The 57,671-nt window shown below is 55.2% G+C and carries 51 protein-coding genes and 2 pseudogenes (2 of these 53 cut by a window edge); 38 read left to right on the plus strand and 15 right to left on the minus strand.

All coding sequences use genetic code 11. The features are described 5' to 3' along the window. A protein-coding gene (gene dpiB / locus FND52_RS19740) for a sensor histidine kinase DpiB (protein WP_144132817.1) crosses the window boundary here: on the minus strand, positions 1–529 show its beginning. Its footprint begins 1,133 nt before the window's first position; 529 of the gene's 1,662 nt are visible here — the first part of the coding sequence; the start codon lies at positions 527–529; its stop codon lies off the left edge, out of view. Positions 530–886: 357 nt separating this feature from the next. Here dpiB and citC point away from each other — a divergent pair, with 357 nt between their 5' ends. The 12 genes and pseudogenes from citC to FND52_RS19795 all read left to right on the plus strand — a co-directional run bounded on the left by citC (position 887) and on the right by FND52_RS19795 (position 11,825). Beyond that, positions 887–1,963 carry a [citrate (pro-3S)-lyase] ligase gene (gene citC / locus FND52_RS19745; protein ID WP_144132819.1) on the plus strand — a complete coding sequence of 359 codons (1,077 nt, stop codon included), beginning with the start codon at positions 887–889 and terminating at the stop codon, positions 1,961–1,963. Further along, on the plus strand, positions 1,960–2,256 hold the full coding sequence (gene citD, locus FND52_RS19750; protein ID WP_125293883.1) for a citrate lyase acyl carrier protein: 297 nt from the start codon (positions 1,960–1,962) through the stop codon (positions 2,254–2,256). Before citC ends, citD begins: the two co-directional genes overlap by 4 nt. Further along, positions 2,253–3,158, plus strand: a complete 906-nt coding sequence (citE, locus tag FND52_RS19755) for a citrate (pro-3S)-lyase subunit beta (RefSeq protein ID WP_144132821.1) — start codon at positions 2,253–2,255, stop codon at positions 3,156–3,158. Before citD ends, citE begins: the two co-directional genes overlap by 4 nt. 4 nt (positions 3,159–3,162) lie before the next feature. Beyond that, the gene (citF, locus tag FND52_RS19760) at positions 3,163–4,674 is read left to right on the plus strand and encodes a citrate lyase subunit alpha (protein WP_144132823.1); all 1,512 of its coding nucleotides are present in this window, start codon (positions 3,163–3,165) and stop codon (positions 4,672–4,674) included. Between the two features lie 3 nt (positions 4,675–4,677). Further along, the gene (gene citX / locus FND52_RS19765; RefSeq protein ID WP_144132825.1) at positions 4,678–5,208 is read left to right on the plus strand and encodes a citrate lyase holo-[acyl-carrier protein] synthase; all 531 of its coding nucleotides are present in this window, start codon (positions 4,678–4,680) and stop codon (positions 5,206–5,208) included. Beyond that, on the plus strand, positions 5,189–6,133 hold the full coding sequence (gene citG, locus FND52_RS19770) for a triphosphoribosyl-dephospho-CoA synthase CitG (RefSeq protein ID WP_144132827.1): 945 nt from the start codon (positions 5,189–5,191) through the stop codon (positions 6,131–6,133). The genes citX and citG overlap by 20 nt, the downstream gene beginning before the upstream one ends. Continuing rightward, positions 6,114–7,577, plus strand: coding sequence for an anion permease (locus tag FND52_RS19775; protein WP_144132829.1), 1,464 nt, complete (start codon positions 6,114–6,116; stop codon positions 7,575–7,577). Before citG ends, FND52_RS19775 begins: the two co-directional genes overlap by 20 nt. A gap of 153 nt (positions 7,578–7,730) precedes the next feature. After that, positions 7,731–8,588, plus strand: a complete 858-nt coding sequence (locus FND52_RS19780) for a DMT family transporter (protein ID WP_144132831.1) — start codon at positions 7,731–7,733, stop codon at positions 8,586–8,588. A 195-nt stretch (positions 8,589–8,783) separates the two neighbouring features. Beyond that, positions 8,784–10,229: an anaerobic nitric oxide reductase flavorubredoxin gene (gene norV, locus FND52_RS19785; RefSeq protein ID WP_144132833.1), complete on the plus strand. Its 1,446-nt coding sequence runs from the start codon at positions 8,784–8,786 to the stop codon at positions 10,227–10,229. After that, a complete protein-coding gene (gene norW, locus FND52_RS19790; RefSeq protein ID WP_144132835.1) occupies positions 10,226–11,359 on the plus strand; it encodes an NADH:flavorubredoxin reductase NorW in 1,134 nt (377 codons plus the stop codon). Before norV ends, norW begins: the two co-directional genes overlap by 4 nt. A gap of 249 nt (positions 11,360–11,608) precedes the next feature. After that, positions 11,609–11,752, plus strand: a pseudogene (locus tag FND52_RS21985) (DUF5431 family protein); the annotation flags it as partial. Next, positions 11,706–11,825, plus strand: coding sequence for a type I toxin-antitoxin system Hok family toxin (locus tag FND52_RS19795; RefSeq protein ID WP_244290593.1), 120 nt, complete (start codon positions 11,706–11,708; stop codon positions 11,823–11,825). The pseudogene FND52_RS21985 and the gene FND52_RS19795, both read left to right, overlap by 47 nt. 158 nt (positions 11,826–11,983) lie before the next feature. Here FND52_RS19795 and FND52_RS19800 read toward each other — a convergent pair whose 3' ends face one another. The 5 genes from FND52_RS19800 to FND52_RS19820 are packed head-to-tail and all read right to left on the minus strand — an operon-like array spanning position 11,984 to position 19,780. Beyond that, a complete protein-coding gene (locus FND52_RS19800; protein WP_144132839.1) occupies positions 11,984–14,566 on the minus strand; it encodes a hypothetical protein in 2,583 nt (860 codons plus the stop codon). Positions 14,567–14,600: 34 nt separating this feature from the next. After that, positions 14,601–15,200, minus strand: a complete 600-nt coding sequence (locus tag FND52_RS19805; protein WP_144132841.1) for a hypothetical protein — start codon at positions 15,198–15,200, stop codon at positions 14,601–14,603. Between the two features lie 15 nt (positions 15,201–15,215). Continuing rightward, positions 15,216–16,073 carry a hypothetical protein gene (locus tag FND52_RS19810; RefSeq protein WP_144132843.1) on the minus strand — a complete coding sequence of 286 codons (858 nt, stop codon included), beginning with the start codon at positions 16,071–16,073 and terminating at the stop codon, positions 15,216–15,218. A 16-nt stretch (positions 16,074–16,089) separates the two neighbouring features. Then, on the minus strand, positions 16,090–16,719 hold the full coding sequence (locus tag FND52_RS19815; RefSeq protein WP_144132845.1) for an anti-sigma factor: 630 nt from the start codon (positions 16,717–16,719) through the stop codon (positions 16,090–16,092). 25 nt (positions 16,720–16,744) lie between these two features. Continuing rightward, positions 16,745–19,780 carry an ATP-binding protein gene (locus FND52_RS19820; RefSeq protein WP_144132847.1) on the minus strand — a complete coding sequence of 1,012 codons (3,036 nt, stop codon included), beginning with the start codon at positions 19,778–19,780 and terminating at the stop codon, positions 16,745–16,747. A gap of 273 nt (positions 19,781–20,053) precedes the next feature. Between FND52_RS19820 and nikR the strand changes: the two genes are divergently transcribed. The 12 genes from nikR to hycI all read left to right on the plus strand — a co-directional run bounded on the left by nikR (position 20,054) and on the right by hycI (position 32,054). Then, complete coding sequence (nikR, locus tag FND52_RS19825; RefSeq protein ID WP_125293873.1) at positions 20,054–20,497, plus strand: nickel-responsive transcriptional regulator NikR; 444 nt, start codon at positions 20,054–20,056, stop codon at positions 20,495–20,497. 279 nt (positions 20,498–20,776) lie between these two features. Next, positions 20,777–21,400, plus strand: coding sequence for a 4Fe-4S dicluster domain-containing protein (locus FND52_RS19830; protein WP_125293872.1), 624 nt, complete (start codon positions 20,777–20,779; stop codon positions 21,398–21,400). Then, positions 21,400–23,412 carry a hydrogenase 4 subunit B gene (gene hyfB / locus FND52_RS19835; protein ID WP_144132947.1) on the plus strand — a complete coding sequence of 671 codons (2,013 nt, stop codon included), beginning with the start codon at positions 21,400–21,402 and terminating at the stop codon, positions 23,410–23,412. The genes FND52_RS19830 and hyfB overlap by 1 nt, the downstream gene beginning before the upstream one ends. A gap of 11 nt (positions 23,413–23,423) precedes the next feature. Next, complete coding sequence (locus tag FND52_RS19840) at positions 23,424–24,374, plus strand: respiratory chain complex I subunit 1 family protein (RefSeq protein WP_125293871.1); 951 nt, start codon at positions 23,424–23,426, stop codon at positions 24,372–24,374. Between the two features lie 17 nt (positions 24,375–24,391). Next, complete coding sequence (locus tag FND52_RS19845) at positions 24,392–25,831, plus strand: hydrogenase 4 subunit D (protein ID WP_125293870.1); 1,440 nt, start codon at positions 24,392–24,394, stop codon at positions 25,829–25,831. Between the two features lie 11 nt (positions 25,832–25,842). Beyond that, complete coding sequence (gene hyfE / locus FND52_RS19850; protein ID WP_125293869.1) at positions 25,843–26,493, plus strand: hydrogenase 4 membrane subunit; 651 nt, start codon at positions 25,843–25,845, stop codon at positions 26,491–26,493. A 4-nt stretch (positions 26,494–26,497) separates the two neighbouring features. After that, a complete protein-coding gene (locus FND52_RS19855; RefSeq protein WP_125293868.1) occupies positions 26,498–28,072 on the plus strand; it encodes a hydrogenase 4 subunit F in 1,575 nt (524 codons plus the stop codon). 28 nt (positions 28,073–28,100) lie between these two features. Then, a complete protein-coding gene (locus FND52_RS19860; RefSeq protein ID WP_192798717.1) occupies positions 28,101–29,810 on the plus strand; it encodes a hydrogenase large subunit in 1,710 nt (569 codons plus the stop codon). A 10-nt stretch (positions 29,811–29,820) separates the two neighbouring features. Continuing rightward, on the plus strand, positions 29,821–30,372 hold the full coding sequence (gene hyfH, locus FND52_RS19865; protein ID WP_125293866.1) for a hydrogenase 4 subunit H: 552 nt from the start codon (positions 29,821–29,823) through the stop codon (positions 30,370–30,372). After that, positions 30,369–31,151: an NADH-quinone oxidoreductase subunit B family protein gene (locus tag FND52_RS19870; RefSeq protein ID WP_144132851.1), complete on the plus strand. Its 783-nt coding sequence runs from the start codon at positions 30,369–30,371 to the stop codon at positions 31,149–31,151. Before hyfH ends, FND52_RS19870 begins: the two co-directional genes overlap by 4 nt. Continuing rightward, complete coding sequence (locus tag FND52_RS19875) at positions 31,144–31,560, plus strand: formate hydrogenlyase maturation HycH family protein (RefSeq protein WP_144132853.1); 417 nt, start codon at positions 31,144–31,146, stop codon at positions 31,558–31,560. Before FND52_RS19870 ends, FND52_RS19875 begins: the two co-directional genes overlap by 8 nt. After that, entirely contained in the window at positions 31,557–32,054 is a 498-nt protein-coding gene (gene hycI / locus FND52_RS19880) for a hydrogenase maturation peptidase HycI (RefSeq protein ID WP_144132855.1), read from the plus strand. The genes FND52_RS19875 and hycI overlap by 4 nt, the downstream gene beginning before the upstream one ends. A gap of 65 nt (positions 32,055–32,119) precedes the next feature. Here the strand turns inward: hycI and FND52_RS19885 are convergent, their stop codons facing one another. Then, positions 32,120–34,123 (minus strand): sigma 54-interacting transcriptional regulator, encoded by a 2,004-nt coding sequence (locus FND52_RS19885; protein ID WP_244290597.1) that lies wholly within the window; start codon positions 34,121–34,123, stop codon positions 32,120–32,122. 269 nt (positions 34,124–34,392) lie between these two features. Between FND52_RS19885 and focA the strand changes: the two genes are divergently transcribed. The 3 genes from focA to fdhF all read left to right on the plus strand — a co-directional run bounded on the left by focA (position 34,393) and on the right by fdhF (position 38,421). After that, positions 34,393–35,247 carry a formate transporter FocA gene (focA, locus tag FND52_RS19890; RefSeq protein WP_125293862.1) on the plus strand — a complete coding sequence of 285 codons (855 nt, stop codon included), beginning with the start codon at positions 34,393–34,395 and terminating at the stop codon, positions 35,245–35,247. Positions 35,248–35,672: 425 nt separating this feature from the next. Continuing rightward, complete coding sequence (hydN, locus tag FND52_RS19895; RefSeq protein ID WP_144132857.1) at positions 35,673–36,224, plus strand: electron transport protein HydN; 552 nt, start codon at positions 35,673–35,675, stop codon at positions 36,222–36,224. A 28-nt stretch (positions 36,225–36,252) separates the two neighbouring features. Further along, positions 36,253–38,421: a formate dehydrogenase subunit alpha gene (gene fdhF, locus FND52_RS19900; protein WP_144132859.1), complete on the plus strand. Its 2,169-nt coding sequence runs from the start codon at positions 36,253–36,255 to the stop codon at positions 38,419–38,421. A 41-nt stretch (positions 38,422–38,462) separates the two neighbouring features. Here the strand turns inward: fdhF and fucO are convergent, their stop codons facing one another. The 6 genes from fucO to FND52_RS19930 form a co-directional block, all read right to left on the minus strand. Then, on the minus strand, positions 38,463–39,611 hold the full coding sequence (gene fucO / locus FND52_RS19905) for a lactaldehyde reductase (protein ID WP_144132861.1): 1,149 nt from the start codon (positions 39,609–39,611) through the stop codon (positions 38,463–38,465). A 40-nt stretch (positions 39,612–39,651) separates the two neighbouring features. Beyond that, entirely contained in the window at positions 39,652–40,299 is a 648-nt protein-coding gene (gene fucA, locus FND52_RS19910; protein WP_125293858.1) for an L-fuculose-phosphate aldolase, read from the minus strand. A 104-nt stretch (positions 40,300–40,403) separates the two neighbouring features. Next, positions 40,404–41,390, minus strand: a complete 987-nt coding sequence (locus FND52_RS19915; protein ID WP_125293857.1) for a LacI family DNA-binding transcriptional regulator — start codon at positions 41,388–41,390, stop codon at positions 40,404–40,406. Between the two features lie 130 nt (positions 41,391–41,520). After that, positions 41,521–42,474 carry an ABC transporter substrate-binding protein gene (locus FND52_RS19920; protein ID WP_125293856.1) on the minus strand — a complete coding sequence of 318 codons (954 nt, stop codon included), beginning with the start codon at positions 42,472–42,474 and terminating at the stop codon, positions 41,521–41,523. Between the two features lie 65 nt (positions 42,475–42,539). Further along, the gene (locus FND52_RS19925; RefSeq protein WP_125293855.1) at positions 42,540–43,523 is read right to left on the minus strand and encodes an ABC transporter permease; all 984 of its coding nucleotides are present in this window, start codon (positions 43,521–43,523) and stop codon (positions 42,540–42,542) included. A gap of 3 nt (positions 43,524–43,526) precedes the next feature. After that, positions 43,527–45,026 carry a sugar ABC transporter ATP-binding protein gene (locus FND52_RS19930; protein WP_144132863.1) on the minus strand — a complete coding sequence of 500 codons (1,500 nt, stop codon included), beginning with the start codon at positions 45,024–45,026 and terminating at the stop codon, positions 43,527–43,529. A gap of 495 nt (positions 45,027–45,521) precedes the next feature. Between FND52_RS19930 and FND52_RS19935 the strand changes: the two genes are divergently transcribed. The 11 genes and pseudogenes from FND52_RS19935 to FND52_RS19985 all read left to right on the plus strand — a co-directional run bounded on the left by FND52_RS19935 (position 45,522) and on the right by FND52_RS19985 (position 56,253). Next, complete coding sequence (locus FND52_RS19935; protein WP_425277916.1) at positions 45,522–47,291, plus strand: L-fucose isomerase; 1,770 nt, start codon at positions 45,522–45,524, stop codon at positions 47,289–47,291. A gap of 48 nt (positions 47,292–47,339) precedes the next feature. Beyond that, complete coding sequence (fucK, locus tag FND52_RS19940) at positions 47,340–48,773, plus strand: L-fuculokinase (protein ID WP_144132867.1); 1,434 nt, start codon at positions 47,340–47,342, stop codon at positions 48,771–48,773. Between the two features lie 2 nt (positions 48,774–48,775). Continuing rightward, on the plus strand, positions 48,776–49,204 hold the full coding sequence (gene fucU / locus FND52_RS19945; RefSeq protein WP_144132869.1) for an L-fucose mutarotase: 429 nt from the start codon (positions 48,776–48,778) through the stop codon (positions 49,202–49,204). A gap of 219 nt (positions 49,205–49,423) precedes the next feature. Then, positions 49,424–49,783, plus strand: coding sequence for a TehB family protein (locus FND52_RS19950; protein WP_144132871.1), 360 nt, complete (start codon positions 49,424–49,426; stop codon positions 49,781–49,783). Positions 49,784–49,795: 12 nt separating this feature from the next. After that, on the plus strand, positions 49,796–50,134 hold the full coding sequence (locus FND52_RS19955) for a nitrous oxide-stimulated promoter family protein (protein ID WP_376753051.1): 339 nt from the start codon (positions 49,796–49,798) through the stop codon (positions 50,132–50,134). 529 nt (positions 50,135–50,663) lie between these two features. Next, complete coding sequence (locus FND52_RS19960) at positions 50,664–51,242, plus strand: fimbrial protein (protein WP_125293848.1); 579 nt, start codon at positions 50,664–50,666, stop codon at positions 51,240–51,242. 66 nt (positions 51,243–51,308) lie between these two features. Next, a complete protein-coding gene (locus FND52_RS19965) occupies positions 51,309–52,025 on the plus strand; it encodes a fimbrial biogenesis chaperone (RefSeq protein ID WP_167509385.1) in 717 nt (238 codons plus the stop codon). A gap of 38 nt (positions 52,026–52,063) precedes the next feature. Then, positions 52,064–54,261, plus strand: a pseudogene (locus FND52_RS19970) (fimbria/pilus outer membrane usher protein); the annotation flags it as partial. Positions 54,262–54,348: 87 nt separating this feature from the next. Beyond that, positions 54,349–54,615: a FimD/PapC C-terminal domain-containing protein gene (locus FND52_RS21990; protein ID WP_244290598.1), complete on the plus strand. Its 267-nt coding sequence runs from the start codon at positions 54,349–54,351 to the stop codon at positions 54,613–54,615. Between the two features lie 2 nt (positions 54,616–54,617). Beyond that, on the plus strand, positions 54,618–55,670 hold the full coding sequence (locus FND52_RS19980; RefSeq protein WP_144132882.1) for a fimbrial protein: 1,053 nt from the start codon (positions 54,618–54,620) through the stop codon (positions 55,668–55,670). A gap of 46 nt (positions 55,671–55,716) precedes the next feature. After that, complete coding sequence (locus FND52_RS19985; RefSeq protein WP_167509386.1) at positions 55,717–56,253, plus strand: fimbrial protein; 537 nt, start codon at positions 55,717–55,719, stop codon at positions 56,251–56,253. A gap of 124 nt (positions 56,254–56,377) precedes the next feature. On the opposite strand, the gene FND52_RS19990 is transcribed toward FND52_RS19985, so the two are convergent. Both FND52_RS19990 and FND52_RS19995 read right to left on the minus strand, forming a co-directional pair. Next, positions 56,378–57,163 carry a helix-turn-helix domain-containing protein gene (locus tag FND52_RS19990; protein WP_144132886.1) on the minus strand — a complete coding sequence of 262 codons (786 nt, stop codon included), beginning with the start codon at positions 57,161–57,163 and terminating at the stop codon, positions 56,378–56,380. Between the two features lie 22 nt (positions 57,164–57,185). Next, positions 57,186–57,671 carry the final stretch of an MFS transporter gene (locus FND52_RS19995; RefSeq protein ID WP_125293842.1) on the minus strand. Its footprint extends 849 nt past the window's final position, so only the last 486 of its 1,335 coding nucleotides appear in the window; its start codon lies beyond the right edge, outside the window; the stop codon is at positions 57,186–57,188.

Consider the following 57,671-nt stretch of genomic DNA (forward strand, 5'->3'; position numbering starts at 1 on the left):
GCCGCCAGCTGTTGATCTTACTGACTAAATACCCCAGCGAAACGACGCCGATCACCTGCTGATGCTCATCGAAAATCGGCGTTTTGGCGCGCATCGCCATGCCGATAGAGCCTTCGCCGGTAATAAAATAGCTTTCGCCTTTTTCCAGCGCGCCTGGCTTGGTCCACTGCATCGGATAGCCTATTTTGGCCGGGTTAGGATGATAAAGCCGAACAGAGTGACGGTCGCCGATAACCACGTAATCAAAATCGGAACCGGTGGATAATTTACCGACAATTTGCCTCAGACGATGGGTATCGCGATGTTTTACCGCATCAATAACGCTGTCGTTGGAAGCGATGATTCTGGCCTGGTTCATCGCCATGCCGCGTACGTGCTCGGTCAAATAATCTTCAAAGCTGGCAGAGAGATATTGGCCCAACGCGCTAATTAACAGTGTTGACACCACCAGTAATAAAAGAAATATCCGTAATGGAAACGCCAGTCGGCGAAAAAAGTGCAATAAGCTGATTTTCTTTCTCCCGGTCATAACGCTTCCTTTTAATACCGAACTCAATCGGGGCAGTTAATTGTTATTTAATTGTTTCCCTGAGGCGCGTCAGACGCCAGATTATCGTTGCAAATTGATAGCATTAAATCAATTAAATAAATTAAAACCATGAAGTGCGTCGAAGGGAATTTAATTAACCAAATAAAAACCATAAAGACTATTTTAATCCCTGAATGGTTTGTGAAATATATCAAAATTCAGAATTTAAATAGTGCGTACCATTTCTCTGCATACCACACTGTTGATGGAAATGCCTGCGTGGCGGGCTTTTTTATTATTGCAGCAGTTAATTAACATTTATTCCCCACCTTACTCATGGCGCAGGGACGGATACCTATGTTTGGCAATACCGTGTTCACACGGGTAAAGCGCAGCGAAAATAAGAAAATGGCCGGGATAACGCAATTCCTGCGTGAAAACGATTTGAGCATCGACACCACCGTAGAGATATTTATTACCGTTACGCGTAATGAACACTTAATCGCCTGCGGCGGCCTTGCCGGGAATATTATTAAGTGCGTTGCGATTGATGAGTCAGTCCGCGGAGAAGGATTAGCGCTCACCCTGGCCACAGAATTAATTAACCTGGCCTATGAGCGTTTTTGCACCCAGTTATTTATCTATACCAAAACTCAGAATGAAGCCCTGTTTCGGCAGTGCGGGTTTTTTACCCTGGCGCGGGTGCCGGGCGTTATGGTGCTGATGGAAAACAACGCGACGCGCCTGCAACAGTACGCCAGTTATCTTACGACACTGCGCCGGGACGGTAACAAAATCGGCTGCATCGTGATGAACGCCAACCCGTTTACGCGCGGTCATCGCTACCTGGTGCAGAGGGCGGCGGCACAGTGCGACTGGCTGCATCTGTTTTTAGTTAAAGAGGATACCTCCCGTTTCCCGTATGAAGACCGGCTGGCGCTGGTGCGTGCCGGGACGGCGGATATAGAAAAGCTCACGGTGCATCGCGGCTCAGAATACCTGATCTCCCGCGCCACTTTTCCATGCTACTTCATTAAAGAACAGAGCGTCATTAACCACTGCTATACCGAAATCGATCTGCAAATCTTCCGTAATCATCTTGCTCCCGCGCTGGGCATTACCCATCGCTTCGTCGGCACAGAGCCGTTTTGCAAAGTGACCGCCAGCTATAACGCCGATATGCGGCGCATTCTGCAGGACCCGACCAATCCCGCGCCGCCAGTGCAGCTGGTGGAAATTGAGCGTCTGCAATATCACGGCATCGCTATTTCCGCTTCCTGGGTGCGCAAACTGCTGGTCAAGCACGACTTCGCGACCATTGAGCTGCTGGTACCCGACGCCACCGCCCGCTATCTGCAACGCATGTTGCCTGACACCGTCATGCGTTCCACAGCGCTTCAAACTGAATCCGTATTAACAACAGGTGAATCATGAAAATTACCCGTCCTGCCGTCGCCGGCACGCTGGAGTCCGGGGATGTAATGGCGCGCATCGCGCCCCTCGACTCGCACGATATCGAGCTGCAAATCAACAGCAGCGTGGAAAAACAGTTTGGCGTTGCCATCCGCGCCACCGTTCTGGAGATCCTGACGCGCTATCAGGTGCGCGGCGTTCAGGTGTTTATTGATGATAAAGGCGCGCTGGACTGCGTATTGCGCGCACGTCTGGAAACGCTGCTGGCGCGCGCCTGCGAGATGACGGCAATGCCCTGGGAGACGCGCGCATGAAACTTACCCCCGAACAACGTAAATCCCGTACCCGCCGCAGCATGCTGTTCGTCCCCGGAGCCAATGCCGCGATGGTCAGCAACGCGTTTATCTATCACGCCGATGCGCTGATGTTTGACCTGGAGGACTCGGTGATCCTGCGTGAAAAAGACGCTGCTCGCCGCCTGGTGTTCCACGCTCTGCAGCACCCGCTGTATCAGAACGTCGAAACCATCGTGCGGGTAAACGCGCTGGATTCCGATTACGGCGTAGCGGATCTCGAAGCCGTGGTACGTGGCGGCGTGGACATTGTGCGCCTGCCGAAAACCGACACCGCCCAGGACGTGATTGATATCGAAAATCACATCGCGCGGATTGAGGCGGAATGCGGCCGGGAACCCGGCAGCACCGGTCTGCTGGCCGCTATTGAATCGCCGCAGGGCATTACCCAGGCGGTGGCAATTGCCCACGCCTCGCCGCGCCTGATCGGCATCGCGCTCGGCGCGGAGGATTACGTGCGCAACTTGCGTACCGAACGTTCGCCGGAGGGGACGGAACTGCTGTTCGCCCGCTGCGCCATTCTCCAGGCGGCGCGCGCGGCAGGCATTCAGGCCTTCGATACCGTCTATTCCGACGCCAACAACGAAGCCGGTTTTCTGCGGGAAGCCGCGCATATCAAACAGCTGGGTTTTGACGGCAAATCGCTGATCAACCCGCGCCAAATCGAGCTGCTGCACAACCTGTATGCCCCGACCCGCCAGGAAGCGGATCACGCCCAGCGCGTGGTCGACGCCGCCGAGGCTGCGGCGCGTGAAGGGCTGGGCGTGGTATCGCTCAACGGCAAGATGGTGGATAGCCCGGTCATCGAGCGGGCGCGTCTGGTGCTGTCCCGGGCAGCGCTTTCCGGTATTCGTGAGGAGTAACGACATGCAGCAAACCACACAACGGCAGGCGCGGGTCAGCGCAGGGAAGGGCGATCGTCCGGCATTTCAGCCTGCCTCAAAACTCAATCTGCAAACCCAGAAGCCGCGCGATAAAAAACTGTGCGCCACCCTGCAAGAGGCTATTCGCCGTTCAGGATTACAGGATGGGATGACTATCTCTTTCCATCACGCTTTTCGCGGCGGCGATTTAACGCTGAATCTGGTGATGGACGCCATTGCCGGAATGGGATTTAAAAACCTGACACTGGCGTCCAGCTCGCTCAGCGATTGCCACGCGCCGCTGGTGGAACATATCCGCAATCACGTGGTGAACAGAATTTACACCTCCGGGCTGCGCGGGCCGCTGGCGGAAGAGATTTCGCGCGGCTTATTGGCCGAGCCGGTGCAGATCCACTCCCACGGTGGCCGTGTGCAGCTGGTCAACAGCGGTGAGCTGGCGATTGACGTGGCGTTTCTCGGCGTGCCCTCCTGCGACCCGTACGGCAATGCCAATGGCTACACCGGCACAGCCTGCTGCGGCTCGCTGGGCTACGCCAAAGTGGATGCGGAGCACGCCCGTCAGGTGGTGCTGCTGACCGAAGCGCTGCTGCCGTATCCCCATCATCCTGCCAGCATCGCTCAGGATTGCGTCGATTTGATCGTGCAGATCGACCGCGTCGGGGATGCTGACAAAATTGGTGCCGACGCCACCCGCATGACGTCGAACCCGCGCGAGCTGCTGATTGCCCGCCACGCGGCGGATGTGGTGGTCAATTCCGGCTACTTCACACCCGGCTTCTCGCTGCAAACCGGTACCGGCGGCGCATCGCTGGCGGTGACGCGCTTTCTGGAAGACAAAATGCGCAGCCGCAATGTCCACGCCGACTTCGCGCTGGGCGGCATTACCTCCACCATGGTCGATCTGCATGAAAAGGGCTTGATCAAAAAGCTGCTCGACGTTCAGAGCTTTGACCGCGCCGCCGCAGAGTCGCTGGCCCGTAACCCCAACCACATTGAAATTAGCGCCAACCAGTACGCCAACTGGGGCTCCAAAGGTGCCAGCGTCGACCGTCTCGACGTGGTGGTGCTGAGCGCGCTGGAGATCGATACCCAGTTTAACGTCAATGTGCTGACCGGCTCGGACGGCGTGTTGCGCGGCGCATCCGGCGGCCACTGCGACACGGCGGTGGCGGCGGCGCTGTCGATTATCGTCGCGCCGCTGGTGCGCGGGCGGATCCCCACCCTGGTGGATAGCGTGACGACCTGCGTCACGCCGGGCTCCAGCGTCGACATCCTGGTGACCGACCACGGCATTGCCGTCAATCCGGCGCGCCCGGAGCTGGCAGAGCGCCTGAAACAGGCCGGGCTGCGCGTCGTCACCATCGAATGGCTACGGGAAAGGGCGCGCATCCTGACGGGCGATCCCTGTCCGATTGCCTTTACCGACCGGGTTATCGCCGTGGTGCGCTACCGCGATGGCTCGGTGATCGATGTGGTTCATCAGGTGAAGGAATAGGCCATGACGCGTTCTGCGGATCGTGCCGTAACGCTGCCGGAACTGCTGGCCAGCCGGGATGCGCGCCAGGCGCGGCAAATGGCCTGGATTAAGCAACATGGGGTGACGCTGATTTCCTTCACCGTCGTAACCCCCGGCCCGGTGAAAGACAGCGATCTCACCCGGCGGATTTTTGGCCATGGCCTTCAGGCGCTAAAAGGCATGGCGCGCGACGCCGGTTGGCCGACAATCGCCCAGTCATCTTTCGCCTTGATTACCGGCCCCGAAGCGCTGCTGGAGATAAACGCCCCGGCGCAGGCGGTGAAGCGCGCTGCCATCGCGCTGGAGCAGACGCACCCGTTGGGGCGGCTATGGGATATCGACGTCTTAACGCCGCAAGGCGAAATCCTGAGCCGCCAGCGGTTTTCCCTGCCGCCCCGCGCCTGCCTGATTTGTTCCCGTGCCGCGGCGCTCTGCGCCCGCGAGCAATCCCATTCCCTTGCCGAACTGCTGGCTCATATGGAGACGCGCCTGAATGATGCCGAACACGCTTGAGCAGGGGGGCATTGCGCCGCACATCATCGCGCATTACAGCGACTGCGCCTGGCGGGCCATGCTGGCGGAAGTGAATCTCTCGCCCAAGCCTGGCCTGGTGGACCGCTATAACAACGGCGCGCACCGGGACATGGCGCTGGAAGATTTTTACCGCAGCGCGGATGCCATCCGCCTGTGGCTGCCGCGCTTTGTGGAGATGGGCGCATGCAGCGCTGGCTTGCCGGAAAGCGCCGTGCTGGCCGCGATCCGCCCCATCGGAATGGCCTGCGAAGCGGCAATGTTCCGCGCCACCGCCGGAGTGAATACCCATAAAGGCAGCATTTTTTCTCTGGGGCTGCTGTGTACGGCGGTGGGGCGATTAACCCAACAGCAAAAGCGGGTCACGCCAGAGGCGCTGTGCCGCCTGGTAGCGGGGTTTTGTGAAGGGCTCACCGCACGAGAGCTGGCGCAGCACAACGCCGGGCAAACGGCGGGCCAGCGCCTCTATGTGCAGCTCGGCCTGACCGGCGCGCGCGGCGAAGCCGAAGCCGGATTCCCGCTGGTGAGCGACCATGCGTTACCCCATTACCAGGCGCTGAAAGCGCAGGGCATTGACCCGGAGCTGGCGCTGCTCGACACGCTGCTGGTGCTGATGGCGCGCAATGGCGACACCAATGTGGCATCGCGCGGCGGCGCTGACGGCCTGCGCTGGCTGCAACAAAGGGCGATCGCGCTGCTGCGCCAGGGCGGCATCCGTCGCGCGTCAGACCTTCACTTGCTCGAAGAATTTGATAACGCCTGTATCGCCCGCCATCTCAGCCCCGGCGGCAGCGCCGATCTGCTGATCGTGACCTGGTTTTTAGCTGAAATTTCAACCGTTAAATCTCAAACACTCTCAAGCACAAGCTTTTCATGGAGAAACAGTGATGACTGCTTCAAAAGATAAGATATGGAAGTTACTGGCCCCGCTGGTGGTAATGGGCGTTATGCTGCTCATTCCGGTTCCTGACGGTATGCCGCCGCAGGCATGGCACTATTTTGCCGTGTTTGTCGCGATGATCGTTGGGATGATCCTCGAACCCATCCCGGCAACGGCAATCAGCTTTATCGCCGTCACGATTTGCGTCATTGGCAGCGATTATCTGTTGTTCGGTGCCAGCGAACTGGCCGACCCGAAATTCGACGCCGGTAAGCAGGCGTTGAAGTGGGGGCTGGCGGGCTTCTCCAGCACCACGGTGTGGCTGGTGTTCGGGGCGTTTATTTTCGCGCTGGGTTATGAGGTAACCGGGCTGGGGCGGCGTATCGCGCTGTTTATGGTTAAGTTTATGGGTAAACGTACCCTGACGCTCGGCTATGCCATCGTGATAATCGATATCCTGCTGGCACCGTTCACCCCGTCGAATACCGCGCGCACCGGCGGCACCGTGTTCCCGGTTATAAAAAACCTGCCGCCGCTGTTTAACTCCCATCCCAACGACCCGTCATCACGCCGCATCGGCGGCTACCTGATGTGGATGATGGTGATCAGTACCAGCCTCAGCTCCTCAATGTTCGTCACTGGTGCCGCGCCGAACGTGCTGGGTCTTGAATTCGTCAGCAAAATCGCCGGTATTCAGATCAGCTGGCTGACCTGGTTCCTGAGTTTTTTACCGGTGGGCATTATTCTGCTGATTATCGCGCCGTGGCTCTCGTATGTGCTGTACAAACCGGAAGTGACCCACAGCGCAGAGGTTTCCAGCTGGGCCAGCGGCGCGCTGAAAGAGATGGGCGCGTTGACCCAGAAAGAGATCGTTCTGATTGGCCTGGTGCTGCTGAGTCTGGCGCTGTGGGTATTCGGCGGTGAAGCCATTGACGCCACGGCGGTGGGCTTGCTGGCAGTATCGTTAATGCTGGCCCTGCACGTGGTGCCGTGGAAAGAGATCACCAAATATCACAGCGCCTGGAACACCCTGGTGAACCTGTCGACGCTGGTGGTGATGGCCAACGGTCTGACCCGTTCCGGCTTTATCGACTGGTTTGCGAAAACCATGAGCACCCATCTGGAAGGGTTCTCGCCCACCGGCACGGTGATCGCACTGGTACTGGTGTTCTACTTCGCGCACTACCTGTTCGCCAGCCTGTCGGCGCATACCGCCACCATGCTGCCGGTGATCCTCGCGGTGGGTAAAGGCATCCCGGGCGTACCAATGGAGCACTTGTGTATTCTGCTGGTGCTGTCTATCGGTATCATGGGCTGCCTGACCCCGTATGCCACCGGCCCTGGCGTGATCATCTACGGTTGCGGTTACGTGAAGTCCAAAGATTACTGGCGTCTCGGCGCGATTTTCGGGGTGATTTATATCTCGATGCTGATGCTGGTCGGCTGGCCGATCCTGGCGCTCTGGAACTGATCCTCACCTTGCTGATAAGCGCCTCGTCGGGGCGCTTTTTTTCTGTTTTACCACCCCCCAATCTTTTCCCCCGCGTGAGTGGTTCAGGTTAGCGGAATGTTATAAAGTCGAACCTTGTTTGACTTATTTTAATGATTCCAGGGAGCATCACCCATGAACCGGCAGCGGCAAGCCGATCTGTTTTTAGTATTAACCACGCTTATTGCCGCCTGCGGCTGGATCTTTTCTAAAGAGGCGATTGCCGGAATGCCGGTGTTTGCGTTTCTTGGCGTGCGGTTTTTCTTCGCCTCGCTGGTGCTGTTGCCGTTCTGTCGCGGCCAGATTATCCCGCGTCATCAGTGGCGGCAGGTGCTGACCAGCGGCGTCTGGATGGCGTTAACCATGTGCCTGTGGATCTACTCGGTATCCAGCACGCCGTCGCTGGGCGAAGGGGCATTTATTATGAGCCTCGCCATGCTGTTTGTACCGCTGACGGCGTGGGTGATGATGCAGGTGCGCCCGGCGCGGGCTTACTGGGAGTGCTTACCGTTGGCAGCGATTGGCCTGGCGCTGTTAAGCCTGCACAGCCCGGTGTCGTTCCACCCCAGCCAGGGCTGGTTTTTACTGACGGCGCTGGTGCAGTCGATCTCGTTTTGCTACACCAGCCGCTGCGCCCGGGAGGTGCCGTTAATCCCGCTGACCACCGCACAGCTGATGATAACGGGCCTCGTTGGTCTGGCGATTTCCGCCAGTTTCGAACACATTACCCAGCCGTTTAGTTGGTCTATCGCAATGTGGGTACTGGCCAGTATTTTCATCGCCACCAGCCTGCGCTTCGCGTTGCAGCTCCAGGGGCAAAAATACGCCGCCGTCGCCAGCGCCGCCCTGATCATGGTACTGGAACCGCTGTTTACCGTGATTGCTGCCGGGATTTGGTATGGCGAGCGTCTGCCCACCCAGAAAATTATCGGCGGGATTCTGATCCTGCTCGCTCAAATCTGGTTCCGCTGGCGGATGATCAACCGCGTCTAATCGCCTTACCGCACACGGTCATTTTGACAATTATATTGGTCAAAATGACTGTTTTTGAGATAGTCATTTTAACCTGCCATGTTGTTATTAAATTCAATAATTTATTGTAAATCATATATTTATAAAGTTGGCACGCAACTTGATATATGAGCCATATCGCAATCGAATTTAATTTCATGAACACAAGAGGTTGATATGGCTATTCTGGTTAAGAACAATATTTCCTGGGTTGGACAGCGTGACTGGGAAGTTCGCGATTTTCACGGCACCGAATACAAAACGCTGCGCGGCAGCAGCTACAACAGCTACCTCATCCGTGAAGAAAAAAATGTGCTGATCGACACTGTCGATCATAAATTCAGCCGCGAGTTCGTGCAGAACCTGCGCAGCGAAATCGATCTGGCGGATATCGACTACATCATCATTAATCACGCCGAAGAAGACCACGCAGGCGCGCTGACCGAGCTGATGATGCAAATCCCGGATACGCCGATCTACTGCACCGCCAACGCAATTGATTCGATTAACGGCCATCACCATCACCCGGAGTGGAATTTCCACGTGGTGAAAACCGGTGACTCGCTGGATATCGGCAACGGCAAACAGCTGATCTTCGTCGAAACGCCGATGCTGCACTGGCCGGACAGTATGATGACCTACATGACCGGCGATGCGGTGCTGTTCAGTAACGACGCTTTTGGCCAGCACTATTGCGACGAGCGCCTGTTTAACGATGAAGTGGATCAGACTGAACTGTTCGAACAGTGCCAGCGCTACTACGCCAACATCCTGACGCCGTTTAGCCGCCTGGTTACGCCAAAAATCACCGAGATCCTCGGCTTCAACCTGCCAGTGGATATGATTGCTACCTCTCATGGCGTGGTATGGCGTGAAAACCCGACCCAGATCGTCGAGCTGTATCTGAAATGGGCGGCGGACTATCAGGAAGACCGCATCACCATTTTCTACGACACCATGTCCAACAACACACGCATGATGGCCGATGCCATCGCTCAGGGCATCAACGAAGTTGACCCAGTGGTGGCGGTGAAAATTTTCAACGTGGCGCGCAGCGATAAAAACGAAATCCTGACCAACGTGTTCCGCTCCAAAGGCGTGCTGGTGGGGACGTCCACCATGAACAACGTGATGATGCCGAAAATCGCTGGCCTGGTGGAAGAGATGACCGGTCTGCGCTTTCGTAACAAACGCGCCAGCGCGTTCGGTTCGCACGGCTGGAGCGGCGGCGCGGTGGACCGCCTGTCTACCCGCTTGCAGGATGCCGGTTTTGAAATGTCACTGAGCCTGAAAGCCAAATGGCGTCCGGATGTGGATGCACTGGAACTGTGCCGCCAGCATGGCCGCGATATTGCCCGTCAGTGGGCGCTCGCACCGTTGCCGGAAGCCACCGTGAAAGCGGAGCCGAAGCCCGATGACAGCGTCGCTGCTGCTGCTGAAGCCGATCTTGGCCCTTGCATGCAGTGCAGCGTTTGCCAGTGGATTTACGATCCCGCCGTCGGCGAGCCGATGCAGGATGTCCAGCCGGGTACGCCGTGGAGCGATGTGCCGGACAACTTCCTGTGCCCGGAATGTTCACTGGGTAAAGACGTGTTTGATGAGCTGGCAACGGAGGCGGTATGAGCCACGGGATCGTCATTATCGGGTCGGGCTTCGCGGCCCGACAGTTAGTCAAAAATCTGCGTAAACAGGACAGCCAGGTGGCAATCAGCGTGATTGCCGCCGACAGTATCGACGAATACAACAAACCCGATCTCAGCCATGTTATCAGCCTGGGCCAGCGCGCCGATGAGATGACGCGGCAGTCGGCGGGCGAATTCGCCGAACAGTACAACGTGCGCCTGTTTCCGTACACCTGGATCAAAGAGATCGATGCCCAGGCCCGCGTGGTGAAAAGCACCGATAATCAGTGGTGTTACGACAAACTGGTGCTGGCCACCGGGGCCAGCGCGTTTATCCCGCCAGTGGCCGGGCGTGAACTGATGCTGACGCTCAACAGCCAGCTGGAGTACCGAGCCTGCGAGTCGCAGCTGTTTGATGCGCGTCGGGTGCTGATTGTCGGCGGCGGTTTGATCGGCAGCGAACTGGCGATGGATTTTACCCGGGCGGGTAAATCCGTCACGCTGGTGGATAACGCGGCCAGCATTCTGGCTTCGCTGATGCCGCCGGAAGTGAGTAGTCGCTTACAGCATCGTCTGACGGATATGGGCGTGCATCTGCTGCTCAAATCGCAGTTGCAATCGCTGGAGCAAACAGCCCGCGGCATTCGCGCCACCTTCGATCGCGATCGCCATGTAGAAGTGGACGCGGTGATCTCCGCGACGGGCTTACGGCCGGAAACCGCGCTGGCACGCAGCGCCGGCGTTGAAGTGAATCGCGGGATTGTGGTGGATAGCACGTTGAAAAGCAGCAATCCGGATATTTACGCGCTGGGCGACTGCGCGGAAATTGACGGTCAGTTGCTGCCGTTCCTGCAGCCGATTCAGATAAGCGCCATGACGCTGGCGAAAAACCTGCTCGGCGGTAACGCGCCGCTGAAGTTGCCCGCCATGCTGGTCAAAGTCAAAACGCCGGAGCTGCCATTGCATCTGGCGGGGGAAACCCGCCGCTGCGATCTCAACTGGCAGATTTCTACCGAAGCCCAGGGCATGGTGGCGAAAGGCGTGGACGCTGAAGGCCAGCTACGTGCTTTTGTGGTGAGTGAAGACAAGATGAAAGAAGCCTTTGCGTTGCTGAAGGCCTTGTCTGCGTAACCTGGTAACCCTCATTTTCCAACGCACAGGGAGGTGCGATGTCAGTGACTTAGCACTTTTTTGCCCCGTTGCCCCGGGGCGTTTTTATTTCAGATTTTCTTAATATTTTGCGGGATAACGTGCGGCTTATAGTGGCGGCGGCGCTTGAGGCTTTTTGCCTCATTAACGCAGGGTAGTGAAGTGGTGTTGTGAGGCAGAAAGAAGAAAGCCCCGAAGGTAATTTTTCAATTAACCAACGAGGCTACCTGCATGCATGAACAACATCAGGATAGCCTCTTACCTGTCGCAAGACAAGGAGAAGAAAGCGATGAAACTGCCGCGAAACGCCCTGCTCTGGTGTGTATTTATGGTGTGTTTGACACTGTTGATATTCACGTATCTGACGCGAAGTTCGCTGTGCGAGCTGCGGGTAAAAGACGGAAGCAGGGAGGTCGCTGCGTTACTGGCTTACGAACCTGGTAAGTAGCACCTGGAGGCGGGGGAAACCCCGCCTTTTCAGGCTGATGCGGTCAGGCATGCCGAGAGCGCCTTTTAACAGGGCTGCCAGTGTTTCGCTGGCAGTCCTTTTCTTTTCTCTGATTGCTGAACGTTGCCAAACCCCAAAAGCGAGACGGTAAATTCAGATTATTTCAATTCCAGCACCTGATAATTATCCGTGCGATTTTCCGCCAGTTCGTCCAGATTTGCAGCCGTGACCAGGCTTATCTGGTGTGGTGCCGTGGCTTTGGCAAATACCCGATGTCCTTTCTGGTTCACCGCCAGGCGTAAGCGCAGGCGTTTTACTTCGCTATCAACAGAGGACAGCGTGCCCTGTTGCGCCAGCGGCGACTGGGTATACAACAACTCAAAAATCCCTTCCCGCTGAGGGCCCAGTTCAAACCACTCTTCATAGCGGCTATTCATGGCTAAGCCTACCAGGAACGATCCGGCGCGGGCGCGACCCACGTTAAACGCGAATCCGGCTTCGCCCATGCTCTGCTGGCGCGTATGGTTGATGACTTTGGTGACGCCGCCAGGCCGCAAATCCAGCAGCCCGAGCGCCACGCCGGTTTTGGCGGTCGGCTGATACGGGGCGTCAGGGTTGCTGCTGAGCGGCGCATGAATATGCAGCGCAGGGGTATCATTGCCAAAATGAGCGTTCATTCGGGTAAATATCAGCGCATCCTGACGATCGTCAGACAGCCCCCACAGGCGTGAGATCCACAGCGATCGGCTGGAATTGCCCGCCAGCAGAATATGTATCTCCTCGGGCAAAGGCATAAACGCCTGGCCGAGCGCGGCGATAAACTTATCAATACCCAGAGCGATGCGTTGCTCAAGATACTCTGCCAGCTCGCCATACGGGATCACGAAATCGCAGCTGACTTTTTCCCCCGCCCGGTTGAACAGATCCACCGTGCAGGTTTTATCTTCAATATCCGGCTCGGCGGTGCAGGGCGTTTCCCAGAACGGACGCAGCTCGCTGATTAGCAACAGGGTATTGCTGTAGGCCGCCTGGGTTTTCTCAAGATAGATTTCCGAACCCGCGAACGGGTCGGCATCCAGCGGTCGGGTAAAGGCAATTTGGTATTTCCCGCACAAATCGAGATTATTGCGAAACACCCGATAGGCCATATTTTCCAGCAGATTTTCTCCGCCTAAAAATTTGTCGCCCGCCGGAGCGAAATGTTCAAATACCCGCTCGAAGCCTTCGTCTTCCTCATCTTCTGAAGGGTGACGATAGTAGCCGAAGTCAAAGTCAGTGGTGCCGCCGCCGAAATCAAATACCGCGTAGGCGGCACCCTGTTCGCCAGGTTGGATAGCCAGGGCATCCAGCGCGCACACCGCATAGGCGGCAGGTTCGCTGGCTAACTCTTCGACGCTAAAGGCGCTAAGATATTCCGGCTGCGCCACCAGTGTTGGCGGCAGGCTGCGTTGCAATCCGCGTTTAAAGCTGGCAAGAATTTTTTCTTTCACCTCGCGTGGATACTCCACCGGGAAGGTCATGAAATATTCCAGCGAGATCCCCCGCCCACGCCAGTTGATGGTCATGCCTAAAAACCAGGCGTACAGCTCAATGGGGTCGAAGGGATAATCACCGGTGACGTCCAGCCACTCTCCACGCGTCGGGTTATTTTGGGTAAGCGGCGCGAGCGTGTGTTCGCACTGTTGCTGGTCGGTAAATACTACCTGATGATCGCTGGACTGGCGCAGCGCCCACTGCTTCAGCCGGGTCAAAATGCTGCTGACTGTGTAGATATCGCTCTGGTTATCGCGCAGTTTCGCCTGCGCTTCGTGAGAACAGTGCACCATTTCCCAGCGCACGCCTGGGCGGTAGGCCTCTTCGGTCCATTCGCTTAACAATGCCTGCAAATCGATAATCTCTAACACCGTCGGGTTTTCAAAATGATGCGGTTCGATGCGCTCATAGAAATCACGTACGCCGATGCGCATTAACTCTTTGCGGCCGTTTTCGGTTTCATAAGCTACCACGGTACTGCTGGTACCGAAGTCGATGGCAACGCAGCCGGGGCGGATATCTCGCGCCGGATCGCGCGGGCGAATATTCAGGGCTTCGAGGGTATTCGCGTCCTGCCCCCACATCTCCCATATCCCTTTATTGATATCGGTAAAAGTGAGGGGATCGATTTTCGGCAGGCGGTTAACCTGGTAATCCAGTTCCACCAGTGTGGTATTGAGATGATCCTCCCAGCCATCCAGCCAGTTACGGCCAGGCTCGCTAAGGGTGATCAACTTGACCGGCATGTCGATCAGGATATCCGCGAACACCTGTTTCGTGACGGATGCGCAGGGGATGGAAGGATACTCACGCCCCGGGGTAGCAGACGGGTTATTGAGATCGAGATCGATAAAACCTTCTACGACGTTAAACGCGTATTTATCGCGCAGACGGTTATTTTCGCCCTGACGCAGCGGGTTTTTGCGGTTTTTGGCAAACAGCAGCATTTCATTGCGGGTCGGTACGCGCCAGCCTTTGAGCCCCAGCCAGCGCAGTTCGTTGCAGAACGCCTGGTTATGCTCGACACTGCCGGGCGGGTAGTAACGATTATCATGCGTCCAGAGCAGTAGCCGATCGTCCTTCGCCTGCACCAGCCATTTCGTTTGCTCGCTATCAACGAGTACGCCAAAGGTCTCTTTGCTTTTTAGCTCGGCCCAGAAGATGTCAACCAGCCCGAGCCAGGCGCGTTCCTGCAGTTTTTCCAGCATGTTTATTCTCTTCGTATCCATCTTTATCTGATTACTACAACTGCACCAGCGGTTTACGAACCCGCTTGCCCGCGCTATTAATCAGCCCAGGCAGCCAAAGCGCGATGATGGTATCACCCTGGCCGACGCCGTTATGGATTTCATAGTTATAAGCGCTGGCGGCAGCCACGGTTTCGAGTTCGGCCAGCCGGTCGATCCACAGCCGGTTATGCAGCGAAAGGGCATATTCCAGCAGGTGCTGCTCAGCGTCGTTAATTGGCGCGGCGCGGGATTTCGCCCGTTCGTAAAGCACGTCCCACAGGCGCTCGATGCGATCCCAGTGGCTGGCGATAACGACCACCTGCTGGAACTGCTCGGCCTCGCCGTCGGGAAGCGGGCGGCGCAGCCATTTCTCCTGCAGTTCGGGATCGTTTTTCACCATCGTGATGATGCCCCGCAGCGGTTGCAGGGCGTCAGGTTTCGGCGCTGGCTCAGGCTCGCTTAGCGGCGGCGCGGCGGGCAGGGGGGCTGGCGATGGTTCGCTTAACTGCCGCCAGGCTTGCTGCAACTGCTGTTGTACTTCGTCACCGATAAATTCGGCGAGCCAGGCGCAAAATTCAGGATCGGCGCATAAATCTTTATAGGGCGATGTCATGGGGCGTTAGCTCTCTTACTCTTCCAGTAACGGTTCCATTTCCGGGCGCACCGTCAAATAACCCACTTCAACAAATTTGCGCACCATGGCTTTGATTTGCTGCTGGTGGCGAAATGGGCTTTGTTGAAAGCTGCGCTTTTTAATCGCCAGCGCGCTTTTATTGGGTTCCGGCCATGGGCTTGAGATGGCGGGCAAGGTCAGGCTGCCCAGCAGCATCGCCATATCGCTCGGGCTGACTTTTTGCCAGAAGTGTGTGAAAAACAGCGGCATAAACTGGGCGATGGCGGCGTCATCCAGATCGTCAGTGCGCAGCAGATTGGCTTCATAGTGGGCACGCTGTTTATTCCAGCTGGCTTGCTGCTGTTGAAGGCTCTGCTGGCAGGTTTTTAACGCGTCCTGCAGCGCCAGGTTTTCCTGCTGCTCCTGCTGGAGTTGCTGCACGAGGGCTTCTTGTGTTTGTGAAGCAGTCGCAAGCTGGTGGGATTTCACCGGCGCGTCATGATTAACTAGCTGTTTCCACAGCAGCGGCAGCAGGTGACGGCAAATCAGTTCCGGCGTTTTGCTTAACGGATCGCAGGCTGCGGCGCTGGCAAGCCACGGGGCGAGCGGCAGCACCATAACCGGGCTGTTCGCGACGGCATCAAGCAACTGCGGCAGCCACGGTTGGTGTTGCGCCTGGTAGAGCACCACAATCTGTTCCGCCGGATGCCATTCCAGACGTCCGGTGAGTTCACGCAGCGCTTCTGCCAGTTGGTCCGGCTGGGTGCACTCAAGGTTCTCTTCGCCTTTCAGCGGATAAACTTCCCAGCCTTCCCGGGCTTGGTAAAAACAGCTAAAGCGCTGCTGATCGAGAAAAATAGCGTAATGGCTCATCAATTCAGTTCCGGCGTTATTCGGCATCAGCGCGTTGGGCGCGCAGGCTGGCGACGATCTCTTCCCGGGACAGGCCGTCCGACATATCGGCTTCTGCAGAGGCCAGCCAGGCTTCCACACGCTCGCTGTCATACAGATCCAGCTCGTCGTCGAGATAATCGCGGATCAGGGTAAAGTCGTTGGTTTTGCCCATCAGGTTAAGAACGCGCTCGGCGGTAAAAAACTCCGGCTTTTGCGCCACCAGCATGAGCAGGCTAATCGCCGAATCCATGCTGAAGGATTTGTATTCGGTCAGGCCCTGGGCAATCACGCCGGCGCTGGCAGCGATTTTCTGTTCTTTGCTCCATTTGCCTTCCAGACCCGGCTTCACCTCAAAATTTTTAATTGCCTGAGAATATTCATCAAACGTCGCGAACGCGTCCGGTGTAATCCCCATCTCTGCGGCGGCCAGCACTTTTTCACCGTGTTTTTCCGGTGACTGGTCCGGGCGAAGAATATCCAGCGCGATCCCGATGACCTGCACCACGGCGCTTATCGCGCGCACGATGTCAGGCGTGGTCGCAATTTTCAGCACCGTGCTGGCGACGCTCGCTACAAAACTGCCGATGCTCGACAGCGCCGAACCGATTGAACTAAAAAATCCCATAGCCACTCCTTGTTATTTAAAAACACTATTTTTTGGTCATATCGTTAACCCGGGCGGCTAACGCGGTGAAATCCAGCACTTCTGGCGTGATATCAATAAATTTCAATAGCTCAGCCAGCCGACGCGGCATTTTTTCGCGCACGGCGTCCGGGGGGATATCGGTGTTATCCAGCGTCCAGGCCACCATCGCCGGGATTAAATCCGGCTCGCAGGCGTTGAGGGTTTTGAGCTGCCCGACGATGCGTAACAATTGAGCGTTCAGCAAAGCGCCCGGCGGCAGTTGCCGCGCCAGCGCCATCAGCCGCAACAGGTTGCCGATCTGCTGGCTGTAAGCGATAAACGCCTGCGGATCGTGAAAGTGAGTTTGCACCGCGAGCTGTGGGAACAGCCGGGCGCGTTGCGGCCACCATTGCTGAAGACCCCGGTCAGCGATGAGGCGTTCATCTATCGGCTGCCCGGTGGTATTGGCGTTGGGTTTGATCTGCGTGAGCACCGCGCCGTGCCAGCCGCCGCCGTAAATCACCGCCTGGCCCGTCTGGAGCGACGGCAGGAAGTTTTTTTGCTCATCGCTTAACGACATGGTGTCGCCAATGACGTCGCGATCGTCAGCGGAAAACAATCGGTGAACGATTTTGGTATTGGTATTTTTGATGACGTCCGGGATCAGCTTGTTAGGGATTTGATCGGCGATGATCAGCCCTTCGCCATATTTACGCACTTCGGCCAACAGGTTGCTGAACATCTCCACGCCGAGTTTTTTACTGCCGCCTTCGCCTGGTTCCGGCTTCGCCAGCAGGCGGTGCGCTTCTTCAATCAACGTGAGGTGGCGATAGCCCGGCTCCCGCAGGTAGCGCTGTTTAATGGTTTCGGCGAGGCGGGTGACAATCAGCGCCATCAGCAGGGATTTGTCATTCTCGTCCTTGATTTCATCAAGTTCGAAAACCACTTTCTTATCCAGTAGCGCATCGAAGTCAATGGAGTGGCGGGCGTTGAGCATCCGGCTTTTGGTGCCCTTAGTCAGATCGGTCAGCCGCGCCACCAGCGAGCCGCGGTATTTTTCCTCAAACTCCTTACCCATGCCTTTGGATTCAATAACCGAATCCAGTTCGCGTATCATATCGCTGAAATTGGGCCAAGCGCCGCTGTTCAGGGCGAACGGCTGCTCAATCAGCAGGTTTTGGTTGCTGAAGATATCCCAGCCTTTGCGTTCATAGGCCTGGATAATCGCTTCCGCCACGATCATCGGCATCGCTGCCTCCATGGGGAATACGGCATTGAGGGCGTTTTTCAGGATATCGATGTGTCCGGTGAGCGTCTCTTTTGATGACACCAGTTCAAATGGATTCAGGCGAAACGGCGTGATGTCTTCCCGGCCCAGGCAGTAATACTCCACGTCGGGATCCTTCTGGTACAGTTCGCGGTACTCGGTCTTGGCGGGTTCAATCACCAGAAACGGCAGCCCCGACTCCAGCAGGAGTTTCATGCAACTGGTGGTCTTACCGGAGCCGGTTACGCCGGTAATGAAAATGTGTTTATTCAACTCGGACTTATCGAGCGTCAGCGGCTTAAACGCCAGAGTCTGACCATGCTGGATCACCTGGCCGAGCGTCAGCTGATGTGGCTCAACAAGGTCAGGGGGATTAAGCGCGAAATCGACGCACTTGCGGATTTTCAGCCCGGCCAGCTCTTTATCCGGCAGGCCCATCAGCAGGGAAATTTCCTGGCTGTTCAACCAGGTCGAGCACTGAGCGCGCCCATGGCTGGTGCTGACCAGTGAATAAATGGCTTCGCTGTAGGGATGCTGCACGCCGGTCGCCGCGTTGGCCAGTTGTAGCAACTGACCGAGTTGCGCCACGCCGTGCTGTAAACGGTGCACGCGCAACGGCGTCAGGGTAGGGTTATTGCCCTGAAAAATCGACCGCACGCTGGCGCTCAGCCGTTCATATACCGCGTTCGTTTTGGCGGCCAGAAACAGCGAGGTTTTAAACATTCCTTTGCTGTTGCCCTGGCGAAAGCGGGCAATTTGCGTCTCGCCTAAATGCTTCAGCAGCTCTTCGTAGCCTTTGTTGATCTCTTCGCGGGTGACCGCCTGGCCGTCGCCGGAGGTGGTGGCATCGCTGGTGCCTTCATTGCTGCCGACGCTTTCCGAGTCGCTGGTTCCCGTGGCGTGGGATTTGTTCGTCGAAGAGGTGGCGGTCGTGCCGCTGCTGGTGCCCTTACTGTGATTGGTGCCTTTATTATCGTAACTGGAGCTGGTGCCTTTACTGGTGCCGTGGCTTTCATTGACGCCGACGCTTTTGGCCCGGCTGTCTCCCTCGCCGTGTGTGAGGGTATTACTGGTTCCGTTGGTTTTGGTGAGGTTCTGGCCGGTGCTGCGGGTATGTTGCTCACTCTGGTTTTGCGAGATCTGCACCGAATATTTCATTTGTGAGGAGAGCTGGGTCGACAGATCGTAAATTTGCTCAATGATCTGCTCGACCTCTTCTGCGCTGCCCGGTTGGCAGGCAATCACCATTCGCCAGCTTTCTCCCGCCAGGCCGTTAACCAGCCGCTCGACGCCCTGAAACTCCTCATCCCCTAGCCGGGTTTCTTCTTCATTCAGCGAGGGGACGCCCGTCACCACGCCGAGCCGCTTCATCGACAACAGCGAGGTTATCGGAGCGATGTCCTGAGGTTTAACCGCCGCCAGCTTGGCACCGAGTAAATTACTGCTGAAGGCCCGCTCAAGTTTAATACCGATATCGTGGACCACACTGTTATTGTCGCTCGCCACGCCGATATAAAAATGAATATCCTGGCCGTCGCTGAGCAGCATATACAGCAGCGTTGCGCGCGAATCGCTCATATTGGCGATCACATTGCTCATCGCCAGCCGGTGAACGGCAGCCTTTTCATCGGTCATCTCTTCGATGCGGTAAAAACGGTATTCGGTGAGGCGCTCATCCTCCAGCATAGACTCGGGATCGAGCTGAAAGTGGATACGGTTCCAGTGGCCTACGTTTAATTCATTCAGGCGAAAGCGCGCCTGTAGCTCCGTAATAGTGGTGTTCTTGTCAGTCATGCGTAACGGGTCCATCCCAAATGAGACAACAATGCCTGTGTGTTTAACTCGTTGTCATCGCAGGCATTCACTACCCTGGCGTTAATCCGAAAAAAAAGCTAGTTACCGATTCCAGGGATTGAGCGTCAGTCGCATTATTAACGTCGGCCCGCGACAGAAAAACTCCAGTAAAATCGCACAAAAAGGGGAGACCGCACGCAAACCGCGCGGCATCAATGTTCAGCGTTCCAACGCATGCCATACTGCGCACAACACTCTGTTTGGGATTGAACTATGCAACGTGTAACCCTGTCACTTGACGATGATTTACTGGCTGAAGTGGATGCTCTGATCCAAACCCGTGGCTATCAAAACCGTTCCGAAGCGGTACGTGATTTAGTTCGTGCCGGCTTGCAGGACGCCGCCACCACCAGCGCTAGCGGGCCGTGCATCGCGGCGCTGTTTTATATTTACGATCACGAAGCCCGCGAATTATCCCGCCGGCTAACGCGTACTTTTCACGATCATCATGACCTGTCGCTCACCAGCCTGCATGTGCATCTCGACCACGGTAGTTGCCTTGAGGTGTCGTTGTTGAAAGGGGAGACCCAGCATGTCCGCACTTTTGCCGATAAGGTGATTACCGAACGTGGGGTGCGACATGGTCAGGTGATCGTCGTGCCGGTTGACCCTGACGAGACACACTCCCATCAACATCCCCATCACCACCACGACTAATCCCTCCATCAAAACGTGTCGCGCAATCGGCACGTCTTATCCACACAGCGCAGCCTGCTTCCTGAACCGTGTCGACACAAATGCCGATTCGGCATTTTTCAGGCTCGACATCTTCAAAATCCAAACCGAAACCATAAATAACCACATGAATTAATTGACAATTAATTATGGTTAATAAACTGGCACACTTCCTGCTTAAAGCCTGCTGACAAGACCAGCAGTGGGCAATGCCGACGGTATCGACTCGCTGTTATTCATATGATTCTGGAGGGTACAGCGATGAATCGCTTCGTGATTGCGGAGCCACAGCTATGTATCGGATGCAATACCTGTATGGCCGCCTGCTCGGAGGTCCATAAGGCTCAGGGATTACAATCGCATCCACGTCTGACCGTCACCCGCGTTGACGAGCAGACCGCCCCCATGCTTTGCCGTCACTGCGAGGATGCTCCCTGCGCCAGGGTGTGTCCGGTGAACGCCATCACGCATGAAAACGACGCCATCGTACTTAACGAAAGCCTGTGTATCGGCTGTAAGTTATGCGGCCTGGCCTGTCCATTTGGGGCCATCACGCCATCGGGCAGCCGCCCGCTGTCTATCCCCTCGCAATTCGAAAACTATGTCCCGGCAAATCTGCTGGCCGATGTGCCGGAAAGCCCTGCCAGCATGAATCCGTTTCTTGCCTGGAACGCCGGGGTGCGCAGCGTGGCGGTGAAGTGCGACTTATGCGATTTCCGCGCGGAAGGCCCGGCCTGCGTCAGGGCGTGCCCGACGGCGGCGCTGAAACTGGTGGATGAACGCGGCATCGCGCGGGAGGCAAAAGCGCGGCGTCTGGCGGCGATGAGCAGTCTGCCGCCGGAGCTGAACCTGTTCCCCACCGCTTCTCAGGAGCAGAAATTATGATGGATTCTCTTCAGCTTCTTTTATGGGCCATCGTGTTTTACGTCGCGAGCGGCTGCGCCTCTTTGCTGTTGCGCCACGCAGAGCAGGTAGCGATATATGTCGCTGGCGTGGGCGCGATGATCGGCGGCATTCTGGGTATTGCCGCCGCGTGGCCGGTGGTGATGGGCGGCGACGCGGTGGTGTTTGCCACCCAGGGGCTGTTCCCGTTTGCTGCCTTCAGCGTTCGTCTCGATGGCCTGGCCGCCTTTATGCTGCTGGTGATCTCCCTGCTGGTGGTGGTGTGCTCGCTGTACTCGCTCTCTTACGTTCAGGAATACCGCGGGCGCGGCGCATGGGGCATGGGGTTCTTTATGAACCTGTTTATCGCCTCCATGGTCGGCCTGGTGGTGATGGACAATGCGTTCTACTTCATCATCCTGTTTGAAATGATGTCGCTGGCGTCGTGGTTCCTGGTTATCGCCGAGCAGGATGAAGAATCGGTGAACGCCGGGCTGCTGTACTTTTTTATCGCTCACGCCGGATCGGTGTTAATCATGATGGCGTTCTTTCTGCTGTGGCGGGAGAGCGGCAGCCTCGATTTCGCCAGCTTCCGTGCACTGCAACTCTCGCCGGGCACCGCTTCCGTGGTGTTCCTGCTGGCGTTTCTGGGCTTCGGGGCCAAAGCCGGGATGCTGCCGCTGCACAGCTGGCTGCCGCGCGCACACCCCGCCGCACCGTCACACGCCTCGGCATTAATGTCGGGCGTGATGGTGAAAATCGGGATCTTCGGGATTATCAAAGTCGGCATTGATTTACTCGCCACCCAGCTGTGGTGGGGGATCGTGGTGCTGGCGTTCGGCGCGGTTTCAGCGGTGCTGGGCGTGCTGTACGCGCTGGCGGAGCATGACATTAAGCGCCTGCTGGCCTGGCATACCGTGGAAAACATCGGGATCATTTTGATGGGCGTCGGCGTCGGCATGGTGGGTATCGCCACCGGTCATCCGGTGCTGGCGACGCTGGGTATTCTCGGCGCGCTCTACCATCTGGTGAACCATGCGGTGTTTAAAGGGCTGCTGTTCCTCGGCGCGGGGGCGATTATTTACCGCGTCCATACCCGGGATATGGAAAAAATGGGCGGCTTAGGCAAGCTGATGCCCCTGACCGGCCTGGCGTTCCTGATCGGCTGTATGGCGATTTCCGCACTGCCGCCGCTCAACGGGTTTATCAGCGAGTGGTACACCTACCAGTCGCTGTTCACCATGAGCCGCGACGGCAGCTTTATCATGAAACTGAGCGGCCCAATCGCCATGGTAATGCTGGCGATCACCGGCGCGCTGGCGGCGATGTGCTTCGTGAAGGTGTATGGCATTAGCTTCTGCGGCGGCGCGCGCAGCGAGAAAGCAGCCGAGGCGCGTGAAGTGCCGTGGCCGATGACCGCCGCCATGCTGCTGCTGGCGCTGCTCTGTGTGGTGCTGGGCGTTGGCGCGGCATGGATCGCGCCGGTTATCGCGAACATCGCCGCCGGACTGGTACACACGCCAGCCGTCACGGTCAGCGAAGGTGCGCTGCTGGTACCGGGCGTGGCCCATCAGGCGATGCTCTCTCCTGCGGTGATGTTCATTCTGCTGCTGGCGCTGCCGTTAATTCCTCTGATGATTTATCTCTCTAACCGCCGCGGGCAACAAAGCTTCCGCCGTCGCGGCGAGCCGTGGGCCTGTGGTTACGCCTGGGAAGAGGCGATGTCGGCGTCCGCCGGCAGCTTCACCCAGCCGCTGCGCGTGATGTTCTCCTCGCTGTACAAACTGCGTCGTCAGCTCGATCCGTCTGCCGGGCTGGGCCGCGCGCTGGAGAAAACCACCGCAGGTGCCACCCGCGTCGAGCCGTTCTGGGATGAAAAAATTATCTATCCGTTGGTCCGTCTGACCCAGTCCGTGGGCAGCGGGATACAGCGACTGCAGGGTGGGGATTTCCGTCTCTACTGCCTGTATGTCGTGGCGGCGCTGGTCGTTTTACTTGTGATCACCGCGGTCTGAGGAGGGAGCGCATGTTAACGCAACACACACCGACGCTGACCATGGGGCTGTTCGCGCTGGTTCAGGCCCTGATCATGCTGGGGGTTACCCCATTACTCACCGGGATCTCCCGCCAGATCCGCGCCCGGATGCATTCGCGTCAGGGGCCGGGCATCTGGCAGGACTACCGCGATATCGCCAAATTACTCAAACGCCAGGAAGTAGCCCCGGCGCAGTCGGGGGCGATGTTCCGCATCATGCCTTACGTGCTGCTGGGGTCGATGCTGCTGGTGGCGATGACCTTACCGATCTTCACCCTGATGTCGCCGTTCGGCGGGGCAGGGGATTTGATTACGCTGCTGTACCTGTTCGCGCTGTTCCGCTTTTTCTTCTCGCTCTCCGGGCTGGATACCGGCAGCACTTTCGCCGGGATCGGGGCCAGCCGCGAGTTGGTTATCGGCATTTTAGTCGAGCCGACGCTGATCCTCGCGTTGCTGGTGGTGGCGCTGATCGCCGGTTCCACCAATATCGGCACCATCAGCGCCACCCTGGCGCAGGGCTGGAGCTCGCCGACCGCCACGCTGCTGGCGTTTATCGCCTGTGCCTTCGTCTGCTTTATCGAGATGGGCAAACTGCCGTTTGACCTCGCGGAGGCGGAGCAGGAGTTGCAGGAAGGACCGCTGACCGAATACTCCGGCTCAGGCTTTGCGCTGGTGAAATGGGGGCTGGGCCTGAAGCAGGTGGTGGTGGCGCAGCTGTTCCTGGCGGTGTTTATCCCGTTCGGCAAAGCGGCGGAATTTACCCCGCCGGCGCTGATGTGGGCGGTGCTTGCCACCTGCATCAAGCTGCTGGTGGTGTTTGTGCTGGCCGGGCTGATTGAGAACAGCCTGGCGCGTGGACGCTTCCTGCTGACCCACCGCGTCACCTGGCTGGGCTTCGGCGTTGCGACGCTGGCCTTCGTCTTTTACTTAACCGGTCTGTAAGGAGCAGGGAAACCATTATGGAAACTATCGCACTTGCGACCCTGCTGATCCCCTTTATCGGGGCGCTGCTCACGGCCTGCCTGCCGCAGCGTTACGCGCCGTGGCTGTGTACCCTCGTCGCGCTGCTGGCGACGCTGGGCACGGTTCAACTGGCGTGGCTGTTTTATCTGGGCGGCATGGAGGCCACCACGCTGTCGCTGGTTCAGTACGGCGACGTGGCGCTGTTTGGCTTCACGCTCGATCGCGTCAGCACGCTGATCGTGTTCGCGGTGGTGTTTTTAGGCTTCTTAGTCAGCCTTTACTCCACCGGCTATCTGACCAAAGGCAACCGCGAGCATCCGCACGACGGCACCAACCGCTACTACGCGCTGCTGCTGGTGTTTATCGGCGCGATGGCCGGGCTGGTGTTGTCGTCCACCATCCTCGGGCAACTGCTGTTTTTCGAAATTACCGGCGGCTGCTCCTGGGGGCTGATTGGCTATTACCAGAGCGCTAAATCTCAGCGCTCCGCCATGAAAGCGCTGCTGATCACCCACGTTGCCTCCATCGGTCTGTATCTGGCGGCAGCAACGCTGTTCCTGCAAACCGGCACCTTCGCGCTGAGCGCGCTGGCAGAACTGGACGGCCCGGCCAGCCTGATCGTATTCGGCGGGATCCTGTTCGCAGCCTGGGGTAAATCGGCGCAACTGCCGTTGCAGGCCTGGCTGCCGGACGCCATGGAAGCGCCAACCCCGGTGAGTGCTTACCTGCATGCCGCGTCGATGGTGAAAGTGGGCGTGTATATCTTTGCCCGCGCCATTCTCTCTGCCGACCAGGTGCCGCACGTCATCGGCTGGATCGGCATGGGCATGGCGAGCCTCACCATTGTCTACGGCTTCATGATGTACCTGCCGCAGAAAGACATGAAGCGCCTGCTCGCCTGGTCGACCATCACCCAACTGGGCTGGATCTTCTTTGCCCTGTCGATGTCGGTGTTCGGCTCGAAAGAGGCCTTCAACGGCGGTATCGCTTACATCTTCAACCACGCTTTTGCCAAGAGCCTGTTCTTCCTGGTGGCGGGCGCGCTCAGCTACAGCTGCGGCACCCGTATGCTGCCGAAGCTGAAAGGGCTGATGCGCACGATGCCGCTGCTGGGCGTCGGCTTCTGCGTGGCGGCGCTGGCGATTGCCGGTGTGCCGCCATTCAACGGCTTCTTCAGCAAGTTCCCGCTGTTTGCCGCCGGCTTCGCGCTCTCCAGCGAGTATTGGGTAATGACCCCGCTGATGGTGCTGCTGCTGGTTGAATCGGTGGCGAGCTTCGCCTGGCTGCTGTACTGGTTCGGGCGCGTGGTGCCCGGCGAGCCGAGCGAGGCGGTGGCGGATGCCTCGCCGGTGCCGGTCGCGATGCGGGCGGTGCTGGTTGTCCTGGTGGTGATGTCGCTGTGCTCCAGCGTCATTGCTGTCGCCTGGTTGGGATAAGGGAGTCGAACATGACCGGAACACTTATCGTCAATAACCTCGCGGGCGTGATGATGATCACCTCGCTGCTGGTGATTGGCGTCAAACGTCCTGCCGCCGCGTGTTGGTTCTATGCGCTGCAGTCGCTGATGCTGGTGGGTATTTTTATCACCCTCGCGGAAACCCTCAACGCCCATGAGCTGCTCTCCTGGTCGATTAGCGCCTTTATCACCAAAGTGGTGATGGTGCCGCTGATTATGGGCTACGCGTTTCGCAAACTCTCCGATCCCAGCGCCAATGCCGGGATTATCAGCCCTGCGCTACTGATGGTGGCCGCCGCCGTCATTGTGCTGCTGGCCTGGTTCGTCGTGGAACCGGTTAAGGTGCCGCTGGTGACGGAGCTGAAACCGGCGCTGGCGGTATCGCTGGGACACTTCCTGCTGGGGCTGATGTGCATCGTCACTCAGCGCAACATCCTTAAGCAGGTATTCGGCTACTGCCTGATGGAAAACGGCTCTCACCTGACGCTGGCGCTGCTGGCCAACCGTGCGCCGGAACTGGTGGAAATCGGGATCGCCACGGACGCTATTTTTGCCGTGATCGTGATGGCGGTGTTGGCGCGCAAAATCTATCACACGCTCAACACGCTCAATGTTGATCAACTGACGGCGCTGAAGGGGTAAGCAGATGAATGACAGTACGATGTTTTTCTGGCTGCTGGGCATACCGCTGGTGGTCGCGCTACTGGCGTTCGCCTGCCGTTTGCTCGGCGATGGCGCGCGCGGCGTGGTGACGGCGCTCCATGCCGTTGCGATCACCGCGCTGCTGGGCGTCAGCCTGTGGGGCGTGGCGCTGGTGTATGAACACCAGGATTTGCTGGCGGCGCACCAGTGGCTGCATCTCGACAGCCTGAGCGGCCTGTTCCTTGGGCTGCTGGGCGTGGTCGGTTTCTTAACCGGCCTGTACTCCATCGGGTATATGAATCACGAGGTCAACAGCGGCGAACTGAGTGTGAAGAGTCTGTGCAACTACTACGGCTTCTTCCACCTGTTTATCTTCACCATGCTGCTGGTGGTGACCAGTAATAACCTGATCCTGATGTGGGCGGCCATCGAAGCCACCACCCTCAGCTCGACGTTTCTGGTGGGGCTGTACGGCCAGCGTTCGTCGCTGGAGGCGGCCTGGAAATACATCATCATTTGTACCGTCGGGGTGGCGTTCGGCCTCTACGGTACGGTGTTGGTGTACTCCAACGCGGCGGGCGTGCTGCCGAATCCGGGCGACGCCATTTTCTGGACCGAAGTGATGAAGCACCCGGATCTGCTGGACCCGACGCTGATGCATCTGGCGTTTGTGTTCGTGCTGATTGGCTTCGGTACCAAGATGGGTATTTTCCCGATGCACGCCTGGCTGCCGGACGCGCACAGTGAGGCTCCCAGCCCCACCAGTGCGCTGCTGTCGGCGGTACTGCTCAACTGCGCGCTGCTGATCATCGTGCGCTATTACATCCTGATCAGTGCAGCGATTGGCCCGCAGTTTCCCAACACTCTGCTGATTGTCTTCGGCATGCTTTCGGTAGCGGTGGCGGCGTTCTTTATCCTGGTGCAGCGCGACGTAAAACGCCTGCTGGCCTATTCGAGCGTAGAGAATATGGGACTCATCGCGGTGGCGATCGGCATCGGCGGGCCGCTGGGCGTGCTGGCCGGGCTGCTGCATACCCTTAACCATAGCCTGGCGAAAGCGCTGCTGTTCTGCGGTTCCGGCAACCTGCTGTTGAAATACGGCACCCGCGATCTGGACGTGGTGCGCGGCATGATGCGCGTCGCGCCGTTCAGCGCGGTGCTGCTGGCAGGCGGTGCGCTGGCCCTCGGTGGGATGCCGCCGTTTAACGTGTTCCTCAGCGAGTTTATGACCGTGACCGCCGGGCTGGCGGGCGAACATCTGTGGCTCACTATCGTGCTGCTGCTGTTGCTGACGGTAGTGTTGGGTGGGCTGATCCGCATGGTCGCTAAAGTGTGCTTCGGCGAAGCGCCGCAGGCAGTAGCGAAAGGAGAGCTGGGTATTCTGACCACGCTACCGCTGCTGATCCTGCTGGTGCTGATGCTGGTGATGGGCACCCACATTCCAAAACCAGTGACTTACATGCTGGAGCGCGCCTCCACCATCGTCCTGAATCAGCCCGATTCACAACAGCGCTATTCGTGGCCGTGGGCCACCCACGACGCATCCATTACCGCCACCACTCATCGTCAGGAGAAGTAACGTGAGCTACGAAAATTTCGTCAACAATATGCAAAACAGCGCCAGGCGCGGCGTGGGTTACCTGGCGCAAATCCGCCAGCAGTTCCCGGCGGCGGTGCTGGACGAAGAATGGCAAACGGCGGATCAGCTCACCATTACGGTTAAAACTGACGCGCTGCCGGAAGTCGTGGAGTTTATTTACTACCAGCTGAACGGCTGGCTGCCGGTGCTGTTCGGCAATGACGAGCGCCCGCTCAATGGCCAGTTTGCGGTGTATTACGTGCTGTCGCTGGAAGGCCAGGAAAAGTGCTGGATCACCGTCAAGGCGCTGGTAAACCCGATTACCCAGGAGTACCCGTCCGTGACGCCGCGCGTACCGGCGGCGGTCTGGGGCGAGCGCGAAGTGCGCGATATGTACGGCCTGAAACCGGTTGGCCTGCCGGACGAGCGCCGTCTGGTGCTGCCGGACGACTGGCCGGACGATCTCTACCCGCTGCGCAAAGACACCATGGATTATCGCCAGCGCCCGGCACCGACTACGGAAACCGAAACCTATCCGTTCGTTAACGAAGCCACCGGGGAAACCCGCGTGGTGCCGATTGGCCCGCTGCATATCACCTCCGACGAACCGGGCCACTTCCGGCTGTTCGTCGACGGCGAGCAGATTGTCGATGCTGATTACCGGCTGTTCTATGTCCATCGCGGCATGGAAAAGCTGGCGGAAACCCGCATGGGCTATAACGAAGTCACGTTTCTGTCTGACCGGGTCTGCGGTATCTGCGGCTTTACCCACAGCGTGGCCTACGCCACCTCGGTGGAAAACGCACTGGGGATTTTCGTGCCGCAACGTGCCCACACTATCCGCAGTATTTTGCTGGAAGTGGAGCGGCTGCACAGCCACCTGCTGAACATTGGCCTGAGCAGCCACTTCGTCGGCTTCGATACCGGCTTTATGCAGTTTTTCCGCATCAGGGAGAAATCCATGACCATGGCGGAATTGCTCACCGGGGCGCGTAAAACCTACGGCATGAACCTGATTGGCGGCGTGCGCCGTGATATCAATAAAACCCAGCGCCTGAATACCCTGAAGCTGGTGCGCGAAATGCGCGTCGAATTTCAGAATCTGGTGGATATGCTGCTCAGTACGCCAAATATCGAACAGCGTACCGTGGGCGTTGGCGTACTGGACCGCAAAGTCGCCCGCGACCACAGTCCGGTCGGGCCGATGATCCGCGCCAGCGGTTTTGCCCGCGACGTGCGTTTTGACCACCCGTTCGCCGATTACGGCAACCTGCCGAAAACGCTGTTCACCATGGACGGCGGCGACGTGTTCTCCCGCGTGATGGTGCGCGTGAAAGAGGTGTTCGACTCGATGGCGATGATTGAGTACGCGCTGGATAACCTGCCGGAAGGGGACATCCTCACCGAAGGCTTTACCTATAAACCGCATAAGTTCGCGCTGGGCTATACCGAAGCGCCGCGCGGCGAAGATATTCACTGGAGCATGCTGGGTGATAACCAGAAGCTCTACCGCTGGCGCTGCCGCGCGGCCACCTACGCCAACTGGCCGGTGCTGCGCTACATGCTGCAGGGCAATACCGTCTCTGACGCGCCGCTGATTATCGGCAGCCTTGATCCCTGCTACTCCTGTACCGATCGCGTCACGCTGGTGGATGTGCGTAAACGCAGCGTCAAAACCGTGCCGTATCAGGAGATTGAACGCTACGGGATTGAGCGCACCCAGTCGCCGCTCAAGTGAGGACTAAACGATGCTGAAACTGTTTAAAACCATCCTCAAAACGGGCGAAGCCACGGTGAAGTACCCGTTTAAACCGCTGGAAGTCTGCCCGGGCTTTCGCGGTAAACCGGTGTACGACGCCGAACAGTGCATCGCCTGTGGAGCCTGTACGGTAGCCTGCCCGGCCAATGCGTTAACCATGGAAACCAACACCACCACCGGTGAGCGAGTGTGGCAGATTTTCTATGGCCGCTGCATTTTTTGCGCCCGCTGCGAGGAAGTGTGCCCGACCCGCGCCATTGTGCTGTCGGAAGAGTTCGAACTGGCGGTGACCAATAAAGCCGATCTCTACACCACGGCGACTTTCGCGCTGCACAGCTGCCCGCAGTGCCATCAGCCGTTTACCACCAAAAAAGCGCTGGCGTTAACCCTGGATTTGTTGGCCCAGTCCAGCAGCGATCCGGACACGGTAGAGGCGCTGCGCGGCGTGTATGAATGCTGCCCGGGCTGCCGTCAAAAATACAACCTGAGCACCAACGGTGCACTGCGCCTGCGCCAGATTGCTGTGGGAGAAAAATCATGAGCCTGCCGGACATTAAGGTGAATCATCACGTCAGCCAGCCGATCCAGCTGGATGAGCAGGCGGCAAAGCTGAAAAGTACCCTGCTAAAGGATATTCAGCGTTCCGCCTATGTTTATCGCGTGGACTGCGGCGGCTGCAACGGCTGTGAAATCGAGATTTTCTCGGCGATTACCCCGCTGTTTGATGCCGAGCGCTTCGGCATCAAAGTCGTCGCCTCACCGCGCCATGCCGATATTTTGCTGTTTACCGGGGCGGTGACCCGTGCGATGCGCGTCCCGGCGCTGCGCGCTTATGAATCCGCGCCGGACCCGAAAATCTGCATCTCCTATGGAGCCTGCGGCTGCGGCGGCGGAATTTTCCACGATCTGTACTGCGTGTGGAGCGGCAGCGAATCCATTGTGCCAATCGACGTGTGGATCCCTGGCTGCCCGCCGACGCCCGCCGCCACGCTGTACGGCTTTGCGGTGGCGCTGGGGCTGCTCGATCAAAAACTGAAGGGCGAACAGCATATCGAGGCCATTGGGGAAAAAGCGGCGCTGATCTTGCCGGAAGTACCGCTGGCGACCCGGGTGATGATCGAGCGTGAAGCCCGACGCATGGGCGGCTACTGGCAGGGGCGGTTGATCAGCGACGAGTTTTTAAAACGCCTGCACGGCGCGTCGGTGGGGGAAGTTGCGCCGCGTTTATCGCAGTGGATGAGCGAAGAAAACGATCCGCGACTGCGGGAAATCGTCCAGCGTCTGGCCGGGCTGTTACAGCAGGGAGGCCAGCATGGCTAATACCCGTCCGCCAGAAGTGGTGTTCTGGTCGCTGCGCCAGAAATTCGTCGACAGCGATGACGACGTGCCGGAAGAGGCGCAGCAGGTCATGTACTACTCGCTGGCGATAGGCCATCACGTTGGGATGATCGACTGCCTGAAAACCGAACTGGTATGCCCGCTGGCGCAGTATCAGCAGTGGCTTGAACTGCTGCCGGAAGGGGAGGCCAGGCGTAAGTTGCACGGGTTGCTGACCTTTGGCGAGATCACCATCGATTCCACCCATACGTCACTACTGGCAAACGCGCTTGCGCCGCTGCGCGACACGGCGGCCGAGCCGTTTAATCACTGGAGCGCCACGCTGGTCCGCCTGATGGGGGATATTGTGCGAGAACCTGCCATCTATCTGATTGTGAAGAGGAAACCATGAAACCTTCAGACATCAACGGCGTGGTATTAACCGTCGGCAACAGCATGATGGGCGACGACGGCGCGGGCCCGCTACTTGGAGAGAAATTACTGCGCGACCCGATCCCCGGCTGGACCGTGGTTAACGGCGGCTCTGCGCCGGAAAACGTCGTGCATCAGGTCCGCGCACTGGCCCCGTTGCGAGTAGTGGTAGTCGATGCCACCGATATGGGATTAAACCCCGGTGAAATTCGGGTGGTGGATCCGCATGATATTGCCGAGATGTTTATCGTCAGCACCCACACCATGCCGCTGACGTTTCTGATCGACAGCCTGAAGGACGATGTGCCAGACGTGACGTTTATCGGCATTCAGCCGGATATCGTGGCGTTTTATTTTCCCATCACCCCATCGGTGAATGACGCGGTGGAGCGGTTGTACCACTATCTGGAAAACTGGCAGGGGCCGGAAGGGATTGAGGCGCTGGTGGTGGAAAGGGAATCTGAAGGAATATAAGTTTGTTTTTGATGGATCGTTTGCCGGGGATATTCCCCGGCATTATTGTTTTAAAAATCTCTTACTCAAATCTCCCGCGCCGATATTCCCAGTCTTTGCATCCTTGATAATAGCGTGCTGCGCTTTAACCCCAATCTTGCCGCCGCGCCGCGTGGACCGGCGACTATACCGTTAGTTTCCCGCAGTACCTGAATAATTCGCTCGCGCTCGGCGTCGTCGTGTTCCGGCACCGGCGGGGTGATCATGGCCGGTGCCGAACGCGGCGCGCGTACCGGGGCAGGCGGTTCAGCAGGTAAATAGTGGCGCAGCTTTTCCAGCGGTAAATGCAGCGTATTGCCCTGGCTTAAAATCACCGCACGCTCAATCACGTTTTCCAGCTCGCGCACGTTGCCCGGCCACGGCAGCTGGCTGAGCAATCGCATCCCTTCGGCAGAAATGCTGTCGATATTGCGGTTCATGCGGCGGGCGATTTTTTGGGTGAAATGCTTCGCCAGTAATGGGATATCTTCCGGGCGCTCACGCAGCGGTGGGATCAGGATCGGAAACACGTTCAGGCGATAGTAGAGATCGCTGCGGAATTCCCGATCCAGCGATTTCTGGTGCAGATCCTGATTAGTCGCGGCAATCAGCCGCACGTTCACCGGGATCACCCGGCTGCTACCAAGACGTTCGATTTCCCGTTCCTGCAACACGCGCAGCAACTTTGGCTGAAGTTCGAGCGGCATATCGCCTACCTCATCCAGGAACAGCGAACCGCCCTCCGCGCGCTCAAAGCGGCCAATATGGGTTGAAGTCGCGCCGGTAAACGCGCCTTTTTCATGACCAAACAGATCGCTTTCAATCAGCGTGGCGGGGACGGCGGCGCAGTTCATTTTCACCATCCGGTGGCCTTTGCGCTGGCTTAAATTGTGGATCGCCCGCGCCACCAGCTCTTTACCGGTGCCGGTTTCCCCGAGGATCAGGACGGTGCAGTCGCTTTGTGCCACCATCTCGATTTGGGTAATTACCTCTTTCATGGCCTGGCTTTGGTAAATGATCTCGCTGAAATGTTCTTCGCTGCCGATCTGCTCGTTAAGCCAGATGTTCTCGATCTCAAGGGTTTCTTTCAGTCGATTGATAACGCTGTAGGCGCTGGCGTTATCCACGGCAATGCTGATGCGCGCTGCGATTTGCTGGAGTAAATGGAGATGGCTACCCTGAAACATCCCGCCGCTGCGATGGGCCAGAATCAATACGCCCTGGGGTTCATGACCAAATTGCAGCGGCAGCAGGCAGATGTTATTCAGCCCGTTGCGAGAAGCGCGAGTCAGCAGGCCGTCTTCGCGAACCTTTTCATCTTCGTTATTCAACTGCATCACGCAAAGCTGTGGCTGCGCGCCGCTCTGCGCCAGCAGCGTATCCTGCATGGCGATGTATTCGCGTTCGCAGACCAGCGGCGAGCCGGGGACATACCATGTGGAGTAAAGATCGAAACGCGCATGACGTGAATCGGCATCGAGTAACGCCATCCCGATATAATCGATGCCGAAAAAACGATGAATCTCTTTTGAAACTTCTGACACCAGCGCGTGCATATCAAGATGTGAAATGACTGAATTGGTGGTATCTACCAGTATGCGGAAATGATCGCGTTCATCGCGCAATTGTCGGCACTCATTCTGCAATGCCTCCTGGGTCAGCAAATGCTGTAGCACAGCGGCGACCGGCGCGCACAGCTGGCTGAGCCAGAGTTTCGCGTTAGCGCAGAACGGATGTTGTGCGGGCGGGATAAACAGTAAACGCCCCAGCGCATTGCCATTGACGGTCAGTGGCTGAACAAACGCGTCTTTAGGCTCCTCCTGAGCAGCGGAAAACAAATTGTCTTGCTTTGCGACGTTGCCTTGCGCATTACAATGCCAGCGGACATGCGGCAGGCGCAGTTCCAGCGCGGCAGGAACATACGCCAGTGCCGGATGGCGGATCAGCGTCTGTAGCAGACCGGGAATATCGCTTTGTAAAAAAAGCGATTGCGATATTCGCAGAATATTTTCCTGCACAGAAGAAGACGTCATCACGTTATCGGAAGCCATAGTCACATTAATCACCCTGGTGTCAGGTGAAAATAACTCACAAGAAATTTCACCGTTAAAAAAATTATACCTTCATGGATAATTGTTTTGAATGTGTCATGTCAGGTTATTGGTCGCTTATTTTGATAACTATTCTCATTTGCCCTGTTTTTACATTTATTTGTTAGCGAGTTCAAATCTCCAGATGATTAAAAATTGAGTGGTACAGATTATGCATAAGGAAAGTCTGATGCTGTCTCTATTTTTAATCCAATTTGATGGTGATCAACATGAGCGACAATAATTTTTTTGATTTGCGACTGCCAGCAGAAATGGCAAAAGTGGCTGAACAGGCGGGATGTTATAAAGCTACAAAAAAGAAATCGTTATCCTTTTTTCTGGCTATTACCGCAGGTGTGTTCATTGGCCTGGCCTTTGTGTTTTATATAACCGTGATTACTAGTAGTCCGTCAAACGGGTTAACAAAATTGGCGGGCGGATTATGTTTTGCGATGGGGTTGATTCTGGTGGTTATTTGCGGTGCCGATCTTTTTACCTCAACGGTATTGACCGTCGTTGCCAAAGCCAGTGGTTTAATTACCTGGCGGCAACTTATTGTAAACTGGATAATTGTTTATCTGGGCAATATGGCCGGTGCGCTGTTTCTGGTGGCCTTGATCTGGGGGGCGGGTCAGTACACGGCATCAGGCGGGCTGTGGGGTTTGAGCGTACTCAGCACGGCTGACCATAAACTCCATCATACGTTTATCGAAGCGGTTTGTCTGGGGACATTGTGTAATTTGATGGTCTGCCTGGCGGTATGGATGAGTTATTCCGGCCATTCGCTAACGGACAAAGTTATCGCCATGTTATTTCCGGTCGCGATGTTCGTTGCCAGCGGATTTGAGCACAGCATTGCGAATTTGTTCTTAATCCCGATGGGTATCGTTATCCGCTATTTCGCGCCAGATTCATTCTGGCATTCAATAGGCATGAGTGCCGAACAGTTTCCGTCATTAACTGTCCATGATTTCATTATTAATAATTTAATCCCTGTGACGATTGGCAATATTATTGGCGGCGGCGTGCTGGTGGGGATCACCTACTGGATAATCTATCTCAATCCGGCTAATCAGAAGCACTAATTAATGTCATCCGCAGCATGCAGACAAAAATGTCAGATTTAATATCAGCAATTTTGTCGTAATAAATATAGTTGATTATTTTTCCACGAGGGAATTACTCAGTTTTTGTGATCGACAGCAAAAATTTAGACATTTGTGAAACCCTGTCTTCAATCCATGGCTGCTGCATGAAACGGTTATCGGAATCTGGCCTTCCGACGGTTAGCCGCACGCGGTTGTCAGGGGTTTTTATCGGGCAATATGTTCGGCATTTCTGCCGAAAGGCCATTTTGAGAATACATTGAGAATGAATGGCTTAATCAACTGATTAATTTATAAGGTTATTTTCCATGGTGTGGCTCTGGCACGCGGATTGCTATGAAAGTTTGCAATGTGAGTGACCGGCTGTGTCCGGTTAACAATAACGAAGACTCAGGAGTGAGCTGATGAACCGGTTCATCTTTGCGGATTCCAATAAATGTATTGGCTGCCGGACGTGTGAAATTGCTTGTGTAATGGCGCACGGAGACGGCGATATCGCGCAGATAACGCAGTATCCGTTTTCACCACGTATTCATGTGGTGAAAGGCTTTAATGTCAGTACGGCGGTGATCTGCCGCCAGTGTGAGGACGCGCCCTGTGCGACGGTATGCCCCAATGCCGCGATCACGCGCAGGAACGACTTCATTTATGTCGATCAACAAAAATGTATTGGCTGTAAAACCTGCGTGGTGGCATGCCCTTACGGCACCATGGATGTGGTGACGAAGGTGATGGTTAACGATGACCGCGCATTAAGCAGCGGCCTGAATACCCGCGCCCAGGCCAATAAATGCGATTTGTGTCATACCCGCGATATCGGTCCCGCCTGCGTTGAGGTGTGTCCGACCAACGCGCTGGTGGTGATGGACAGAAATGTCGTCGATCAGATGGTGCAGGAAAAACGCCGCCGTGCGGCGCTCGATACGTCAGTCTCAGGATCCTTCTTAAACTTTTGACTCCCTGGTCAGGGGAAAAGGTTACGCAATGGAAAAAATCATTTCTGTGTGCCCGTACTGCGGTGCAGGGTGCAAACTCAATTTGTGTGTGGAAAACGGCAACATTGTCCGCGCTGAAGCGGCTAACGGTGTCACCAACCAGAACGAGCTCTGCCTGAAAGGCTATTACGGTTGGGATTTTCTCAACGACACCCGGCTGCTGACGCCACGTCTACAGCAACCCATGATTCGTCGCCAGAAAGGAGGGCCGTTTGAAGTGGTCTCCTGGGAGGAGGCGATACGCTTTACCGCGTCCCGTTTGCAGGCGATCAAGGCCAAATACGGCCCGAAATCGATCATGCTCACCGGATCGTCACGCGGCACCGGAAATGAAACCAACTACGTGATGCAGAAGTTCGCGCGCGGAGTGATTGGCAATAACAATATCGACTGCTGTGCCAGGGTGTGCCACGGCCCATCCGTGGCCGGGCTGCGCCAGACGCTCGGCAACGGCGCGATGAGCAACTCGATTTCTGATATTGAAAACTCAGCGTGCCTGCTGGTATTCGGCTACAACTGTGCCGACTCACACCCCATCGTGGCGCGCCGCGTGGTGAAAGCCAAAGAGAAGGGCGCGAAAATCATCGTCTGCGATCCGCGTAAAATCGAAACCGCGCGCATTGCCGATCAGCATCTGCAAATGAAAAACGGCAGCAATATGGCGCTGGTTAACGCCTTTGCCCATGTGCTGATCGAAGAAGATCTTTATGACAAAGCGTACGTGGCCAGTTTCACCGAAGGCTTTGAGGCATACCGCAGCATCGTGGCGGATTACAGCCCGGAAGCGGTAGAAGAACTGGTCGGCGTCCCGGCGCAGGCGATCCGCCAGGCGATGCGCACCTATGCCGCCGCGCCGTCCGCCACCATTATGTGGGGCATGGGCGTGACGCAGTTTGGTCAGGCGGTCGACGTGGTGAAAGGGCTGTCGGGTCTGGCGCTACTTACCGGTAATCTGGGCCGCCCGAACGTGGGCGTCGGGCCGGTGAGAGGGCAAAACAACGTGCAGGGCGCTTGCGATATGGGCGCGCTGCCGGATCTGTTTCCGGGATACCAGTCGGTAAGCGATCCGGCGGTACGGGAGAAATTCGCTAACGCCTGGCGCATCGATCCACAAACGCTCGATCCGGAGCCGGGCTATCGCATCACCGAAGTGCCGCATCTGGCGATGGAAGGCAAAGTCAAAGCCTATTACATCATGGGGGAAGATCCGCTCCAGACCGAGGCTGATTTAGGGCTGGTGCGCCGTGGGTTTGACGCGCTGGAATTCGTGGTGGTTCAGGACATCTTCATGACCCAAACCGCCGAGCAGGCGGACGTGATCCTGCCCGCCACCAGCTGGGGCGAGCACGGCGGCGTGTTTTCCTGCGCTGACCGCGGCTTCCAACGTTTTGAGAAAGCCATTGAAGCCAAAGGGAACGTCAAACGCGACTGGGAAATCATCAGCCTGATTTCCACCGCCATGGGCTACCCGATGAAGTATGAAAACAACGAGGCTATCTGGAACGAGCTGCGCGAGCTGTGCCCGCTCTATTACGGCGTGACGTGGGAGAAAATGGCCGGGCTGGGCCACGTGCAGTGGCCGTGCCCGACGCTGGAACATCCGGGTACGCCGTATCTTTATCAGGGCAATACGTTCGCCACCCCAAGCGGCAAAGGGCAGCTATTCGCTACCGCCTGGCGCGCCCCGGCGGAAATCCCCGATGAAAGCTACCCGCTGGTGCTGTGTACCGTGCGTGAAGTCGGCCACTACAGCTGTCGCTCGATGACCGGCAACTGCCGGGCGCTGGTGACGCTGGCGGATGAGCCGGGCTTTGTGCAGATGCATCCGGACGATGCCCGCCAACTCGGCGTCGCCAACCAGGCGCTGGTGTGGGTGATGTCGCGCCGCGGTAAAGTGATTTCGCGCTGTAATTACAACGAGCGCGTTAACCAGGGCGCGGTGTACATGACTTACCAGTGGTGGATTGGTGCCTGTAACGAGCTCACCCAGGACAACCTCGACCCCACGTCAAAAACGCCGGAAACCAAATACTGCGCGGCGCGGGTGGAAGCGATTGAGGATCAGAAATGGGCCGAGAATTTTGCCAGCCAGTCGTACAACGATATGAAAGCCCGCTTGCGTCAGCACGTTGACGGCGCGGCGCGGGCGATAGCGTAACGCGGGGAAAAATAAGGCGGACTGCGGTCCGCCTTGCTGTTTTAGAATGCGCCGTGATACAGCGCGACGATATCATCCAGGGTGGCTTCACGCGGATTGCCGCCGGTGCAGACATCCGCCAGTGCGGCCTGTGCCAGCTCTGGCACATCCTCTTCCCGGGCACCGACATCGCGCAGCGAGGCCGGAATACCCACATCGCGGTTGAGCGCTTCTACCGCGCCGATCGCCGCCTCCCGCGCTTGCGCAATACTCATGCCCTGCACATCCACGCCCATCGCCTGCGCAATGGCGCGATACTTCTCACCGGTGTAATCGGCGTTGTAGCGCATCACGTGCGGCAGCAGAATGGCGTTCGCCACGCCGTGCGGGGTATCGTAAAACGCGCCCAGCGGGTGCGCCATGCCGTGTACCAGCCCTAAGCCGACGTTAGAAAAGCCCATCCCGGCGATGTATTGCCCGAGCGCCATATCCTCCACCGCAGCGGATTCGCCCGCCACCGACTGACGCAGGGAGCGGCCAATAATTTCGATGGCTTTCAGATGTAGCGTATCGGTCAACTCCCACGCGCCGCGGGTTATATAGCCCTCGATGGCGTGGGTCAGCGCATCCACGCCGGTCGCGGCTTTCAGCGCGGCGGGCATGCCGTCCATCATATCGGCGTCAATAAACGCCGCCAGCGGGATATCATGCGGGTCGACGCAGACAAATTTGCGGCGGTTTTCTTCGTCGGTGATCACGTAGTTAATGGTGACTTCGGCGGCGGTCCCGGCGGTGGTTGGGATAGCGAAAATCGGCACGCTGGGATTGCGGGTCGGGGCGACGCCTTCGAGGCTGCGCACATCCTCATATTCCGGGTTGGCGATAATAATGCCGATGGCTTTGCAGGTATCCTGCGGGGAGCCGCCGCCCAGTGCGATAAGGTAATCCGCACCGCTCTGGCGGAACGCTGCCAGACCCTGTTGCACTACCTTAATGGTGGGGTTGGGCACCACATCGGAAAAAATTTGGTATTCAAGACCTGCGCTGTCGAGCTTGTCGGTGAGTTTCGCCGCCAGGCCGCAGGCGACCAGGGTTTTGTCGGTAACGATTAACGCCTTGCGATAATCCCGACGCTTCACTTCGTCCGGTAACGCCTTCACCGCGCCACGTCCAAACCATGAAGTTTCATTAAGAATCATTCTGTTAGCCATAACGTTTGCTCCTGATGAATTATGCCTGTAATCGGGCTCGCTATGCTTCAACCCGCAGGCCATAGGTTTTAAATTTCTCCAACACTATGGCGATTTCTTCATCATCCAGTACCGGGACCGGATCAACGATGGCTAAAGTCGTCAGGTAAAGCCGCGCCAGCACTTCCACCTCGTGGGCCAGCCACAGCGCTTTATCGAGATTCTCTTCGCAGGCAATCAGCCCGTGGTGTTGTAACAGCGTGGCTTTGCGATCTTTTATCGCCTCCGCCACGTATTCAGAGAGTTTGCGCGTGCCAAACGTGGCGTAGGGCGCACAGGGGATCGAGTTACCGCCCGCTGCGGCGATCATGTAGTGAATGGCGGGGATCGGGCGATTTAAAATCGACACCGCCGTGCAGTTCACCGCATGGTTATGCACCACCGCATTGGCGTCGGCGCGGGTCTGGTACACCACCTGGTGAAAGCGCCATTCGCTGGAGGGCAATTTGCCCTCTTCATGACGGCCTTCGGCATCGACGAAAACAATGCTCTGTTCGGTTAATTTCTCGTAGGGAATACCGGTGGGGGTAATTAACATGCCGTCGCGATAGCGCACGCTGACGTTGCCCGCCGTGCCCTGGTTTAATCCAAGACGCGTCATTTCAAGACAGGTATCAATAATTCCACGGGCCAGTTTTTCACGTTCCATTTCTCTTCTCCGAATCGGTAAAACATAAATTTGGCTAAGGGGAGCCGGGCAAAGCCCTGAACGGCTTTGCCTGATGTGTTTTCAGCGATGTTTTTTTAAATTTGTTATTGGCGCTTAATTAATTTCATCGTCACCTGTTCAGTGCGTTTGACCGGCGTGCCGTCAATCGCCTGCTGCATTAAATCGAAGGCTTTTTCCGCCCAGCTATCTTCATCCTGCTGCATAGACCAGACGTTATTGGATAAAAATCCCAGCATCGGATGTTCGTCAAAGGTGCCGATATTAATATCCGGCGGAATGCCGCCACACTGTTCGCGCAACTCTTTAATCGCCCCTTCCAGCACCGGCAGCGACGAGGCGATAAATGCCTTCGGCACGCCGTGTTCGGCGATTAAGTTTCTCATCATCTGCGCGCCGCCCTCCGGGGTATTGTAGAGATTTTCCGCCACCCGCGATAACGCCAGCGGGTGCTGTTCGACGGCATGTAAATAGCCAGCTAAACGATCATGAATACTCGGCAGTTGTTTATCGCCCACTAAAAACCACAGCGGTGCCTGGCTGGCGTTGAGCATGGCCTCGGTAAGCGTCACGCCTCCGGCGAAGTTATTACTTTCCACCAGCGCGTTGTCGGTGAATTTAAAATCGCGGTCCAGCAGCACCAGCGGCTTTTTCACCTGACGCAAATGGTGCTGCTGATTTTCCAGGGTGGCTGGCGCAATAAACAATCCATCCACATTGCGGGCGATTAACGCTTTCACCAGCTTATTTTCGTAATCCACGTCGTTATAGGTACAACTGATCATTAACTGGTATCCCGAACGTCGGCAGCGTAGCTCTAATTTTTCGGCAAGGGTGGCGAAAAATACGTTCGAAATACAGGGAATGATTAATCCCAGGGTTTCCGTTTTATTTAATTTAAGGCTCCGGGCGGAATGGTTAATGGTGTAGCCATAACGCTCGACATATTCGTTGATTCTGGCCTGCGTTTTTAAACTGATGCGATACTGCTCTGCTTTCCCGCTTAACACTAACCGGACGGTGGTGACTGACAAATTAAGATCGGTCGCAATCTGTTCTACGGTTTTGGCCATCTGCCTTTTTCCCTTGTGATGACTAAAGGCTTATTATAATCACACACCGGTGATTCCCCTGGACGACCATTACGAAATTTGCCCGCTGCTAAGCGCGATGCTGCCGCCCCGCAGGGCGACAGCATCAGGATTACTTTTTCTTACCAAACGGGTGCAGCAGTTTATCCACTGCGGGGTCGTCAATGTTGTCCATGCTGACATACTTGACGGGGATATCGATGACTTTTTCGACCGTTTTACCGTTAATGGCGTCATCCAGCGCTTTGATGCCCTGATAACCGATCTGATACGCGTCCTGTACCACAAATCCCTGCAATACGCCCGCGCGCAGGAAGCCGATAATCGCTTCGGTACTGTCAAAGCCGATGACTTTTACTTTGCCTTTAATGCCGAGGCTGTCTACCGCGTTTGCCACGCCCAGCGTCGCTCCTTCATTGGTGGCGTAGATCCCGGCTAAATCCGGGTTGGCCTGCACCATATCGGTGGTTTTATCCATCGCTTTTTGCGGGTCGCCATCGCTGTACTGCACCGGCAATACGGTGATGTCCGGGTACTTCTCTTTCATCTGTTTGGTGAAGCCTTCGGAGCGTTCAATAGCCGAGCTGGTGCCCGCCACGTGAGCGATCACGCCCACTTTGCCTTTATTGCCGATGGCGGCGGCCAGCGCGTCTGCCGCCTGCGCCCCGGCTTTCACGTTGTTGGTAGCGACGAAGCTCGCCGGAATATCTGAATTTACGCCGGAATCGAAGGTGACCACTTTAATGCCGCGGCTGTTGGCGCTCTCAACCAGCGGTGCCAGCGCGTTGGCGTCCAGCGCGGCAAGCAAAATCCCGTCCGGTTTTTTCGCCATGGTATTTTCCAGCAGCTGAATTTGCTCGGCGATTTGGGTTTCATCCGCCGGGCCGACAAAACTGGTGGTCACCCCCAGCTCCTTCGCGGCGGCTTCGGTGCCCATTTTCACGGTCTGGAAAAACTCATGCTGATAACCCTTGCTAACTACCGGCAGGGTAAGGTTTTTTGCCCATGCGGGGCTGGCCAGCATCGCCGCCACCGCTAACGCGCTCAACAGGTACTTGGTTTTCATAGGATTGACTCCGTTTTTTATAAGGTTTGGGTACAGGGGAAGATCCACATCGCTACAACGGATCGCTAACGCATTTTTTTGCGCAACGTGTCGAGATACACCGCGGCCACCACCACCACGCCCATGGCGACCATTTGCCAGAACTGCGAGACGCCCATCAGGTTGAGGCCGTTTTTCAACACGCTCATGATGAACGCGCCGATAATGGTGCCGCCAATCGTGCCCACGCCGCCCATCAGGCTGGTGCCGCCAATCACCACTGCAGCGATGGCTTCCAGCTCATAACCCACGCCGACGGTCGGTTGCCCGGAGTTGAGGCGCGACGCCAGAATTACTCCGGCGATCCCGGTGAGCAGCCCGCAGAAGGCGTAGACAAAAATCTTCACCCGCTGCACTTTGATGCCCGACAGGTGCGCGGCCACTTCGTTGCTGCCCACGGCGTAGACATAGCGGCCAATTACCGTTTTCTTGAGGATGTAAGCGGCGATGGCGGCGATAATCGCCAGGTAAAACACCGGGTAGGGGAGGACGTCGAACAGGCGTCCCTGCGCCAGCAGCTTGAAGGTGGGGTAATCCGAGAAGTAAATGGCGCGCCCGTCGGTCATCACCATATTGATGCCGCGTACCGACATCATCAGGCCCAGCGTGGCAATAAACGGCGGAATAGTGGCGCGCGTGACCAGCAGGCCGTTGACGAAGCCACACAGGCCACCTGCCACCATACCGGCAATCACGCAGACAATCAGCGGCATACTGTACGACGCGCACAGGCCCACCACCACCCCGGAAAACGCCACCACCGACCCGAGCGACAGGTCGATCCCGGCGGTGATAATCACGTAGGTCACGCCAATCGCCATAATGCCAATCACCGAGGTTTGCAGGGCGATGGTCATAATATTTTCGGTATTAAAGAAAAACGGCGAGCTGAAGCTAAAAAAAATCACCAGTAAAACCAGGCTTAATAACGGTGCCAGGCGCATTAACAGGGCTTTGTTAATTTTTCCTGATTTCGCCGGCTGGCTGGAGGGCGTTAATGAGTCAGTCATGATTTAATCCTCTAACGTCGCATATTTCATAATATTTTCTTGAGTGGCCGTCGCGTTATCCAGCTCACCGGTAATACGGCCATTGCGCATCACTAATATGCGGTCGCACATGCCGAGGATTTCCGGTAATTCCGAGGAGATCATGATGATGGATTTCCCCTTTGCCACCAGGCGATTCATTAATTCATAAATTTCCAGTTTCGCGCCCACATCGATACCGCGCGTGGGTTCGTCAAAAATCAAAATATCGGTGTCTTTGCATACCCAACGGGCAATAATAATTTTTTGCTGATTGCCGCCGCTTAAATGCAGCGCGGGCTGTTGGAGATGGGGCGTTTTAATGCGTAAGGCTTTGACTAATTGCTCGCTGGTTTTCTGACACTGTTTCTCTTTAACAATCCCTAATGCATCGGAATATTCAGGGTAATTCCCGAGCATAATATTAAGCTCAACGGATAATCCCAGCGCCAGCCCCTCTTTTTTACGGTCTTCGGTAAGATAGCCGATGCCCTGTTCAATCGCCTGATGAACATCGCTAATTACGACGGATTTGCCGTTAAGTTTCACCTCGCCTTGATCGATTTTATCGGCACCGAACAATGCCCTGGCGAGCTCGGTACGGCCAGCCCCCATCAGGCCGGAGAGCCCAAGAATTTCACCGCGATACAGCGAGAAGTTAATGTCGCGCAGCACGTCCTTACGGTTAAGGTTTTTCACCTCCAGCACCGCGTCGCGCCCGGTAAATGGCGGCCTGCGCGGGTAGATGTCGCCCAGTTTACGGCCCACCATCATGGCGATTAAGTCGCTGATTTGCACCGTTTCGTACTCCACCGTGCCGATGTACTGCCCGTCGCGCATGACGGTAGCGCGGTCGGCAATCAGCGCCAGCTCTTCCAGGCGGTGCGAGATATACACAATGCCGGTACCCTGATCTCTAAGCAGGCGAGTCACGTTGAACAGACTGTCGATTTCGCTTTCCGTCAGGGCGGCGGTGGGTTCATCCATGATTAAAATTTTCGCATTAACGGAAATAGCTTTGGCGATTTCCACCATCTGCTGCTGCGCGACCGTTAAGTCCGCCACGCGGGTTTCTGGCTTGATTTTCAAATTCAGGGTGTCGAGGATCGTTTGTACTTTCTGGCGCTGGGTTTTGGCATCCAGTTGCCAGCGATTGTGTTTACAAAATTCCCGACCAATAAAAATATTTTCTTCGACAGTTAAATCAGGAAATAAATTAAACTCCTGATGGATAATCGTAATGCCGAGCAGCTGTGCCTCCAGCGGGCTGGCAAATTTTACCGATTGACCCTCGAAAATAATTTCCCCTTCGTCGGGCTGATACACGCCGGACAAAATTTTCATTAGCGTGGATTTCCCCGCCCCGTTTTCACCCAACAGGGCGTGAACTTCACCACGGCGTAAAGTAAATCCAACATTACTCAACGCCACCACGCCGGGGAAACGCTTGGTAATATTATTCATTTGCAAAAAATTATCTGACATGGCGTTTTCCCTTGGTTGACCAGGTGTTCGCTGTCTGTGAAAACGGGAGAGGCAAATACCTTTACGAATAAGTACGGCAACGTAACGGCGTCATAAAACAGAGCCGTAGTAAATATTCCCGGCATAAATCCCGTTTTTATTTGAATATTGCTAACTCGTGTTAGCTTTTGCGTAGTTAAACCTATGCAATGCGCTGTTTTTCGACAAACACTTTCAATTCAAATTGTGACGCTGCGCAAGAGATATGGAGCATTTGGTTGAATTTATTGAATATATTATTTTCGTGCCGGATCGCATCATCTTTTTAAAAATTACCAACGCGTTTAGTACGTGAAAAACATCACACTTCAGGACGAAACTCGTTGTCGATTCTATTTTTTACTCTCTATGCTAATTCGAGTTAGCAAATTTACCCTTCGGGCCGTTTGGTGCGGCGATTTTGTCGCAGCGGTGTGGTATCGACCTGAAACGATCTCAAAAATATGAGGAATAACAATGACTACCCTACCGAAAATCGGCATTCGCCCGGTCATCGATGGCCGCAGAATGGGCGTGCGCGAATCCTTAGAACAGCAAACCATGGACATGGCGAAAGCCACTGCGCAACTGCTGGCTGAGCAATTACGCCACCCGTGCGGCGCGACCGTGGAGTGCGTAATCGCCGATACCTGTATTGCCGGCATGGCGGAATCCGCCGCCTGCGATCAAAAGTTCAGCACCCACAACGTCGGCCTGACCATTACGGTTACGCCGTGCTGGTGCTACGGCAGTGAAACCATCGATATGGACCCGATGCGCCCGAAAGCGATTTGGGGATTCAACGGCACTGAACGCCCTGGCGCGGTTTACCTGGCGGCGGCGTTAGCGGCCCACAACCAGAAAGGGCTGCCGGCGTTTTCGATATACGGTCACGACGTGCAGGACGCGGGCGACACCGACATCCCGCAGGATGTGCAGGAAAAACTGCTGCGCTTCGCCCGTGCCGGGCTGGCGGTGGCCAGCATGAAGGGCAAAAGCTATCTGTCGCTGGGCGGCGTGTCGATGGGCATCGCCGGCTCGATTGTCGATCACAACTTCTTTGAATCTTATCTCGGCATGAAGGTGCAGGCCGTCGATATGACCGAGCTGCGCCGCCGCATCGATCACAAGATCTACGACGAGCAGGAGCTGGAACTGGCGGTGAGCTGGGCCGATCAGCATTTCCGCTTTGGCGAAGATAAAAACGCCGAGCAATACCGCCGCGATGAGCAGGCCAACCGGGCGATCCTGCGCGAAAGCCTGCTGATGGCGATTTGCATCCGCGACATGATGCAGGGCAACCGCAAACTGGCGGAAATGGGGCGTGTGGAAGAGTCTCTGGGCTACAACGCCATCGCCGCCGGTTTCCAGGGGCAGCGCCACTGGACCGATCAATATCCGAATGGCGACACCGCCGAAGCGCTGTTGAACAGCTCTTTCGACTGGAACGGCGTGCGTCAGCCCTATGTGGTGGCGACGGAAAACGACAGCCTGAACGGCGTCTCGATGCTGTTTGGTCATCTGCTTACCGGCACCGCCCAGGTGTTTGCCGATGTGCGCACCTACTGGTCCGCCGAGGCGGTGGAACGCGTTACCGGGCATAAACTCACCGGCCATGCGGAGCAGGGCATCATCCACCTGATTAACTCGGGTTCGGCGGCACTGGACGGCACCTGCCGCCAGCAGGATGAAAATGGCAAGCCGACCATGAAGCCGCACTGGCAAATCAGCCAGCAGGAGGCCGATGCCTGTCTGGCAGCGACGGAATGGTGTACCGCGGTGCACGAGTATTTCCGCGGCGGCGGTTTTTCATCACGCTTCCTGACCCAGGGCGGCGTGCCGTTCACCCTGAGCCGCATCAACCTGGTGAAAGGCATTGGGCCGGTGTTGCAAATCGCCGAAGGCTGGAGCGTTGAGCTGCCGAAAGCCGTTCACGATACCCTTGATAAACGCACCGACTCCTCCTGGCCGACCACCTGGTTTGCGCCGCGCGTGACCGGCAACGGCCCGTTCCGCGACGTCTATTCGGTGATGGCGAACTGGGGCGCTAACCACGGGGTATGGACCATCGGGCACGTGGGTGCGGATCTGATTACCCTGGCCTCGATGCTGCGCATTCCGGTATGCATGCATAACGTTGATGACGAGGCGATTTATCGTCCCACCGCCTGGGCCGCCCACGGCATGGACAGCGAAGGCCAGGACTATCGCGCCTGCGAAAATTACGGACCATTGTACAAACGCTAACCGAATTCGGGGCGGCCTGCGGGTCGCCCCGTTTTTTCAGGAGAGTTGATGATGCAAGACGCGGTTCTGGTGCTCGACTGTGGTGCCACCAACGTGCGGGCGATTGCGGTAGATAACCGGGGGCAAATTCTGGCCAAGGGCGTGGTCGCCAATGCCAGCGAGCCCGCCGCCGAAGATCCCGCCTGGCATAACTGGTCCCTCGATCATATTCTTCAGCGGTTTCAGCAATGCTGCCAGCAAATCGCCCCGCAGCTGGCCGGGCTGAATCTGCGCGCCATGACCGTCACCACCTTTGGTGTGGACGGCGCGCTAACCGACGCTCAGGGCAAGCTGCTGTATCCGATAATCAGCTGGAAATGCCCGCGTACCGTGCCGGTGATGAATGACATTGCGCGAATCATTGATCCGCATACCCTTCAGCAAATTTCCGGCATCGGGCAGTTCAGCTTCAATACGCTGTATAAGCTGCTTTGGCTTAAGCACAACCAGCCGCAGGCGCTGGAAAACGCCCATGCCTGGCTGTTTATCTCCTCGCTGATTAACCAACGCCTGACCGGTGAATTCACCACCGACCGCACCATGGCGGGCACCAGTCAACTGATAGATTTGCATACCGGCGAGTTTAGCGACGTGATATTACAGCGGGCGGGCATCCCGGCGCGGCTGTTCCCGCGCCAGGTTGCGCCGGGTGACGTGGTGGGCGAACTGCGCCCGCAGATGGCGGATTTTCTCGGCATTCGCCCCGGTATTCCGGTGATTGCCGCCGGGCACGATACGCAGTTCGCGCTGTTTGGCTCCGGTGCGGGGCTGGGCGAGCCGGTGCTGTCTTCCGGCACATGGGAAATCCTGATGGTGCGCAGCGCGCAAATTAATACCGCTTTACTGCCGCAGTACCCGGGCTCCACCTGCGAGCTGGATAGCCATCCGGCGTGGTTTAACCCCGGCCTGCAGTGGCTGGCGTCGGGCGTGCTGGAATGGGTGCGTAAAAGCTGGTGGCCGCAAGGCGAGGGTGCGGTGGTGTATCAGCAGATGATGACGGAAGCGGCGGTATTACCGCCGGGCGCGCAGGGCGTCACCATGCAGGGCAATCTGCTGGAGGGCAGCGACTCCGGTTGGCGCGGCGTGACCCTGAACACCACCCGCGGCCATTTTTACCGGGCAGCGCTGGAGAATCTCACCTGGCAACTGAAAAACAATCTCCAGGTGCTGGAAACCCTCGGCGGCTTTCGCGCGCGGGAGCTGCTGCTGGTAGGCGGCGGCAGCCGCAATATGCTATGGAACCAAATGAAAGCCGATATTCTCGAGCTGCCCATTAAAATACTCAGTGAAGCAGAAACCACGGTGGTGGGCGCGGCGCTGTACGCCTGGGCGGGCTGCGGCGAGTTTGCCAGTGCGGATGCGGCGCGCGCCAGCCTGGAATGGAGTTATCGCACCCTCTGGCCTGGCGAGCAGCGCGATCTGTGGAAAACCCTAAGGAGCTAATCATGCTAAAAACCATATCGCCGTTAATCTCTCCGGATCTGCTGAAAGTGCTGGCGGAGATGGGCCATGGTGATGAGATTATTTTTGCCGATGCCCACTTCCCGGCACACAGCCTCGGGCCGCAGACGCTGCGCGCCGACGGCTCGACGGTGAGCGAGCTATTGGCCGCCGTGATCCCGCTGTTTGAGCTCGACAGCTACGCGCCACCGCTGGCGATGATGGCACCGGTAGAGGGCGATGAACTCGATCCTGCCGTGGAAGCCCGCTATCGCGAGGCGCTGTTCAACGGCCAGCCGGGGCCGGAAATCGAGCGTATCGATCGTTACGCGTTTTACGACCGGGCCCGCAAGGCGTATGCCATCGTGGTGACGCGGGAATGCGCGAAGTACGGCAATATTTTGCTCAAGAAAGGCGTCACTCCGCTCAAATAATCACCATCATTGATGACCTGTCACTTGCGCCAGGATAAGCTGGCGCAACACGGGTTTACCCGCGCAATTGTCATTCAGACTATTCATAGTCAAATCGACACTATTAAAATGACAATTTTTCTCATCTGTATTTTTTAGTTAGTTGATTTTGTTGGTTTTTATTTTTGGCATGGAAGATGCAGAGCAAAGTTAAATAACTTAACTTTTGAGGTAAGACTCATGGCACATCGCATTCCTGCAGAATATAAACACACCCGTTCTACCGCTTTCTTTGACAGTTCTACGGTTCCCCAGGCGCTGTTAACCCATCACAACACCAAAAAAGATGTCTATGGTCGCCTTTCCGTTATGCGCGGCGCGGTAAAATATATCGGTTTTAAAAACGAGCACGACCAGACGCCGGAAATTGAAGTTATTATTAATGAAGGGCAGTTTGGCGTTAGCCCGCCGCAGTACTGGCATCGCATTGAGCTGCTGACGCCGGACACCTATTTCAACATCGACTTTTTCGCCGCCCCGGATGCCGAGCTGGATGGCAAAGGGTTTGGCCAGGTGGTGCAGACCAAAAGCAGCAACTGACAGGAGAACATCATGGGTGCGCGCCTCGATCGTGAAAAGCTCACTATCCAGAAAATGATTGCGCTGTATCAGCGCAAAAGCCCGCAGGCGCTGGCGGAGCCCGCCCATTATCAGGCGCTGTATGACTATGCCATGAAGCGCCTTGATAAATGCGTCTTTGGGGATAACAAGCCCGCCTGCCGCCAGTGCCCGATCCACTGTTATCAACCCGCCAAACGGGAAGAGATGAAGCAAATTATGCGCTGGGCGGGGCCGAAGATGTTATGGCGGCATCCGATTTTGACTCTCCATCATCTGATTGACGATCGCGCACCGGTGCCGGAAATTCCCGAAAAGTATCGCAAAAAGTAAGCGGCTTGCCGCTGCTTACCTGCGATGTGTTTTAGGTGCTATACCAATGTTTACAGTAAAGAACGTTATACGCGTATAGCATCTTTACTAATGTTCAATTAATTAACGACACCAGCCCCTTATTCCCCCATACAGGTTTAGCCTGCCATTATCCCTTCAAAAATATTATCTGTGTTTATTGAAGTTAATAGTAATGTCGCTGGTTTTTTTAATTGGATTTATATCCGGAAGTAAAAAATTAATTTCTCTTTTATCAGAAAGAGGTCAATTAATGATACGGGTTTATTCTTAAAATATATGGATGTGACTAACGTATTTTATAATATTGAATTTCAGAAAGGAAAGTAAATTTATATCGCTTGTGCACAAATACACACTAACTCTCATAGATATTGAAACCAGAGTTATTAATATATACCCGCCGGTAAACTTTGGCGATTAATAATTGAGAATTAATGTATGGCATAACGCTTTAGCATTAACAAATTAATCATCTATAACTATCGAATTAAAACAGTAAGGATACATCATGAAAAAACTGACATTAGTGGCGCTGACTGCTTTTGCGGCAATATCTTCTTTCACCGCAGAGGCAAAGGATGGGCAATTCCACTTCAGAGGGCAAATTACTACCGCACCCTGCGGTGTGATTGTTCCTAATGGTGGCTATGTTCAAATGAATGAGTGGGCGACCAGTGAATTAAAACAGGATACTGCGACTACCCTGCAAGGCCGTTCCGTGCCTTTTTCTATTCAACTGGTTGATTGTGATACTAGCGTAACCACAAAAACCGTTACCACAACGTTTACCGGCCCTCTGGCTGGCATTAATGGCGCATTCGCGGTATCCAGTCTGGGCAACGATTCCCAGTTCGGCGGCGATAACCGTCAGGCTGGCCAGCCGGCAACCGCGACTGGCGTTGGTTTGAAACTCTTTAATGCAGATAACACTGCGTTGAATGCCGGTGCAGCATCAACGGCAGTCACCTTTACGCCTCAAACAACATTGAGCTTCCAGGCGGCCTACGTCTATACCGGTGCCAGCGCTTCTGCAGCAACCGCGGGTTACGCCGACTCTGACGTGGATTTTACGCTTAATTATCTGTAATACCGCAATAAGCCGGGGGAATACTCTTCCCCTGGCGCTAATAATTTATCAGACAAGGGAATGAAAATGATAAAAGTTAAGCCGCTTCTTGGTGTGGCTTTGCTATTTATAGCAAATCATGCGTTAGCTGATGAAAAGAGTGAGTCTGCGGGCAGTTTAAGCATGGGAGCTACGCGCGTCATTTATCGGGCACAGGAAAAAGAAGCTGCAATGCCGATAATGAACCATACGCATTTAACTTATCTCATTCAGTCCTGGATTGAAGATAAAAATGGTATCCGCGCTAAAGAGTTTGTCGTTACGCCCCCGCTGTTTCAATTAAAATCACAGAAAAATAGCCAATTAAGAATGGTCGCGGTTGGTAATTTGCCGCAGGACCGGGAGTCTGTTTACTACTTAATCAGTAAAGCAATTCCCCCGACGCCGGAAGAGAATAAAAACATGCTGCAGTTAGCTATCAAGACGCGCATGAAACTGTTCTATCGCCCTGAAGGGCTACAGGGAAGCCCGGAACAGAGCGCGGTGTCGTTAATATGGCAGTGCAATAACGACAATATAAAAATTATTAATAACAGTGATTACTCCGTGGTAATAGCAAAACTGGCGACAGCTGCGAAAAGTGTAACAACTGACAAAGTAATGGATTTGATTAAAGGTGGATTAGTGCCAGCTAAGGATAGTGTAACAGTTAAATTCATATGTCAGTCGAACAGCCAGATCCGTTACGCTGTTATGAATGATTTTGGTGGGATTACAGACAATTTAACGGCAACCCTACAATAATATTTCAGGAATACATGGAGCTTCATGTAATCAGAACGATGACAAATATAATTCCCAAGTATACCAGGGCGATTTTTCACATTCTCTTTATCGGTAGTCTGACTTGTAAAGCAGAAGCTGAGCAATTCAGGTATAGTTCGAGGTTTTTGGAAAATATGTCCGGGAATGAAGCTGCCAGCCTGGCGTTGTTATCAGATGATAGTGCACAGTTGCCGGGTAATTACCGAGTAACAATCTATTTAAATGGTAAGCCGGTCGAGACAATTGGTAAAAAGAATATTGAATTTTCGTATGCGCCTGATGGATCAGAAAAGGCTGGAAAAAAACTATTCCCGTGTGTCAATTATACGTTGCTGAAGCAGTTAGGGGTGATGATAAGTAAATACCCTGAGATCGCTAAATTCAATGACGACGAAAATACTTGCATCGCTTACAATAAAATCATTGCGGATGCCTCAGCTACCTTTCATTTTGAAGACCAAATATTAGACATCAGTATTCCACAGATTGCGCTGGATAATAAGCCGAGAGGATATATTGATCCGTCATTATGGGATGAAGGCATTGCTGCACTTTTTACCAGCTACAATTTTACCGGAAGCCAATACTCAGGCGATAAGTCATCTGGAATGGATGGGGAAAATAATAATTACTATCTTAATATGCGCAATGGCCTCAATCTCGGTGCCTGGCGTTTACGCAATTATTCGACATGGCAAAAAAGCAATGAGCAGAAAAGCAGTTATGACAGCATTAATAGCTATTTGCAGCGTGATATAACGCCATTACGGTCGTCTTTTATAATGGGGCAATATAATTCGCCTTCTGCAATATTTAACAGTGTGCAATACAAGGGTATTCAGCTATCCAGTGATGATGACATGTATCCTGACAGCGAACGAGGGTTTGCGCCGACAATCAGGGGGATCGCACAATCCAATGCGCAGGTTACCGTTAAACAAGGCGGATACACGATTTATCAAGCTAACGTTGGCGCGGGTGCATTTGAGATAAACGATCTTTATCCCTCATCGGGCGGCGGCAATCTGGATGTCATCATTAAAGAGGCTGATGGTACCGAAAGAAAATTTACCCAGCCTTTTGCATCCATCCCTGCGCTGATTCGTGAAAAGCATATACGCTATTCTGTTGTGCTCGGCGAGTACCGCAGCAACTATCAAGGCGATCGGCCAAAGTTTGTTCAGCAAGAGCTATTCTGGGGCCTGAAACATGGCATCACCGTTTATGAGGGCATGCAGCTGGCTGAGCGCTACAAGGCCGTGGCGCTGGGTATTAGTTCGAATCTGGGCCTGTTAGGGGCGCTGTCGGTTGATGCAACCTGGGCAAAAACACTATTCAAAAATAGTGCAGAATATACCGGGCAATCGTATCGTTTTCTGTATGCCAAAACATTTCCTGGACAGGAACAAATTTGCAGATCCTTGGTTATCGCTATTCGACGAAAAATTTTTATACCCTACAAGAATCAGCGGAATATGACAGTGCTGATAGCAGTTATTATCAGGATAATTATCATTTAAGAAGCCAGTTGCAGGGGAATATCACCCAGAATTTTAATGATATTGGTTCAATTTATTTAAATTTTAATCGCCAGCAATACTGGAACAACAAAACGCAAGATCTGTTTCAGATGGGGTGGAATTCATATATCAAAAATATTTCCTATGGTTTGTCGTACAGCTATAGCAAATCAAATGATTACGATCGTTCAGACAATATCTTCTCTTTTGAAGTCAGTATTCCTACCAGCATTTTATTAGCCAATTCCTATACGTCTTATAATATGAGTACCAATCATGGTCAAACCCGCCAACAGATTAGCGTTGGGGGAACGACAAATGATAACAGCGTCAATTATAACGTACAGCAAACTTATATTAATGACGATCCGGGATATGGTGGGTATGCATCACTTGGCTATACCGGCTCAGCTCTGAATGCCAGTGCCGGTTATGGTTATGATGCCCATACACATAATTATAATTATAACCTTGAAGGAAGCATAATGGCCCATAGCGGTGGTATAACCCTGGGACAACCGCTTAATGAAAGCAATAATATTCTGGTTCACACCCCTGATGCTGCTGACGTAATGATTATTAATGGTACGAATATTCATACTGACAGATTTGGTTATGCGGTTGTTCCAGGATCGGCTTCTTACCGTATGACTAATATCACGTTGGATACCCGAGGATTAAACGAAAAAATCGACATACTTGAGTCCCAGAAGCAGGCTATTCCAACAAAAGGCGCAATTGCCTATGTTGAATTTCCAACGCGAATCGGGAATCGGGTGCTCATGACATTATTGTATAAAAATAAGCCCTTGCCTTTTGGTGCCATCGTTACATTAGAAAATGATACAGCAAAGGAACCGCTATCTTCCGTAGTCGGCGATGATGGGCAGGTATGGCTAACCGGTTTGCAAGAAAAGGGCGCGTTATCCGCTCAGTGGGGAGGAAGCGCAGCGGAAAAATGTCGGGCACCTTACGATCTCCAACTGTCGTTAGCGAAAGAACAATCGCAGCAAACCACATTTATTAGTAAAACTCAGGAGTGTCTCTGAAGATGTTTAGAAAATTAACGGGTTTAATTATCACTATTACATCTTTATATTTCAGCTATTCTGCCCCGAGTCAGGCTGAACCCTGCGCGCCGGTGGGAAGTATTCTTGGCGGAGGAGCGAATCAATATACTGTCGATTATGATGTTAATGCCACTGATTTCTGGAACCAGCCTGGTTTTTACAGCGGTGCCCAAAACTGGGGAGCGAATGCTAACATTACTTGCAGTTGCGTTACCCGCGCCAGCTCGCGTTATTACCGCACGGTGGCTGTGTTGCCACCCAGTACCGGTAGCCATCCGCAAGCACCGTCAGGGCTAAAATGGTATAAATTAAACAGCTATGTCGATATGGCGCTTCAATTACGTAATTTGCCTGGTAACCCTTCAGCGCCCTTTGATAATGTGCAAGCTAACACCAGTACCAGTTGCAATACCCCGGTTTCTGACAGCGCAATGGGGCAGGGCACATTCTATTTTTATATTATGAAGCCGTTTGTGGGGGCTATGCATGTCGTCACGCCGCTGTTTGCTACTTATGTCTCCACCACGTCCGGGCAATTCAGTAATAAGCCCGAATTTATGATTTATGTAAATTCGATGGTACACAGCAATAATACCTGCGATGTGATTAACGACGCCGGCACGCCCTGGAACCCTGTTGTTATTAATTACGATTCGATTGTCTCTTCAGATTTCACTGGTATTCCTGGCCAGCCGCCGGTTGGGTTTAACAAAAAAGAAACGCGATTGAAATTCAAATGTACCGGAATTGATCCGGCGCAGGCGTTAGTGGTTCGAATGCAAACCACGCCAGATCTCACTAACCCTAAAATTCTTCAGTCCGATAACCTTGATATTGGCATCATGATTGAGAACAAAAATGGCGTTGTTATCGACCCGAATCTTATTCCGTTTGAATTAACCTGCGATGACTGTACTAATGCAATAACCACGCGGTCTTTTCAGTTTACATCTTACCCGGTAAGTACTGCCAACAATTTGCCTGCGCCTGGAAAGTTTACCGCCAGAGCAAATTTATATGTTGAGTTTCCATAGCAGGGAACAGAGAAACGTTAAGCCTGGTGCAAGAACAGGAGGCCGCATGAATGCACTCAATTTATGGCGAGGCGCTGGCTTTTTATTATTAATGAGCCCTGCCTTGGCGTGGGCCAACGGCGAAGAGATACAGTTTACCGGCACCGTATTGGCAGGGTCCTGTCAGGTTACCGTTCCCGATATTGAGTTGGGCAGCGTATTAGTAAGCAGTTTTTCCGGGAAGGGCAGCGACTCATCAACCGTGGTCGCCTGGCAAATTACGCTAAGCGGGTGTCAAGGGATAATAGAAACCGTGAATGTCTCGCTTTCAGGCGCGGCAGATGCGGCTTTCCTGGATTATTTCGCCGTAACAGAACCGACAAACACCCATGCTAGCGGCGTCGCGCTTAAAATTATGACTGACGAACCGGCTGCAAAAGTACAGAAACCTGACAAGAGCGTTATTCAGTGGCCCTGGGCCGCGATTAAAACCGGCAGCGACAGCGCCGTGATGCGTTACACCGCCAGGTATGTACAAACTGAAGATACCATTACCACCGGTGAGGCAGACGGAGTAATCAATTACACCATCGATTATTTGTAATGGCTGGCGCGAAAATAAATGATGTGCCTGAGGCATTCATTGCGTTTTCAAATTACGGACAAGGATAATCTTTTGGAGCGTAAATGATGAAACCCGTTTTAGCCATTCGCAAACGCGTTAAACCCTATTCAGGCCCGGGAGCAGCCAGCTCGGGCCTGAACATCATTCGACATAATTCTTCCGTCAGTGTTGTGGCGAGGGTTTCCAGCGCTTGTTTGACGTCCTGATAATCGCCGGGTAATTGATCGAAATAAGGGCAGGTGATGGCGGCTTTGGCATAACCATCAATACCCTTAACGGGATAAGACACGGACGTTAAGCCAATAATGCGATCGTGGGGGATCTCTGCGTAGCCCTGAGAGGCTATCCCGGCAATGTGCTCCGTTAATACGCCCCTCAGAGTGTGATCCAGCGTGTAGTTTCGCATCAACATCCATGCGTCTTGATCGTTCGCCATGGCCAGAAACAGCAGTGATGAACTGGATTTAACGGTATTTAACACCGAGCCTTCACGTGCGCTGATTGAAGGCGTGAAATCCGGATGCGCATGCGCAAGTACACGAATGGCGTTGTCGCTGCGGGCTGCGAGGTGACAGGGCTGATTTGTTTGCCAGGTGAAATTTTTCATTTGCGCGGCGCACCAGGCAGAAGCCGCCAGCTCATGCACCCACTGGGGATTATTGCGTAACAGCAGTTTGTCGGTGAGATGGTAATAACGCTGCGTATCCTGGATAACAAACCCTTCCTCTTCCAGACAAACGACGATGCGGTAAAGTTGACTAAATGAAGAATTGAGTTCGCTGACCAACTGCCCCATGCTTTTAGGAATGCCGCAATTTGCCAGATGCATGAGTACCTGAAGGCCCCGGCTTAATGCCGGGGCGCGATAAACGGACGTGCGAGTTGTCATTCCACCTCACAGAAAATAAGAGTCAGGACGGCGTATCCACAGCATGGCTATCGCCCATGGCATGCTCCTGTTGTTCACGACGGCGCAAGTAGCGAATCACCAACAGCGTCACCACGCCGCCTACCGCCATGCAACTTCCAAGATAGTACATCGGCGCGCTGATACTGCCCGTATAATCGCGGACGGCGGGCACGGTGTTTTGCGCAAAGAAGCCGCCAAGATTGGCTAAGGAATTTATCGCTGCCAGACCCGCCGCGGCAGCCGTATTGCCAAGAAAGCGCGTCAACGTCCAGAAACAGGGCTGAATGGCAAAGATTGCCATAATCACCAGCGTAATACAGAAAAAACTCACTACCGGCATGGCGATGAATGCCGCGCTACCCATCAGGAAAATCGCCGCGATAAACATCGGTAAGGCAATATTTTTAACCGGATCGCGGGTTCTGGAGGGGTCGCGAGTCATCCACCAGAGCATCAGGATCGCCATCAGCCAGGGGATCATATTAAT

The sequence above is a fragment of the Atlantibacter subterraneus genome, from assembly GCF_007570865.1.
GTDB lineage: Bacteria > Pseudomonadota > Gammaproteobacteria > Enterobacterales > Enterobacteriaceae > Atlantibacter > Atlantibacter subterraneus.

What these genes read in the sequence shown, in the direction of transcription:
- FND52_RS19935 (WP_425277916.1), top strand. Translation starts at nt 45,522, where the DNA reads ATGACTACCCTACCGAAAATCGGCATTCGCCCGGTCATCGATGGCCGC.
- FND52_RS19985 (WP_167509386.1), top strand. Translation starts at nt 55,717, where the DNA reads ATGAATGCACTCAATTTATGGCGAGGCGCTGGCTTTTTATTATTAATG.
- FND52_RS19915 (WP_125293857.1), bottom strand. Translation starts at nt 41,390, where the DNA reads ATGGCCAAAACCGTAGAACAGATTGCGACCGATCTTAATTTGTCAGTC.
- hydN (WP_144132857.1), top strand. Translation starts at nt 35,673, where the DNA reads ATGAACCGGTTCATCTTTGCGGATTCCAATAAATGTATTGGCTGCCGG.
- hycI (WP_144132855.1), top strand. Translation starts at nt 31,557, where the DNA reads ATGAAACCTTCAGACATCAACGGCGTGGTATTAACCGTCGGCAACAGC.
- citF (WP_144132823.1), top strand. Translation starts at nt 3,163, where the DNA reads ATGCAGCAAACCACACAACGGCAGGCGCGGGTCAGCGCAGGGAAGGGC.
- focA (WP_125293862.1), top strand. Translation starts at nt 34,393, where the DNA reads ATGAGCGACAATAATTTTTTTGATTTGCGACTGCCAGCAGAAATGGCA.
- FND52_RS19820 (WP_144132847.1), bottom strand. Translation starts at nt 19,780, where the DNA reads ATGACTGACAAGAACACCACTATTACGGAGCTACAGGCGCGCTTTCGC.
- citX (WP_144132825.1), top strand. Translation starts at nt 4,678, where the DNA reads ATGACGCGTTCTGCGGATCGTGCCGTAACGCTGCCGGAACTGCTGGCC.
- fucU (WP_144132869.1), top strand. Translation starts at nt 48,776, where the DNA reads ATGCTAAAAACCATATCGCCGTTAATCTCTCCGGATCTGCTGAAAGTG.
- nikR (WP_125293873.1), top strand. Translation starts at nt 20,054, where the DNA reads ATGCAACGTGTAACCCTGTCACTTGACGATGATTTACTGGCTGAAGTG.
- hyfE (WP_125293869.1), top strand. Translation starts at nt 25,843, where the DNA reads ATGACCGGAACACTTATCGTCAATAACCTCGCGGGCGTGATGATGATC.
- FND52_RS19800 (WP_144132839.1), bottom strand. Translation starts at nt 14,566, where the DNA reads ATGCTGGAAAAACTGCAGGAACGCGCCTGGCTCGGGCTGGTTGACATC.
- FND52_RS19930 (WP_144132863.1), bottom strand. Translation starts at nt 45,026, where the DNA reads ATGTCAGATAATTTTTTGCAAATGAATAATATTACCAAGCGTTTCCCC.
- FND52_RS19870 (WP_144132851.1), top strand. Translation starts at nt 30,369, where the DNA reads ATGAGCCTGCCGGACATTAAGGTGAATCATCACGTCAGCCAGCCGATC.
- FND52_RS19795 (WP_244290593.1), top strand. Translation starts at nt 11,706, where the DNA reads ATGGTGTGTTTGACACTGTTGATATTCACGTATCTGACGCGAAGTTCG.
- citE (WP_144132821.1), top strand. Translation starts at nt 2,253, where the DNA reads ATGAAACTTACCCCCGAACAACGTAAATCCCGTACCCGCCGCAGCATG.
- norW (WP_144132835.1), top strand. Translation starts at nt 10,226, where the DNA reads ATGAGCCACGGGATCGTCATTATCGGGTCGGGCTTCGCGGCCCGACAG.
- FND52_RS19775 (WP_144132829.1), top strand. Translation starts at nt 6,114, where the DNA reads ATGACTGCTTCAAAAGATAAGATATGGAAGTTACTGGCCCCGCTGGTG.
- FND52_RS19815 (WP_144132845.1), bottom strand. Translation starts at nt 16,719, where the DNA reads ATGGGATTTTTTAGTTCAATCGGTTCGGCGCTGTCGAGCATCGGCAGT.
- FND52_RS19830 (WP_125293872.1), top strand. Translation starts at nt 20,777, where the DNA reads ATGAATCGCTTCGTGATTGCGGAGCCACAGCTATGTATCGGATGCAAT.
- FND52_RS19920 (WP_125293856.1), bottom strand. Translation starts at nt 42,474, where the DNA reads ATGAAAACCAAGTACCTGTTGAGCGCGTTAGCGGTGGCGGCGATGCTG.
- FND52_RS19780 (WP_144132831.1), top strand. Translation starts at nt 7,731, where the DNA reads ATGAACCGGCAGCGGCAAGCCGATCTGTTTTTAGTATTAACCACGCTT.
- citC (WP_144132819.1), top strand. Translation starts at nt 887, where the DNA reads ATGTTTGGCAATACCGTGTTCACACGGGTAAAGCGCAGCGAAAATAAG.
- fdhF (WP_144132859.1), top strand. Translation starts at nt 36,253, where the DNA reads ATGGAAAAAATCATTTCTGTGTGCCCGTACTGCGGTGCAGGGTGCAAA.
- FND52_RS19875 (WP_144132853.1), top strand. Translation starts at nt 31,144, where the DNA reads ATGGCTAATACCCGTCCGCCAGAAGTGGTGTTCTGGTCGCTGCGCCAG.
- FND52_RS19810 (WP_144132843.1), bottom strand. Translation starts at nt 16,073, where the DNA reads ATGAGCCATTACGCTATTTTTCTCGATCAGCAGCGCTTTAGCTGTTTT.
- fucA (WP_125293858.1), bottom strand. Translation starts at nt 40,299, where the DNA reads ATGGAACGTGAAAAACTGGCCCGTGGAATTATTGATACCTGTCTTGAA.
- FND52_RS19805 (WP_144132841.1), bottom strand. Translation starts at nt 15,200, where the DNA reads ATGACATCGCCCTATAAAGATTTATGCGCCGATCCTGAATTTTGCGCC.
- FND52_RS19885 (WP_244290597.1), bottom strand. Translation starts at nt 34,123, where the DNA reads ATGGCTTCCGATAACGTGATGACGTCTTCTTCTGTGCAGGAAAATATT.
- FND52_RS19960 (WP_125293848.1), top strand. Translation starts at nt 50,664, where the DNA reads ATGAAAAAACTGACATTAGTGGCGCTGACTGCTTTTGCGGCAATATCT.
- FND52_RS19965 (WP_167509385.1), top strand. Translation starts at nt 51,309, where the DNA reads ATGATAAAAGTTAAGCCGCTTCTTGGTGTGGCTTTGCTATTTATAGCA.
- FND52_RS19990 (WP_144132886.1), bottom strand. Translation starts at nt 57,163, where the DNA reads ATGACAACTCGCACGTCCGTTTATCGCGCCCCGGCATTAAGCCGGGGC.
- FND52_RS19925 (WP_125293855.1), bottom strand. Translation starts at nt 43,523, where the DNA reads ATGACTGACTCATTAACGCCCTCCAGCCAGCCGGCGAAATCAGGAAAA.
- fucO (WP_144132861.1), bottom strand. Translation starts at nt 39,611, where the DNA reads ATGGCTAACAGAATGATTCTTAATGAAACTTCATGGTTTGGACGTGGC.
- norV (WP_144132833.1), top strand. Translation starts at nt 8,784, where the DNA reads ATGGCTATTCTGGTTAAGAACAATATTTCCTGGGTTGGACAGCGTGAC.
- FND52_RS21990 (WP_244290598.1), top strand. Translation starts at nt 54,349, where the DNA reads ATGACATTATTGTATAAAAATAAGCCCTTGCCTTTTGGTGCCATCGTT.
- citG (WP_144132827.1), top strand. Translation starts at nt 5,189, where the DNA reads ATGATGCCGAACACGCTTGAGCAGGGGGGCATTGCGCCGCACATCATC.
- FND52_RS19950 (WP_144132871.1), top strand. Translation starts at nt 49,424, where the DNA reads ATGGCACATCGCATTCCTGCAGAATATAAACACACCCGTTCTACCGCT.
- FND52_RS19840 (WP_125293871.1), top strand. Translation starts at nt 23,424, where the DNA reads ATGTTAACGCAACACACACCGACGCTGACCATGGGGCTGTTCGCGCTG.
- FND52_RS19980 (WP_144132882.1), top strand. Translation starts at nt 54,618, where the DNA reads ATGTTTAGAAAATTAACGGGTTTAATTATCACTATTACATCTTTATAT.
- FND52_RS19845 (WP_125293870.1), top strand. Translation starts at nt 24,392, where the DNA reads ATGGAAACTATCGCACTTGCGACCCTGCTGATCCCCTTTATCGGGGCG.
- FND52_RS19855 (WP_125293868.1), top strand. Translation starts at nt 26,498, where the DNA reads ATGAATGACAGTACGATGTTTTTCTGGCTGCTGGGCATACCGCTGGTG.
- fucK (WP_144132867.1), top strand. Translation starts at nt 47,340, where the DNA reads ATGATGCAAGACGCGGTTCTGGTGCTCGACTGTGGTGCCACCAACGTG.
- FND52_RS19955 (WP_376753051.1), top strand. Translation starts at nt 49,796, where the DNA reads ATGGGTGCGCGCCTCGATCGTGAAAAGCTCACTATCCAGAAAATGATT.
- citD (WP_125293883.1), top strand. Translation starts at nt 1,960, where the DNA reads ATGAAAATTACCCGTCCTGCCGTCGCCGGCACGCTGGAGTCCGGGGAT.
- hyfH (WP_125293866.1), top strand. Translation starts at nt 29,821, where the DNA reads ATGCTGAAACTGTTTAAAACCATCCTCAAAACGGGCGAAGCCACGGTG.
- hyfB (WP_144132947.1), top strand. Translation starts at nt 21,400, where the DNA reads ATGGATTCTCTTCAGCTTCTTTTATGGGCCATCGTGTTTTACGTCGCG.
- FND52_RS19860 (WP_192798717.1), top strand. Translation starts at nt 28,101, where the DNA reads ATGCAAAACAGCGCCAGGCGCGGCGTGGGTTACCTGGCGCAAATCCGC.